This window comes from Demequina iriomotensis, from assembly GCF_000971395.1.
GTDB classification, from domain to species: Bacteria; Actinomycetota; Actinomycetes; order Actinomycetales; family Demequinaceae; genus Demequina; species Demequina iriomotensis.
Genome location: NZ_BBME01000009.1, coordinates 678,034 through 735,704 on the forward strand (window position 1 = coordinate 678,034; position 57,671 = coordinate 735,704).

At 74.2% G+C, this 57,671-nt stretch carries 47 protein-coding genes and 1 tRNA gene (2 of these 48 only partly in view); 28 read left to right on the top strand and 20 right to left on the bottom strand.

What is annotated here, in order from left to right; translation table 11 throughout:
• The 5 genes from AOM09_RS03255 to AOM09_RS03275 all read left to right on the top strand — a co-directional run.
• On the top strand, positions 1–1,456 hold the 3' portion of the coding sequence (locus AOM09_RS03255; protein ID WP_062384195.1) for an ABC transporter substrate-binding protein. The gene continues 242 nt to the left of window position 1, outside the view; the window shows 1,456 of its 1,698 coding nt (coding positions 243–1,698); its start codon lies beyond the left edge, outside the window; it ends in the stop codon at positions 1,454–1,456.
• Between the two features lie 80 nt (positions 1,457–1,536).
• Positions 1,537–2,403, top strand: coding sequence for an ABC transporter ATP-binding protein (locus tag AOM09_RS03260; RefSeq protein ID WP_062384198.1), 867 nt, complete (start codon positions 1,537–1,539; stop codon positions 2,401–2,403).
• Positions 2,400–3,209, top strand: a complete 810-nt coding sequence (locus tag AOM09_RS03265; protein WP_062384201.1) for an ABC transporter ATP-binding protein — start codon at positions 2,400–2,402, stop codon at positions 3,207–3,209. Before AOM09_RS03260 ends, AOM09_RS03265 begins: the two co-directional genes overlap by 4 nt.
• A gap of 1 nt (position 3,210) precedes the next feature.
• Positions 3,211–4,194, top strand: coding sequence for an ABC transporter permease (locus AOM09_RS03270; protein ID WP_062384203.1), 984 nt, complete (start codon positions 3,211–3,213; stop codon positions 4,192–4,194).
• Position 4,195: 1 nt separating this feature from the next.
• Positions 4,196–5,281 (top strand): ABC transporter permease, encoded by a 1,086-nt coding sequence (locus tag AOM09_RS03275; RefSeq protein ID WP_439644952.1) that lies wholly within the window; start codon positions 4,196–4,198, stop codon positions 5,279–5,281.
• Positions 5,282–5,378: 97 nt separating this feature from the next.
• Here AOM09_RS03275 and AOM09_RS03280 read toward each other — a convergent pair whose 3' ends face one another.
• Entirely contained in the window at positions 5,379–5,597 is a 219-nt protein-coding gene (locus tag AOM09_RS03280; protein ID WP_062384205.1) for a DUF3107 domain-containing protein, read from the bottom strand.
• Between the two features lie 50 nt (positions 5,598–5,647).
• Here AOM09_RS03280 and AOM09_RS03285 point away from each other — a divergent pair, with 50 nt between their 5' ends.
• From AOM09_RS03285 to AOM09_RS03295, 3 genes are read left to right on the top strand one after another with little or no spacing between them, the layout of a single operon-like run.
• The gene (locus AOM09_RS03285) at positions 5,648–6,577 is read left to right on the top strand and encodes a DUF3152 domain-containing protein (RefSeq protein WP_169747599.1); all 930 of its coding nucleotides are present in this window, start codon (positions 5,648–5,650) and stop codon (positions 6,575–6,577) included.
• A gap of 35 nt (positions 6,578–6,612) precedes the next feature.
• On the top strand, positions 6,613–9,771 hold the full coding sequence (locus tag AOM09_RS03290) for a UrvD/REP family ATP-dependent DNA helicase (protein ID WP_062384211.1): 3,159 nt from the start codon (positions 6,613–6,615) through the stop codon (positions 9,769–9,771).
• Positions 9,768–13,025, top strand: a complete 3,258-nt coding sequence (locus AOM09_RS03295) for an ATP-dependent helicase (RefSeq protein WP_228375039.1) — start codon at positions 9,768–9,770, stop codon at positions 13,023–13,025. The genes AOM09_RS03290 and AOM09_RS03295 overlap by 4 nt, the downstream gene beginning before the upstream one ends.
• Before the next feature lie 6 nt (positions 13,026–13,031).
• Here the strand turns inward: AOM09_RS03295 and AOM09_RS03300 are convergent, their stop codons facing one another.
• Positions 13,032–13,985, bottom strand: a complete 954-nt coding sequence (locus AOM09_RS03300) for a phosphotransferase (RefSeq protein ID WP_062384460.1) — start codon at positions 13,983–13,985, stop codon at positions 13,032–13,034.
• Positions 13,986–14,318: 333 nt separating this feature from the next.
• On the opposite strand from AOM09_RS03300, the gene nudC reads away from it, so the two are divergent.
• Complete coding sequence (gene nudC / locus AOM09_RS03305) at positions 14,319–15,245, top strand: NAD(+) diphosphatase (RefSeq protein WP_062384217.1); 927 nt, start codon at positions 14,319–14,321, stop codon at positions 15,243–15,245.
• Positions 15,246–15,333: 88 nt separating this feature from the next.
• Positions 15,334–17,316 (top strand): ATP-dependent DNA helicase UvrD2, encoded by a 1,983-nt coding sequence (locus tag AOM09_RS03310; protein WP_062384461.1) that lies wholly within the window; start codon positions 15,334–15,336, stop codon positions 17,314–17,316.
• Here AOM09_RS03310 and AOM09_RS03315 read toward each other — a convergent pair.
• From AOM09_RS03315 to AOM09_RS03330, 5 genes are all read right to left on the bottom strand, one after another.
• Positions 17,313–18,281, bottom strand: a complete 969-nt coding sequence (locus tag AOM09_RS03315; protein ID WP_062384219.1) for a hypothetical protein — start codon at positions 18,279–18,281, stop codon at positions 17,313–17,315. The two genes, AOM09_RS03310 and AOM09_RS03315, sit on opposite strands and share 4 nt — an antisense overlap.
• On the bottom strand, positions 18,268–18,729 hold the full coding sequence (locus AOM09_RS03320; protein WP_062384222.1) for a MarR family winged helix-turn-helix transcriptional regulator: 462 nt from the start codon (positions 18,727–18,729) through the stop codon (positions 18,268–18,270). Before AOM09_RS03320 ends, AOM09_RS03315 begins: the two co-directional genes overlap by 14 nt.
• A gap of 9 nt (positions 18,730–18,738) precedes the next feature.
• Positions 18,739–19,431, bottom strand: a complete 693-nt coding sequence (locus AOM09_RS03325) for a hypothetical protein (protein WP_062384225.1) — start codon at positions 19,429–19,431, stop codon at positions 18,739–18,741.
• Positions 19,432–19,542: 111 nt separating this feature from the next.
• On the bottom strand, positions 19,543–19,701 hold the full coding sequence (locus AOM09_RS15315) for a DUF5679 domain-containing protein (RefSeq protein ID WP_169746536.1): 159 nt from the start codon (positions 19,699–19,701) through the stop codon (positions 19,543–19,545).
• A gap of 141 nt (positions 19,702–19,842) precedes the next feature.
• Positions 19,843–21,198 (bottom strand): zinc-dependent metalloprotease, encoded by a 1,356-nt coding sequence (locus AOM09_RS03330; RefSeq protein ID WP_228375040.1) that lies wholly within the window; start codon positions 21,196–21,198, stop codon positions 19,843–19,845.
• Positions 21,199–21,312: 114 nt separating this feature from the next.
• On the opposite strand from AOM09_RS03330, the gene AOM09_RS03335 reads away from it, so the two are divergent.
• A complete protein-coding gene (locus AOM09_RS03335; protein WP_062384468.1) occupies positions 21,313–22,401 on the top strand; it encodes a YlbL family protein in 1,089 nt (362 codons plus the stop codon).
• Positions 22,402–22,442: 41 nt separating this feature from the next.
• Positions 22,443–25,457 carry a UPF0182 family membrane protein gene (locus tag AOM09_RS03340; RefSeq protein ID WP_062384229.1) on the top strand — a complete coding sequence of 1,005 codons (3,015 nt, stop codon included), beginning with the start codon at positions 22,443–22,445 and terminating at the stop codon, positions 25,455–25,457.
• 78 nt (positions 25,458–25,535) lie between these two features.
• Here AOM09_RS03340 and AOM09_RS03345 read toward each other — a convergent pair whose 3' ends face one another.
• Positions 25,536–26,327 (bottom strand): hypothetical protein, encoded by a 792-nt coding sequence (locus tag AOM09_RS03345; RefSeq protein WP_062384231.1) that lies wholly within the window; start codon positions 26,325–26,327, stop codon positions 25,536–25,538.
• 69 nt (positions 26,328–26,396) lie between these two features.
• On the opposite strand from AOM09_RS03345, the gene AOM09_RS03350 reads away from it, so the two are divergent.
• Positions 26,397–26,470 (top strand) — tRNA-Met (locus AOM09_RS03350).
• A gap of 226 nt (positions 26,471–26,696) precedes the next feature.
• On the opposite strand, the gene AOM09_RS03355 is transcribed toward AOM09_RS03350, so the two are convergent.
• Positions 26,697–28,301, bottom strand: coding sequence for a xylulokinase (locus tag AOM09_RS03355; RefSeq protein ID WP_062384234.1), 1,605 nt, complete (start codon positions 28,299–28,301; stop codon positions 26,697–26,699).
• 183 nt (positions 28,302–28,484) lie between these two features.
• Between AOM09_RS03355 and AOM09_RS03360 the strand changes: the two genes are divergently transcribed.
• From AOM09_RS03360 to AOM09_RS03370, 3 genes are all read left to right on the top strand, one after another.
• The gene (locus tag AOM09_RS03360) at positions 28,485–29,468 is read left to right on the top strand and encodes a patatin-like phospholipase family protein (protein ID WP_062384237.1); all 984 of its coding nucleotides are present in this window, start codon (positions 28,485–28,487) and stop codon (positions 29,466–29,468) included.
• A gap of 88 nt (positions 29,469–29,556) precedes the next feature.
• Complete coding sequence (locus AOM09_RS03365; protein WP_228375041.1) at positions 29,557–30,999, top strand: amino acid permease; 1,443 nt, start codon at positions 29,557–29,559, stop codon at positions 30,997–30,999.
• Positions 31,000–31,001: 2 nt separating this feature from the next.
• The gene (locus AOM09_RS03370; RefSeq protein ID WP_062384240.1) at positions 31,002–32,222 is read left to right on the top strand and encodes an APC family permease; all 1,221 of its coding nucleotides are present in this window, start codon (positions 31,002–31,004) and stop codon (positions 32,220–32,222) included.
• Positions 32,223–32,235: 13 nt separating this feature from the next.
• Here the strand turns inward: AOM09_RS03370 and AOM09_RS03375 are convergent, their stop codons facing one another.
• Genes AOM09_RS03375 through AOM09_RS03385 form a run of 3 tightly spaced genes read right to left on the bottom strand, consistent with a single transcriptional unit; the run spans position 32,236 to position 33,505 of the window.
• On the bottom strand, positions 32,236–32,607 hold the full coding sequence (locus AOM09_RS03375) for a FluC/FEX family fluoride channel (RefSeq protein WP_062384242.1): 372 nt from the start codon (positions 32,605–32,607) through the stop codon (positions 32,236–32,238).
• The gene (locus AOM09_RS03380; protein ID WP_169747600.1) at positions 32,604–33,017 is read right to left on the bottom strand and encodes a FluC/FEX family fluoride channel; all 414 of its coding nucleotides are present in this window, start codon (positions 33,015–33,017) and stop codon (positions 32,604–32,606) included. Before AOM09_RS03380 ends, AOM09_RS03375 begins: the two co-directional genes overlap by 4 nt.
• Complete coding sequence (locus AOM09_RS03385) at positions 33,014–33,505, bottom strand: DUF2505 domain-containing protein (protein ID WP_062384248.1); 492 nt, start codon at positions 33,503–33,505, stop codon at positions 33,014–33,016. Before AOM09_RS03385 ends, AOM09_RS03380 begins: the two co-directional genes overlap by 4 nt.
• A 59-nt stretch (positions 33,506–33,564) precedes the next feature.
• On the opposite strand from AOM09_RS03385, the gene AOM09_RS03390 reads away from it, so the two are divergent.
• Positions 33,565–35,028: a sensor histidine kinase gene (locus AOM09_RS03390; RefSeq protein WP_062384251.1), complete on the top strand. Its 1,464-nt coding sequence runs from the start codon at positions 33,565–33,567 to the stop codon at positions 35,026–35,028.
• Between the two features lie 81 nt (positions 35,029–35,109).
• Here AOM09_RS03390 and AOM09_RS03395 read toward each other — a convergent pair whose 3' ends face one another.
• Positions 35,110–35,364, bottom strand: a complete 255-nt coding sequence (locus AOM09_RS03395) for a WhiB family transcriptional regulator (RefSeq protein ID WP_062384254.1) — start codon at positions 35,362–35,364, stop codon at positions 35,110–35,112.
• Between the two features lie 169 nt (positions 35,365–35,533).
• Here AOM09_RS03395 and AOM09_RS03400 point away from each other — a divergent pair, with 169 nt between their 5' ends.
• On the top strand, positions 35,534–35,947 hold the full coding sequence (locus AOM09_RS03400) for a hypothetical protein (protein WP_062384257.1): 414 nt from the start codon (positions 35,534–35,536) through the stop codon (positions 35,945–35,947).
• Here the strand turns inward: AOM09_RS03400 and AOM09_RS03405 are convergent.
• Together AOM09_RS03405 and AOM09_RS03410 are read right to left on the bottom strand one after the other, a co-directional pair.
• Positions 35,924–38,812 carry an FtsK/SpoIIIE domain-containing protein gene (locus AOM09_RS03405; RefSeq protein ID WP_062384261.1) on the bottom strand — a complete coding sequence of 963 codons (2,889 nt, stop codon included), beginning with the start codon at positions 38,810–38,812 and terminating at the stop codon, positions 35,924–35,926. The genes AOM09_RS03400 and AOM09_RS03405 overlap by 24 nt on opposite strands.
• A gap of 77 nt (positions 38,813–38,889) precedes the next feature.
• The gene (locus AOM09_RS03410; protein ID WP_156162203.1) at positions 38,890–41,031 is read right to left on the bottom strand and encodes a hypothetical protein; all 2,142 of its coding nucleotides are present in this window, start codon (positions 41,029–41,031) and stop codon (positions 38,890–38,892) included.
• Positions 41,032–41,124: 93 nt separating this feature from the next.
• Here AOM09_RS03410 and AOM09_RS03415 point away from each other — a divergent pair, with 93 nt between their 5' ends.
• Together AOM09_RS03415 and AOM09_RS03420 are read left to right on the top strand one after the other, a co-directional pair.
• Positions 41,125–41,802 (top strand): response regulator transcription factor, encoded by a 678-nt coding sequence (locus AOM09_RS03415; protein WP_062384267.1) that lies wholly within the window; start codon positions 41,125–41,127, stop codon positions 41,800–41,802.
• 8 nt (positions 41,803–41,810) lie between these two features.
• A complete protein-coding gene (locus tag AOM09_RS03420; RefSeq protein ID WP_062384271.1) occupies positions 41,811–43,121 on the top strand; it encodes an ATP-binding protein in 1,311 nt (436 codons plus the stop codon).
• Here AOM09_RS03420 and AOM09_RS03425 read toward each other — a convergent pair whose 3' ends face one another.
• On the bottom strand, positions 43,122–43,631 hold the full coding sequence (locus tag AOM09_RS03425; protein ID WP_062384274.1) for a GtrA family protein: 510 nt from the start codon (positions 43,629–43,631) through the stop codon (positions 43,122–43,124).
• A 33-nt stretch (positions 43,632–43,664) separates the two neighbouring features.
• Here AOM09_RS03425 and AOM09_RS03430 point away from each other — a divergent pair, with 33 nt between their 5' ends.
• Positions 43,665–44,807 carry a 5-(carboxyamino)imidazole ribonucleotide synthase gene (locus AOM09_RS03430; RefSeq protein WP_062384277.1) on the top strand — a complete coding sequence of 381 codons (1,143 nt, stop codon included), beginning with the start codon at positions 43,665–43,667 and terminating at the stop codon, positions 44,805–44,807.
• Positions 44,804–45,304 (top strand): 5-(carboxyamino)imidazole ribonucleotide mutase, encoded by a 501-nt coding sequence (purE, locus tag AOM09_RS03435; RefSeq protein ID WP_062384281.1) that lies wholly within the window; start codon positions 44,804–44,806, stop codon positions 45,302–45,304. Before AOM09_RS03430 ends, purE begins: the two co-directional genes overlap by 4 nt.
• 17 nt (positions 45,305–45,321) lie before the next feature.
• On the opposite strand, the gene AOM09_RS03440 is transcribed toward purE, so the two are convergent.
• From AOM09_RS03440 to AOM09_RS03450, 3 genes are all read right to left on the bottom strand, one after another.
• A complete protein-coding gene (locus AOM09_RS03440; protein ID WP_062384284.1) occupies positions 45,322–46,617 on the bottom strand; it encodes an LCP family protein in 1,296 nt (431 codons plus the stop codon).
• 168 nt (positions 46,618–46,785) lie between these two features.
• Positions 46,786–48,054: an LCP family protein gene (locus AOM09_RS03445; protein WP_062384287.1), complete on the bottom strand. Its 1,269-nt coding sequence runs from the start codon at positions 48,052–48,054 to the stop codon at positions 46,786–46,788.
• A 91-nt stretch (positions 48,055–48,145) separates the two neighbouring features.
• A complete protein-coding gene (locus AOM09_RS03450) occupies positions 48,146–49,360 on the bottom strand; it encodes an LCP family protein (RefSeq protein ID WP_062384290.1) in 1,215 nt (404 codons plus the stop codon).
• Positions 49,361–49,678: 318 nt separating this feature from the next.
• Between AOM09_RS03450 and AOM09_RS03455 the strand changes: the two genes are divergently transcribed.
• The 3 genes from AOM09_RS03455 to AOM09_RS03465 are packed head-to-tail and all read left to right on the top strand — an operon-like array spanning position 49,679 to position 54,411.
• Positions 49,679–49,942: a WhiB family transcriptional regulator gene (locus AOM09_RS03455; protein ID WP_439644954.1), complete on the top strand. Its 264-nt coding sequence runs from the start codon at positions 49,679–49,681 to the stop codon at positions 49,940–49,942.
• Positions 49,943–49,966: 24 nt separating this feature from the next.
• The gene (locus AOM09_RS03460; protein WP_062384296.1) at positions 49,967–53,095 is read left to right on the top strand and encodes a glycosyltransferase family 2 protein; all 3,129 of its coding nucleotides are present in this window, start codon (positions 49,967–49,969) and stop codon (positions 53,093–53,095) included.
• Positions 53,092–54,411, top strand: coding sequence for a DUF5719 family protein (locus AOM09_RS03465; protein ID WP_156162204.1), 1,320 nt, complete (start codon positions 53,092–53,094; stop codon positions 54,409–54,411). Before AOM09_RS03460 ends, AOM09_RS03465 begins: the two co-directional genes overlap by 4 nt.
• 7 nt (positions 54,412–54,418) lie before the next feature.
• Here the strand turns inward: AOM09_RS03465 and AOM09_RS03470 are convergent, their stop codons facing one another.
• On the bottom strand, positions 54,419–54,820 hold the full coding sequence (locus AOM09_RS03470) for a metallopeptidase family protein (protein WP_082098775.1): 402 nt from the start codon (positions 54,818–54,820) through the stop codon (positions 54,419–54,421).
• A gap of 109 nt (positions 54,821–54,929) precedes the next feature.
• Between AOM09_RS03470 and AOM09_RS03475 the strand changes: the two genes are divergently transcribed.
• The 3 genes in view from AOM09_RS03475 to AOM09_RS03485 are tightly spaced (at most 58 nt apart) and all read left to right on the top strand, a layout consistent with a single transcriptional unit that may run on beyond the window.
• Positions 54,930–55,289 carry a DUF3499 domain-containing protein gene (locus AOM09_RS03475; RefSeq protein ID WP_062302784.1) on the top strand — a complete coding sequence of 120 codons (360 nt, stop codon included), beginning with the start codon at positions 54,930–54,932 and terminating at the stop codon, positions 55,287–55,289.
• A gap of 58 nt (positions 55,290–55,347) precedes the next feature.
• Complete coding sequence (locus AOM09_RS03480; protein ID WP_062384302.1) at positions 55,348–56,775, top strand: phosphomannomutase/phosphoglucomutase; 1,428 nt, start codon at positions 55,348–55,350, stop codon at positions 56,773–56,775.
• Positions 56,776–57,671, top strand: partial view of a cation diffusion facilitator family transporter gene (locus AOM09_RS03485; RefSeq protein WP_062384305.1) — the 5' portion only. 19 nt of this gene lie beyond the right edge of the window; 896 of the gene's 915 nt are visible here — the first part of the coding sequence; it begins with the start codon at positions 56,776–56,778; the stop codon falls past the right edge of the window. It abuts the gene before it with no gap.

Here is a 57,671-nt window from a genome sequence, read left to right on the forward strand (position 1 = left end):
GATCCTCGAGCCGCTCGCGTTCGTCAACACCATCGACCCGACCGCGGATGTCACGCCGTGGCTCGCGTCGGAGATCGCGTGGTCCGAGGACGGCACCTCCGTGACCGTGACGGCGCGCGACGGCGTCACCTGGAACGACGGCGAGCCCTTCACGGCCGACGACATCGCGTTCACCTACCAGATGTTCCTCGACCACCCCGAGCTCGACACCGCGGCGCTCGGGCTCAACGCCGTCGCGCAGGACGGCGACGCGGTCACCCTCACCTTCGACGGACCGATGTTCGTCAAGCAGGACAAGGTGCTGCACAAGTACATCGTCCCCAAGCACGTCTGGGAGACGGTGGACGACCCGGCGACGGCGGACAACCTCGAGCCCGTCGGCACCGGCCCGTACGTGCTCAGCAGCTTCTCCACGCAGTCGGTCGAGCTCACCGCGCGCGACGACTACTGGGGCGGCGACCTCGCCGTGCCGACGCTCTACTACGTGTCGTACAACGACAACACGGCGCTCACGACGGCGCTCGCGACCGGCGACGCCGACTGGGCGCAGGCGTTCATCCCGAACGTCCAGAGCGCGTACCTCGACAAGGACGCGGACCACAACATCTACTGGGCGCCGCCGGGTCTCGCGATCGACACCATGTACATGAACCTGCAGGAGAAGCCGTTCGACGACGTCGCGTTCCGCAAGGCCGTGAACATGGTCGTCGACCGCGCGAAGCACGCGGAGATCGCGCGTGAGGGCGGCGTCCCCGAGCTCACCTCGGTGACCGGCATGCCGACCCCCGTCGGCGACTCCTACATCTCCTCGGAGTTCCAGGGGCAGTCCTACGCGGTCGACGTCGACGGCGCCCGCGCGCTGCTCGAGGACGCCGGCTACACGTGGTCGGGCGACCAGCTGGTCGACCCGGACGGCGAGAACGTGACGTTCGAGCTCCAGGTCCCGCAGGGCTGGAACGACTACGTGACGGGCATCTCGCTCATCGCCGACTCGGTCAAGGCGCTCGGCGTCGAGGCCACGGTCCAGACCCCCGACGTCGACACGTGGTGGAACGACAAGTCGATCGGCGACTTCCAGGCGATCCTGCACTGGACCGACGGCGGCGCCACCCCGTACGACATGTACAAGTCGATGATGTCGAAGGAGTGGCTGGTGCCCATGGGGGAGCCGGCCAACAACAACTTCGGCCGCTTCGACTCCGACGAGGCCACGCAGGCGCTCGACGACTTCGCCATGGCGGCGGACGATGCGACGCGTCAGGCCGCGATGGACACGATCGAGAAGGTCTTCGTGGACGAGGTGGTGACCATCCCCGTCGGCACCCGCCCGTCGATCGGCGAGTGGAACACCCGCAGCTACGTGGGCTGGCCGTCGGACGAGGACCCGTACGCGGACCCGAACCCGACCATCGCCTCCGCGGTGCTCATCCTCACGCGCCTCGAGCCCGCGAGCTGATGCACCCTCGCCTCGGTGGGGCCGGGTCCGCCCGGCCCCACCGAGGCCGCACCATCGTCCACCGCAACAGGAAGCATCCCGTGACCACAGAAACCCTGCTGACCGTCTCGGACTTCAGCGTCGTCTACGACGTCGACCCGCCGGTCGAGGCCGTCCGCCATGTCTCGCTCGAGCTCGAGCGAGGGGAGATCCTCGGGCTCGCGGGGGAGTCCGGCTGCGGCAAGACCACCCTCGCCTACGGCATCCAGCGGCTGCTCAAGGCGCCCGCCGTCATCACCTCGGGGCACACGGTGTTCCACGACGAGTCGGGCGAGGACATCGACATCAACGCCCTCGACGCGGACGCGATGCGCGCGTTCCGGTGGGACAAGGTGTCGATGGTGTTCCAGGGCGCGATGAACGCGCTCAACCCGGTCGCCACGATCGGCCGCCAGCTCGAGGACGTCTTCCTCACGCATCGTCCCGGGATGCGGCGCGCCGAGCGGCGCGAGGAGTGCGCCGGCCTGCTCGACCTCGTCGGCGTGGGGCGCGAGCGGCTGCGCAGCTATCCGCACGAGCTCTCGGGCGGCATGCGCCAGCGCGTGATGATCGCGATGGCCATGGCCCTGCGCCCGCAGCTGATGATCATGGACGAGCCCACCACCGCTCTCGACGTGCTGGTGCAGCGCGAGATCCTCGAGCAGATCTCGGACCTCCGCGCGAAGCTGGGCTTCTCGGTCATCTTCATCACCCACGACCTGCCGCTGCTGCTGGAGATCTCCGACCGCATCGCCGTGATGAAGGACGGCGTCATCGTCGAGCTGGCGAGCGCGCTCGACCTCTACTCGGACCCGCAGCACGAGTACACGCGCCGGCTGCTGGCGTCCTTCCCAAGCCTCACGGGCGAGCGCGGCGACTTCGTGCGCGGCTCGGAGCCGCAGGCCGCGACCACGGAGGCGTCACGATGACCACGCTCGAGCTGAGGAACGTCTCCAAGCGCTACCGCGTGCGCGGCTCGGGCGACATGCTCGCCCTCGACGACGTGAGCTTCTCGCTCACGTCCGGCCAGACCATCGCGCTCGTCGGGCAGTCGGGCTCCGGCAAGTCGACCATCGCCAAGATCCTCACGCAGCTCGAGCGCGCCACCTCCGGCGAGGTGCTGCTCGACGGCGAGCCCATCCCGCATCGTGGTCCCGGCCTGCGCCGCTACCGCCAGCGCGTGCGCATGGTCTTCCAGGACCCCTTCGCGTCGCTGAACCCGTACCACACCATCCGTCACCACCTCGAGCGGCCGCTCAGGCTCGACAAGGTGGTCCCGGCGGACCAGGTGGAGGACGAGGTCCGGAGCCTGCTCGCGCGCGTGCGGCTCGACCCCGATGCGACCATCGACCGCCGCCCGCACGAGCTCTCGGGCGGTCAGCGCCAGCGCGTCGCCATCGCCCGCGCGCTCGCGTCGCGCCCCGAGCTCCTCATCGCGGACGAGCCCGTGTCGATGCTCGACGTGTCGATCCGCCTGGGGGTGCTCAACCTCCTCGCGGACCTGCAGCGCGAGTCGAACCTGGGCGTCCTCTACATCACGCACGATCTCGCGACGGCGCGCCACTTCTCCGACGAGATCATGGTGCTGCATCACGGCGTGGTGGTGGAGCGCGGACCGGCAGACGACGTGATCCTGCGCGCCCAGCACGAGTACACGCGTGCGTTGCGCGGCGCCTCGCCAGACCCCGACAAGCACTTCGCGGACCCCACGGGCCGCGCCGTCACGAGGAGCTGACGTGCGATTCCTGCTGCGCCGCCTCGCGTTCTACGCCTTCACCGCCTGGGCCGCGATCACCATCAACTTCTTCCTGCCGCGGATGATGAAGGGCGACCCCATCACCGCGTACCTGCAGAAGCATCAGAGCGAGTTCAACCCCGAGGCGATCGACTCGCTCCGCACGCTGTTCGGCCTCGACTCCGACAAGCCGCTGATCCAGCAGTACTGGGACTACTGGGGGCAGCTCTTCTCGGGCGACCTGGGCCGCTCGTTCTCGAAGGGCCTCGCGCCCGTGTCCGAGGTGATCGCCTCGGCGCTGCCGTGGACGCTCGGGCTCGTGGGCATCGCGACGATCTTCAGCTTCTTCATCGGCACGTCCGTCGGCACGTTCATCGGCTGGCGGCGCGGTTCCCGAGCGGACTACGTGGTGCCCTTCGCGACGTTCTTCTCGACGGTGCCGTACTTCTGGATGGGCCTCATCGTCATCGCGATCTTCTCGACGCGCCTGGGCTGGTTCCCCGCCTCCCACGCCTACGACAAGGGATCGTCGCCCGAGTGGTCGTGGGACTTCATCGGCCAGGTCGTGGCCCACGGCACGCTGCCCGCGCTCACCATCGTCTTCGCCTCGCTTGGCGGCTGGGTGCTCGGCATGCGCAACATGATGATCACCGTGCTCGACGAGGACTACGTGACCGTCGCCGAGGCCAAGGGCCTGTCGCCCCAGCGCGTCATGACGCGCTACGCGGCGCGCAACGCGGTGCTGCCGCAGCTGTCGAGCTTCGCGCTCGCGCTCGGCTTCATCGTGGGCGGCACCCTGGTGATGGAGCTCGTGTTCTCGTACCCCGGCGTCGGCAAGCTGCTGCTCGACGCCACCAACGCCAAGGACTGGCCGCTCATGCAGGGGCTGTTCCTGGTCATCACGCTCGCGGTGCTGGTCGCGAACATCCTCGCGGACGTCGCCCACGCGATGCTCGACCCGCGCACCCGGATGATGGAGTCCTGACATGTCGCTGACGACCATGCCCGCCACCGGCTCCGTCGAGGAGAACCGCTCGACCGAGCCGCAACGCCCCTCGGCGCTGAGCCGCCTCGGCACCGCGTTCGCGATGTTCCGCAACCCGAAGTCCCTCGCCGGCCTCGTCATCCTCGGGATCTTCGCCCTCGTCGCGATCCTGGCCCCGGTGATCGCGCCGTTCGGGCCGCTCGAGAAGGACTTCAGCGCGCTCAAGCAGCCGCCCTCGGCCCAGCACTGGCTCGGGACCACCCACCTGGGCGAGGACGTGTTCAGCCAGATCGTCTACGGCACGCGCGGCGTGCTCGTCGTCGGCCTCGTCGCTGGCGTGCTCGCGACCCTCGTCGCGGTGATCGTGGGCGTCGCGGCGGGCTATCTCAGCGGCTGGCGCTCCGAGGGCCTCTCGGCGCTCACCAACGTGTTCCTCGTGATCCCAGGGCTGCCGCTCATCATCATCGTGGCGTCGCAGTACGACGACCCGAGCATCGTGCTCATCTCCGCCGTCATCGCGATCACGGGCTGGGCGTGGGGTGCGCGCGTCCTGCGCGCGCAGACGCTGTCGTTGCGCAACCGCGACTTCGTGCAGGCCGCCAAGGCCAACGGCGAGCGCCTGTGGCGCATCATCGCCGTCGAGATGCTGCCCAACCTCACCGCGATCATCGCCTCGAGCTTCGTGGGCACCGTGACGGCGGCCGTGCTCGGCCTCACGACCCTCGCGTTCATCGGCGTCATCCCCATCACCAACCTCAACTGGGGCACCATCCTCTTCTGGGCCCAGCAGAACGGCGCGTTCCCCGACTTCTGGTGGTGGTACGTGCCGGCGGGCCTGTGCATCGCGATCCTCGGGACGGCGCTGTCGCTCGTGAACTTCGGCATCGACGAGTACGTCAACCCGCGACTCCGCTCCGCGGGCGAGCGCGCGCGGGCCATGCGCAAGAAGGGCCTGTCGATGGCCAGCGGCGTCACCGCGGTGCGCGTCGCCCCCGAGGACGTGGACGATGCGCCGGGCGGGACCGCTTCCCCCGCCGCCGAGGCGTCGGCCACCACCGCGGCGGGGGGCGCAGCCCCCCGGCCGTGACGCGATGCGGGGGCCGCGGCGCCTCCCCGGCCCCCGCATCGTCCCCCCGTACGACGAAGGCCCGTGGCATCGCCACGGGCCTTCGGTGCGGGACGGCCTACGCCTCGAAGCCGACGCGGCGCTTGGTCTCCTCGCCGATGTCGACGTAGCCGAGCGCGGCGCCGGGCACGATCACGCGCCGGCCCTTCGCGTCGGTGAGGTCCAGGGTGCCGCCGGCGACCGCGGCATCGACCGCCTTCGTGACCGCGTCCGCGCTCATGTCGGTGTCGATCGCGATCTCGCGGGACACGTTCTGCACGCCGATCCTGATCTCCACGGCAGCCTCCAATGCTCAACCTCGGTGATGTTCGCCCTTATCCTAGGGCGATGACTCGGCGCTCCGGAGGCCTGTTCGCGGGCAGGGGAATCGCCCTCCCCGGGGTGTGGGTGACGGTGGTCGCGATCGTCGCGTGCTTCGCGCTCGGCATCGGCGCGGGCTGGCTGACGGGCCAGGTGCCCGGGTGGTACCGGGCCTGGAGCGAGCCCGAGCCCAGCGCGTCGCCGTCGCCCAGCGCCACCCCCGAGCCGGACGTGTCCGTGCCGTCGCTCGCGCCCATCGAGCGCGACCTCGACGCGGACGATGCGGCGGCGGGCGTGCTCACCACCGCGGTGGTCGAGCGCGGCGAGGGGACCTTCACGCCGGCGGTCGGGTCGGGCGCCTCGGCGACGGCGTCCGCGGGTCCGTCCGCCTCCGCCGACGCCGTGCCGACCAAGTACGTGCGCATCGACGTCGAGGACGGCGTGACCATCGACGAGGCCGCGCTGGTCGACTACGTGATGACCACGCTCAACGATCCGCGCGGCTGGGGCTCCGCGGGTCGACTCCAGTTCGTGCTCACGGAGGGCGCGGCCGACGTGCGCGTAGTGCTCGCGAGCCCGTACACGCTCGCGCTGCGGTGCCCCGACACGCATGCCGCCGCCGAGGTCGCCGGCACGGGCACCGGCGCGTCGCCCAGCCCGTCGGCGGAGGGGGCCGAGGGCGCCTCGGGCGCCTCGGGTGCCGCGGACGCCGCAGCGTGCGCGACGGACGGCATCGTCCCGCTGTCGGTCTACGACTGGACGGCCGGCCTGGAGCGCTACGGCGACCGGCGCGCCGCGTCGCGGGTCTACCTGCTCAACCACGGCGTGGGCCACGTGCTCGGCAGCGCCGACGCGACGTGCGAGTCGGGGCGAGCGGACGTCATGGTGGATCAGGCCGCGATGAGCAAGGAGTGCAAGGTCAACCCGTGGCCGTTCCCCGACGCGACGGCGTCGTGACGCGCGCTGTCGTACCCCGATGATGTGATGCGGTCATGACCACGCTCCGGCTCCTGCCCGCGCCGCCCGCCGTCGCGCTGCCCGGGCTCGACGCGCCCCAGCAGGCCGCGGTCGAGGCGGCGCTCGCGCCGCGCGCGCCGGGCCGCGCGGGCCACCTCGTCGTCGTCGGCGAGGCGGGCTCTGGCAAGACGACCGTCGCCGCCGCGACGGCCCTCGCCGCGGTCGAGCGGGGGACGGACACCGCGCGCCTGCTGGTCGTCGCCGCGACGCGCGCGGGCGCTGCGAGGCTGAGGGACCGGCTGTCGCTCGCGTTCGACCGGCCCGTGGGCGCGCCGGTGGTCCGCACCGCCGCGTCCGCGGCCCATGCGATCCTCACCGCTCAGGCGACCGTCCACGGCGAGCCGCCGCCGGTGCTCGTCACGGGCGCCGAGCAGGATCAGATCCTGCGGGAGCTGCTCGAGGGACATCGCCTGGGGCTCGGTCAGGCGCCGGACTGGGGTGGCGCGCTGCCCGCGGAGGCGACCGTGCTCGCGGGCTTCCGTGCGGAGCTGCGGGACCTCCTCATGCGCGCGAGCGAGGCCGGGCTCACGCCCGAGGACCTCGCCGCGCTCGGGGACCGCACGGGACGGCCGGAGTGGCGCGCGGCGGCCGCCGTCATGGACGAGTACGACGCGATCCTGGGGTGGCGCTCGATCACCCCCGACCAGGGAGCGCGCTTCGACCCCGCCGTGGTGGTCGCCCAGGCGGCGCACGCGCTGCGTACCTGGGACGGCACGGGGGAGGCGCCCGCCTGGGACCTCGTGATCGTGGACGATGCGCAGGACCTCACCGCCGCAGGCGTGGACCTGCTGCGCGCGCTCGCCGAGGGCGGCGCGAGGCTCGTGCTCCTGGGGAACGCGGACGAGGCGGTCCAGGGCTATCGCGGAGCCCTGCCCGCCGCGCTCGCCGAGGCCACGGCGCCAGATGGGCTCGGGGCGGCGCTCGTGCGGCTCGGCACCGGGCATCGTCAGCAGGGCGCGCTCGCGGCGGTCACCGCCGCGACCGTCAGCCGGATCGGGACCTCCGGCGTAGGGTCGGCGCGCGGCGCGGTGCCCGCGCCGGTACCGGGCGGCGGCGTGTCGATCCTGCTCGCGGCGCACCGTCACGCGCACTCGCGCGCGATCGCGCAGGCGCTGCGGCGCGCGCGGCACGGCCTCGACGGTGCCGAGGTTCCGTGGGGCGAGATGGTTGTCATCGCGCGCTCCTCGGCGCGGCTGCGCGAGATCCGCGCCGACCTCGCGGCGGCGGACATCCCCTGCGAGACGCTCGGCGACGGCACCGCGCTGCATGCCGAGCCCGCGGTGGCGCCCCTGCTGGTGCTGATGCGACGCGCGGCCGAGCGGGCGCGCGGCGAGGAACACGCCTGGGCGGAGGACGAGGTGGCCGCGCTGCTCGGCTCGCGGCTCGTGGGGATCGACCCGGTCGCCATGCGGCGGCTGCGGCGAGCACTGGTCAAGGAGGAGCGCCGCGGAGGAGGCGCACGCGCCTCGGGCGAGCTGCTGACCGAGGCGATCGCGGCTCCCGAGCGGTGGGTGACCCTGACGACGCCGGAGGCGCGGCTCGCGGAGCGCGCCTCGCGCGCGCTCGCGGCGGGCACCGCGGCCGCGGTGGACGGGACCCCGGCCACCGTCGCGTGGGCGGTGTGGGACGCGCTCGGGGTCGCGGACGAGTGGCGGGCGGCGGCGCTCGCCGGATCCGCGCGCGACGATGCGGACCTGGACGCGGTGATCGCGCTGGTCCGGGCCGCGACGCTGTACGTCGAGCGCATGCCGTCGGCCTCGGTCGATTCCTTCCTCGACCACCTCGAGGGACAGGACTTCGCGCCGGACACGCTCGGCGCGAGGGGCCGGGCCGGGGACGTCGTCGCGTTCTGCACGCCCGCATCGGCCGCGGGCCGCGAGTGGGAGATGGCCGTGGTCGCCGGACTCGAGGAGGGCGCCTGGCCCGACACGCGCCTGCGCGACGCAGTGCTAGGCGCGCAGCATCTCGCGGAGATCCTCGCGGGGCGCGCCGAGGCGGTCCCGCTCGAGCCTCGCGCACGCGCGGCGTGGGCGCGCCAGGCGCGGCGCGCCGTCATCGACGACGAGTCGCGGGCCTTCGCCGTCGCGGTCTCGCGCGCACGGAGCCGGCTGGTGCTCGCGTGCGTCGACGGCGACGACGAGCGTCCGTCGCGCTACCTCGAGTGGGCGGCGGCCGCGGCCGGGGTGTCGCCGGAGCGCGCCGACGCCACGCCGCGCGTGACCGACCTGCGCTCCGCCGTCGCGGCGGTGCGCGCGGCGGCCGCTCCCGCCACGGGAGCGGCGCGCGAGACGCACGTCGAGATGCTCGCGCGGCTCGCCGCGCTGGGCGTCGCGGGCGCCGACCCGCGCGAGTGGCACGGGGTCCCCGAGCCGTCGTCCGAGGCCGGCATGTGGGATCCCGAGCAGCCGGTCCGGGTCTCGCCGTCGCGCCTCGAGGTGCTCGAGACGTGCCCGTTGCGGTGGGCGCTCGAGACCGCGGGCGGGACCGCCGCGGCGAGCGAGAAGCAGAGCCTGGGCACACTGGTCCACGAGGTCGCGGCGGAGCTTCCCGAGGGCACGCACGCGCAGCTCGCCGCCGCGCTCGAGGAGCGTTGGCCGCAGATCGCGGGGACCGAGACCTGGCCGGACCGCATCCTCAAGGAGCGCGCCGATGCGATGATCCGGCGGCTCGCGGGGTACGTGGCGGGCGTGCGCGCCGGGGAGGTGCGCGTCGAGCAGCCGTTCTCGGTGCAGATCGGGCGCGCCGTGGTCGCCGGCAGCGCCGACCGGGTCGAGGTGACGGACGGGCGCGCCCGCATCGTCGACCTCAAGACGGGCACCGCGGTGTCGAAGGCGGCGGCGGAGGAGCACGCGCAGCTCGCGATGTACCAGCTCGCCGCCGAGCACGGCGGGTTCCGCGACGTCGAGGGGGCGCACGGGGCCTCGCTGCTGTTCGTCGGCGGCGCGACGCAGGGCGCCAGCGAGCGCGCGCAGCCCGGCATCGACGTGGAGAAGGAGCGGACGCGGCTCGCCACCGCGGTCGACACGATGGCCCGCGCGACCTTCGAGGCGGTCACCAACGACAGGTGCGCATCCTGCCCCGTGAGGCGCTCCTGCCCGGCGTGGCCCAGCGGACGGCAGGTGACGGACGGATGAGCGAGGCGAGCGCGCCCATGGACGCGATGGACGAGGGCCTGGTGCGGGGAGAGGCGCGCGACGCGCGCGCGCTCGCCGCCCTGGTGACCGGCCGGCCGCCGACGCCCGAGCAGGAGGAGGTCATCGGCGCGGGCCTCGAGCCGATGCTCGTGGTGGCCGGCGCGGGGTCCGGCAAGACGGAGACGCTGTCGCTGCGCATCGTGTACCTGCTCGACCATGCGGAGGAGCTGTTCGGGACGGCCATCAGCCCCGACGAGATCCTGTGCCTCACCTTCACCCGGAAGGCCGCGGCGGAGATAGCCGCGCGCGCGGAGGACCGCATCGCGACCGCCTTCGGATCCGATCCGTCCCGCCCTCCGGCCTCGGTGTCGACCTACAACGCCTACTCGGCGCAGCTCGTGGCGGAGCACGGGCTCCGGCTTGGCATCGACCCCGACGCGACCACGCTCACGGCGGCTGCGCTGTGGCAGCTCGCTTCGGACGTGGTGGGCACGTGGACCGGCCCGCTCGACACGGACGCCGCGGTCAGCACCGTGACGGCGTCGATCGCGCGCCTCGCGGGCCAGCTGCGCGATCACGACGTCGCGCCGGGAGCGCTGCGCGAGTGGGCGGTCGCGGCGCAGGCGGCGCTCGAGGAGCTTCCCAAAAACGCCGGCGATCGCGCACCGGGGCCCCTCACCACGCGCACCGGGAGCGCGAACGACCACGCCAAGCGCATCGCGAAGCTGCGCACGCTCGCCGCGGTGGCGGAGCTGGTCGAGGAGTTCCAGCGGCGCAAGCATGAGGCCTCGCAGCTCGACTTCGCCGATCAGGTGGCGTTCGCGGCGCGGCTGTCGCGCCTCGACGCGGTGCAGGCCGTCGAGCGCGGCCGCTACCGTGCGATCCTCCTCGACGAGTTCCAGGACACGTCGCCGGGCCAGCTGAGGCTGTTCGCACGGCTGTTCGGCGCCGACCACCACGTCATGGCGGTGGGCGATCCGAACCAGGCCATCTACGGGTTCCGCGGCGCATCCGAGAGCGCGTTGCCCATGTTCGTCGCGGAGTTCGCGCACGGACGCGAGGTCCGCCAGGCGTCCCTGTCGGTGTCGTGGCGCAACGAGGGCGCCGTCCTCGACGTGGCCAACGCCGCCGCCGCGCCGCTGCGCGAGGCGTCGCGCGTGCCGGTGCTGCCGCTGCGGTCGCGAGCGGCCTACCTGGGCACCTCCGAGCCGGCGCGCCTCGCGCCGGGCGTCGACAACCTCGTCGCGGCCGATCAGCCGGGCGAGGCCGACGCCGCGGTCGCGTGGCTCGTCGCGCGTCGGGCGGAGCTCGCCGGCGAGGAGCCGCTGCCCACCGCGGCCGTGCTGTGCCGCCGCCGCGCGCAGTTCGCGCCGGTGGTCGAGGCGCTCGTGCGGGCGGGGATCGACTACGAGGTGGTGGGCCTGGGCGGGCTCGTCGACACCCCCGAGGTGTCCGACCTGGTGGCGCTCCTCGAGATCGCGCACGACCCCTCGCGGGGGGACTCCGCGATGCGCCTGCTCACCTCGGAGCGCGTCGCGCTCGGGGTGCGCGACCTCGCCGCGCTGCACGACTGGTCGCGTGAGCTCGCCGGTCCACGCGACGCGCGCGACACGGAGGCGAGCCTCGTCGACGCGCTCGCGACCCCGCCGCCCGCCGGTTGGGTCTCGACCGACGGACGCGCCCTTTCCGAGGCCGCCCACGCGCGCATCGTGCGCCTCCAGCGCGCCGTCACCGCGGTGCGCACGCGCACGTACCTGTCGCTCCCGGAGCTCATCCTCGCGGCCGAGCGGGCGTGGGGCCTCGACATCGAGGCCGCCGTCGCGCGCCCGGACGGCCGTGCCGCGCGCAACGTCGACGCGTTCGTCGACGCCGCACGCCAGTTCGCCTCCGCCGCCGAGCGCGCCACCCTGGGCGCGTTCCTCGCGTGGCTCGAGGCCGCGCGCAGCGAGGAGGGCGGGCTCGAGCTGCCCGTCAAGGATCCCGAGCCGGGCGCGGTCCAAGTGCTCACCGTGCACGCCGCCAAGGGTCTCGAGTGGGACGTCGTGGCCGTGCCGGGCCTGGTCGACGGTCACTTCCCATCCGTGGGTGAACCGTCCTCGCGTCGCCCGTACTACACCGACGGGGGATGGCGCGGCAAGGGCGTCGAGCTGCCGTACGAGCTGCGGCTCGACCGCGAGGACCTCCCGCATTGGGACTGGCGGGGTGCCGCGGACCACGGCACGCTCGCCGATTCCGTCGAGGAGTTCGAGAAGGCGTGCGGGCTCCATCGCGTCGCCGAGGAGCGCCGCCTGTTCTACGTCGCCGTGACGCGCGCACGCTCGCATGTGCTGCTGTCCGCGTCGTGGCGCGCGGGCGGCGTGACCATCCGCACGCCGTCCGTCTACCTCCGGGAGCTCGTCGAGCTCGGCATGCTCTCCGACTCCGGCTGGGAGCCGCGGCCCGAGGACGGCTCGGCGGTCGAGGTCGAGCCGGTGCGGGCCGCCTGGCCTCCGGCGCCCACGCCCGCGCAGCTCGAGCGGCGCGTGCTCGCCCAGGACGTGGAGGCGGCGCTCGCGGCGCGGTCCGCGGGTGCCGGGGGCGAGGAGCGCCCGTGGGAGGAGCTGCCGCTCGGTCGCGAGATCGCCGCGATGCTCGAGGAGCGACGCGAGCGCGAGAGCGGGATCGGCGACGTCGCGATGCCGGCGCACCTGTCGACGTCCGCGCTCGTCGCGCTGCGTCGCGACCGCGAGGCCTTCACCGCGCAGCTGCGTCGTCCGCTGCCCGCGCAGCCCACCACCGCGGCGCAGCGGGGAAGCCTCCTGCATGCCTGGATCGAGGCGCAGTACGGGCACGTGCCGTTGCTCTCGGTGGACGACCTGGGCCCGGGTGAGGACGAGGCCGACATCGAGGCGCTCACGGCGGCGTTCTCGCAGTCCGCATGGGCGTCCCGGACGCCCAGCCACATCGAGGTCGACGTCGAGGTGCCGATCGGGGGCGTCACCATCCGCTCGCGCATCGACGCGGTGTTCCCCGCCGGTGCGGGTCTCGAGCGGGTCACCGTGGTCGACTGGAAGTCGGGGTCGGCGCCGCGCGACCCGGACGAGCGCGCGTCGCGCGAGGTGCAGCTCGCCGTGTACCGGCTCGCGTGGTCGGAGTGGACCGGTGTGCCGCTCGACCAGGTCGACGCGGCCTTCCACTACGTGCGGGACGATGCCACGGTGCGCCCGGAGCGGCTGCTCACGCGCGACGAGATCGAGGCGCTGCTCGCGCCGTGACGCGGGTCAGGCGTCCTGGGCGTCGCCGTCCGGGTCGGAGGCCTCCTCGAACAGCATGGCCTCGAGATCCGCGAGCATGCCCTCGCCGTCGGCGACGATGTCCGCGTTGTCGGTGCGCACGCCGTACATGAGCCACCGCATCAGCGCCATCTCGGAGGCGAGCCGCGCGCGGTCCAGCAGGTGGGGGTCGCGCAGCTCGCGCCGGCGCCCGTGATAGGCCTCCACCACGGAGTCGAGCACGTCGTCGGGCGCGGAGGCGACCAGCCATGCGAGGTCGTCCGCCGGGTCCGCGACGCGCGCGTCCATCCAGTCGACGATCCCGACCACGGAGCCGTCCGCGACGAACACCTGGTGCTCGCCCATGTCGCCGTGCACCACCGTGGGGTCGAACCTCCACCACGCGACGTTCTCGAGCTGGCGCTCCCAGCGGTCCGCGAGGCGCGGCGGCACCTTGCCCGTCTGGATGCCCGCATCGAGCTCGGCGAGGCGGCGCGCGCGGTACTCCTCGGGCGAGTACGAGGGCAGCCCCTGGTCCTCGACCACGGCCGCCGGGAGCTCGTGGATCTCGGCGATCGCACGGCCCACGGCCGCGGCTAGCCCGGGTCCCGGCTGCAGGCCGGCGAGCATGAGCTGCGCGCCTCGCACCTCGGTGTAGACGATCGCGCGGCCCTCGTCGCCGCCGAGCTCCGCGGCCCCCATCGGGTGCGGCACCTCGAACGACACGATCCCGGCCTCGTGCGCGCGCTTGAGCGCGCCGAGCAGCCCCTTCTCGGCCTCGAGAGCGGCGCCGGCGGCGGCCCGCTTGGGTGCGCGCACGATCCACCGGCGACCCGTCGAGTCCTTGACGACGACGACCTCGAAGTCGGCGTCGGTGTGAGGGCTGCGGAGCACGTCGTACACGTCGAGCCCGGGCACGGCGACGGACGCCAGGGCGGCAAGCGCGAGCGGTGAACGTGGCACAGGCTCACGGTAGAGCCAACCGAGGCGGCGCGCCACGCTCCACGCCGCGAGGGCCAGGGACGATGCCCGCGGTGAGCCGCGTCCGCGCCGCTCGCCGACCCGCGATGAGCCGCGTCCGTGCCGCTCGCCGACTCGCGATGCCCCATGGCGCGCACCAGCCGCGGGGAACCGACCGTGAGCGCCCCATTCGCGAGGGCGGGGCGGGAGCCTCCCGCCGCCCGCCGACCGCCCGCTTCCGGCCCGCCTCCCCGAATGGGTCATCCATGGTCGGATCCGCGCCGCGCCTGTCTCGCATGGGGCGGCCCTAGACGCCACGCGCAGTACGGTGACCGGGTGAGGAACCCCTGGCCGCTCGACCTGCCCAGCCGCATCGATCGCGCCGCCGAGCGCCGCGACCTCGTGGATCTCGAGGACTGTGACGCGATCGTGGTGCGCGACGGTCGTGTCCTGACCGCCGACGGCAGGCTCGTCGAGCTCGCACCCGCGGCTCAGCCCTCCGCCGCCCTGCGGATCTACCTGGGTCGCGACGGCGACCGGGACCTCGTCGCGCTCGTCCCGGAGGACGCCGCGTTCGGCGCCGACCCCGACGGCATCGGCGGCGAGCGCCTGCGCGGGCTCCGCGACCTCCTCGCGGGCTTCTGGGACCGGGGCGCGAACGGCGAGCGCGATCACGAGCTCGCCACCACGGCCGTCGCGATCGCGAACTGGCACGCGAGCCACCCCCGCTGCGCGCTGTGCGGCGAGCCCACCGTGCCCGCGCAGGGCGGATGGGTGCGCCGCTGCGAGCGCGACGAGCGCGAGCACTATCCGCGCACGGATCCCGCGATCATCGTCGCCATCACCGATCCGGCCGACCGCCTGCTCATCGCGCACGCGACACCGTGGTCGCCGCGTCGCTTCTCCCACCTGGCGGGCTACGTCGAGCCGGGGGAGACCTTCGAGCAGGCCGTCCACCGCGAGGTGCGCGAGGAGGCGAGCCTGCCGCTCACGCGCCTCGAGTACCTCGGTTCGCAGGCGTGGCCGTTCCCGGCGTCGGTGATGGTCGCGTTCCGCGCGGTGTGCGAGCAGCCCCAGGCGCTCGCGCTCGACATGGACGAGATCTCCGAGGCGCGGTTCGTCTCGCGCGCCGAGATCGCCGAGCTGGTCGCGAGCGGCGAGGTGGTCCTCGCGCCCAAGGGATCGGTCGCGCGACGCATGCTCGAGGACTGGTACGGCGGCGACCTGCCCGAGCGGCGCCCCGACACCAGCGTCGACGTCTAGCGCGAGGCGCGACCCTCCCCGGAGCGCATCGTCCACAGGCGGCGCCAGCCGCACCGCGCTGTCGGCCCCGGCTGACACAATGGCGGCGATGTCAGCAGACCAGATCCTCGACGCCCTCGACCCCGAGCAGCGGGAGGTCGCCACCGCGCTCCACGGTCCCGTCGCCGTGCTCGCCGGCGCCGGCACGGGCAAGACGCGCGCGATCACGCATCGCATCGCGTACGGGGTGCGCGTCAACGCGTACAACCCCCAGTCGGTGCTCGCGGTGACGTTCACGGCGCGCGCCGCGGGGGAGATGCGGACGCGCCTCAGGGGCCTCGGCGTCACGGGCGTGCAGGCGCGCACCTTCCACGCCGCCGCGCTGCGCCAGCTCAGCTACTTCTGGCCGCAGGTGATCGGCGGCCAGGTGCCCGAGCTGGTCAAGCAGAAGGCGCCCCTCGTGGGCCGCGCCGCGCGCGACGCCGGTCTCAGCCCCGACCGGCTCACGGTGCGCGACCTCGCCGCGGAGATCGAGTGGGCGAAGGTGTCGCTGGTCGATCCGGCGGACTACGCGGCACGGATCGCGCGGCTCGGCCGCCCGTCGCCCGCGAACCTGCCTGCGAGCCAGGTCGCCGACGTCATGCGCGCCTACGAGGACGCGAAGACCAACGCCGTGGTGCTCGACTTCGAGGACATCCTGCTCATGCTCGCGGACATGGTGGGCCGCCATCCCGAGGTGGGCGATCAGATCCGCCGGCAGTACCGCCACTTCGTGGTCGACGAGTACCAGGACGTCTCGCCCCTCCAGCAGTTCGTGCTCGAGCAGTGGCTGGGCGGCCGCCGCGAGCTCTGCGTGGTCGGCGATCCCGCGCAGACCATCTACTCGTTCGCGGGGGCGAGCCCCGAGCACCTGCTCCGGTTCGCCCGCACCTACCCCGACGCGACGCAGGTGCGCCTGGTGCGCGACTACCGCTCCACGCCGCAGGTGGTGCGGCTCGCCAACGAGCTCATGCGCAAGCGCGGCTCCGCGGGCACCGGCGTCGAGCTCGTCGCGCAGCGACCGTCCGGCCCGGCGCCCGACTACCGCGCGTACGACGACGACGAGGCGGAGGCGCACGGCGTGGTCGCCGCCATCGAACGGCTCATCGCGACGGGCGTCCCGCCGCGCGAGGTCGCGGTGCTGTACCGCGTCAACAGCCAGTCGGAGGCGATCGAGGAGGCGCTCGCGGAGCGCGGCATCGGCTACCTGGTCCGCGGCGGCCAGCGGTTCTTCGACCGCGAGGAGGTGCGCAAGGCCATCGTCCTGCTGCGCGGCGCCGCGGTCGCGGCGGACGATCGGCCGCTCGGCGAGCAGGTCCGCGACGCGCTCGCCAGCGCCGGCTGGTCCGAGGAGCCGCCCGCCGCGCGCGGCGCCGTGCGCGAGCGCTGGGACGCGCTCCAGGCGCTCGTCAACCTCGCCGACGACCTCGCCGCCGACACGGGTGGCGCGGCGACGATGCGGGACTACGTCGAGCACCTCGTCGAGAGGGCGCAGGCGCAGCACGCGCCCGCGGTCGAGGGCGTCACCCTCACCTCGATGCACGCCGCCAAGGGCCTCGAGTGGGACGCCGTGTTCATCGTCGGCTGCTCGGAGGGCCTGCTCCCCATCACGCACGCGGAGACCGACGAGCAGCTCGAGGAGGAGAAGCGCCTGCTCTACGTCTCGGTCACCCGTGCCCGCGAGCACCTCGCGCTGAGCTTCGCGCGTGCGCGCAAGGCGGGCGGCAAGGCCACGCGCAAGCGCACGCGGTTCCTCGAGCAGCAGTGGCCGGACGCGAGGCCCATGCGCACCGCGCGCAGGCCCACGTCGGAGAAGCTGGCCGACCTCGGCCCGGAGGCGTTGCGCCTGTACGACACCCTCAAGCAGTGGCGCCTCGCGCTCGCGCAGGAGACCTCGAAGCCCGCCTTCACGGTGCTCACAGACGTCTCCCTGGTCGAGATCGCGCGCGACCGGCCCGCGACTCTCGGAGAGCTCGCGCGGGTCAGCGGCGTGGGCGCCTCGAAGCTCGACAAGTACGGGCTGCAGATCCTCGAGATCGTCAACGAGCACTAGCCTCGCGCGGAGCGGAGCACCTCGGCGACGGGCGAGTCGGCGGGCACGGCGATGCGTCCCGTCCACGCGCCGGCGTGCAGCGCGACCTCGGCCGCACCTTCGTAGCGCGGATGGTCCGTCACCTCGATGCGGTCGAGGCCGCCGAGCCCGACGGTGAGCCGCGAGGCCGAGTGCACGGGCGCCGAGCCGCGCGTCATCCACGCATGGCGGCCCAGCAGCTCGAGCGCGGTCGCGTCGCCTCCCAGCACGGCGCCCTGCACCACCATCGGCGACCAGGCGTGACCGAGCCGCCGCACCGCGCCCGCGAGCCCTCCTCCCGTCGGCGCGACGGTCCTGCGCGCGTGGCACGCCCACGCCGTGACGGCGGGATGCGCGGCGATCACGTCGCGCAGGTCCGCGGTGAGCGCGAGGTCCCCGCCAGTCTCCAACGCGGCGAGATCCGCGACGTGCTCCGGCGCCGTCCACGCGAGCGAGCCGCGGGCCGCGCCGGCTCGAGGAGGAGCGAACGCGGCCCGCAGCACGGTGGTGAGCCGCCCGAGGCCGGCGCGCGCCGAGCCGCTGTAGCGGAAGTCGATGGTGCGGCCGTCGCGCGTGTGCACGGCGTAGCGGCCACGGAGCAGGTTGACCGAGTCCTCGATCGCGACCACGTCGCCGAGCGGGACGCGGGTCGCGGTGAAGCCGCGCGGCGGCGCCGCGCGACGGGGCCCCGCATCGTGCCCGTCGCGGCTCAGCAGCGTGAGCCCCGCGTCGTGGACCGCGAGGACGTGGTCGTAGAGGTCCATGTCGGGCGTCGCGTCGCGGCGCGCGATGTTCCGCGGGACCTTGAGCGCCAGGCGCGCGGTGGCGAGATCGAGCGGGTGGTCGCGGAACAGGCGGGGGAGGTCGTCGGGCGCGGTCACGACGTCGATCCAGGGCCCGAACCGTGCGTACTCGGAGTCCGGGTCGTACCGGTCAGTCGCGGTCATGGTCGCCGATCCTCCTCAGCGCGTCGACGAGCGTGGCCAGCGCGGACGGGTCGAGACGGTCGAGGACGTAGCGCCGCGCGCCCGCCGTGTGGACGGGAGACGCCTGGGCGAGCCGCTCGCGTCCGGGATCCGTGAGCAGCGCGTCCTGTCCGCGCCCGTCCTCGGCGCTGCGCCGGCGCGCGGCCAGGCCCTTGTCCTCGAGGAGCCGCATCACGCGGGTCACCGCGCCGAGGGTGAGGCCGGTGCGCCGCGCGAGAGCGCCCACGCGCAGCATGTGCCCCGGCGCGCCCGCGAGGTGCATGAGCACGTGGTACTCGCTCAGCGACACCCCTGCCGCCCGGCCGAGGTCGGCGGTGAAGTCGCGCGGGAGCGTGAGCGCGATGCGGGCGAGCTCCTGGAGGAGCGCGTCCTCCAGGTCCGTCAGCGGGGCAACGGACGTCGGTGTCATGAAAGTACTTTAGAGGTAAATCACTTCGGCGCGCGCCCCGCACCCGCACGCGGGATGCGGTGGAGCCGGCACGATGCGGGGAAGGCCGCTCTCGACGCGCCACGCCGGAGCGGGCTCGCCGGCCAGCAGCGTCGCGATCGCCGCGACGGCGAGGGCGGCGGCCGTCGAGGACGTGAGCGGGTCGGGGGGAGGCGGCCACGACTCGCACTGACGGGCGAGCACGGGCCACGCCGCATCGTCGTCGGTGAGCGCGAGGTCGCGGCATCGCAGGCACGCTGTCGCGCCCGGCAGGACGGGCAGGACCGTCGCGCCGCGCTCGTCGGCGAGCACCGCGGCATGGGGCCCGCCCAGCGTCAGCGCGTGGCTCACGTCGGGGGCGAGCGCGCCGTAGGCGACCGCCACCTCGGCGTCGACGAGCCGGGACCCGTCGAGCCGCACGGGCGTGCCGGGAGCGATCGACGAGAGCAGCCGCGATGCGGAGCGCGCGAGCGAGGCGGGCTCGCCGGGGGCGGGGACGAGGCTCACCGACGCCGCACCCGCGCGCGCGGCGCCCTCCGCGGCGGCGACCCCGCCGGCGGAGAGGCCCCGGATGCGCACGTGGCGACCAGCGAGCAAGGGCCCCGCACCCGTCGCCGGGAGCAGGCCCGCCTGCTCCGTGCCGTCCCCGCGCCACAGCGACGGCGGGGCCGGCGCATCGTCCATGCGCTCACGGTCGCACGCCGGGACGGCGCCGGGGGCGTTGTCCACACCCGCCCGGAGACGCACGAAGGGCCGGCCCCAGGGGGACCGGCCCTTCGCGGAGCTCTGCTGGCTTTACGCCTTGCCGAGGATGCGGTTCAGCTTGGTGCCGCACACCGGGCAGGTGGCCTTCGCCATGCGACGGCCGTTCTCCGAGACGACGACGTCGCCCTCGGTCTCGCGCTTCTCCTTGCACTTCACGCAGTAGAACTCGCCCGAGTACTTGTCAGCCATTCGGCTCTCCTTCTCTCCTTGGCGCGGCGGAACGCGCCGCACGTGTGCAGGCCGCGGGGGCCCTTGGTCCCCCAGCGTAGACGCGAAGGCACGAAAATCTCCCATCGGTGGGCAGGTGTCGCGCCGTGGTCCGTGAGTACCTTACGCGTCCTCGGAGCCCAGCAGGCGCTCCAGCTCGCGGTCCACGTCGTCCTTCTCGTCGCGGGAGAGGTAGGCGTCGACCCACGCCTGCCACGATCCGAGGTCGTCGGAGGTGGGCAGCAGGTCGGGATGCGACCACACGTCGTCGCGGCCCTCGGCGCCCAGGCGGGCGTGCAGCGCGGCCCACATGGCGGAGGCGTCGCGCATCCGGCGCGGGCGGAGCTCGAGGTCGAGGAGGTTGGCGAAGGTGTCCTCCGCGGGCCCTCCGGCGGCCCGTCGGCGCCGCATCATCTCGCGCAGCGCGCCCACGTCCGGCAGGTGCGGTGCCGCGGCGCGCATCGTGACGTCGTCGACCCAGCCCTCGATGAGCGCGAGCAGCGTCTCGATGGACTCGAGCGTCGCCTTCTGCTCGTCGGAGTGCTGGGACTGGAAGATGCCCCGGTTGAGGGCCTTCTGCAGGCGCGCGGGGTCGCCCATGCCGGCGTCGCGCACCGCGTCCTCGAGCGCGTCGAGGTCGATGGTGATGCCCTGCGCGTACCGCTCCACGAGGGAGTGGAGCTGCCCCGGCAGCCACGGCGCCGCCGCGAACAGCCGCACGTGCGCGGCCTCGCGCAGCGCAAGGAACGACCGCACCGCGTCCTCGTCGATGTCGAGGCCGCTCGCGAACTCCGCGATCGCCTTGGGGACCATGACCACGCGCGGCTCCGCGAGCAGGGGGATGCCCAGGTCGGTCGCGCCGAAGGCCTCGCGCGCCATCTCGCCCGCCGCCTGGCCCAGGTGCATGCCGCACACGGTCGGGCTGACGGAGCGCAGCAGCGCCCCCGGGTCCATGCCCGCGACGGCCTCGGCGGGCTCGTCCGTGGCCCCCTCGAGCAGCCCGCCCAGCGCATGGGACACGCTCACGGCCACGGGCCCCGCCAGGGTGCGCCACGTCGGCAGCGTGGCCTCGACCCATTCCGCGCGGCTCCACACGCGCGGCTCGAGCCGCGCGGGGTCGAAGTCGGTGACCGCGTCGAGCCACAGCTCGGCGCGCGACACGGCCTGGCGATGGGACGATGCGACGGCGGCCGAGACGGACGGGTCGCCTCCCTGCGAGGCGACGCCGCGCGCGACGTCGTGCGCGAGGCTCCAGTTGACGTCCTCGCCCGAGGACTGCGCGATGAGCCCTCGGATCTGGCTCAGCACGTGCTCCATCATCGCGGGGCTCGCGGTGAGGCCCGCCTGCGCCGCGAGGACGTCGGGGTCCATGCCCATCCGCGTGAGCTCCTCGAGGGCGGCCTCCGCATCGTCCCCGAACAGCTCCCGCAGCAGCCGCATCCACGGCGTCGACTCGTCGCTCACGCTCACTCCGTTCACGCGCGCCTCCTGCGCGCCTCTCCCACGGTAACGAAGGACGGGTGCCCCATGCGGCGACGTTCGCTACCAGCAATGCCGTGCCTGGACCGCGTGCGCATCGGCCACAATGGACCGGTGACGACCACCGAGGCCACCACCCCCGCGCCCGCGAACGACGCATCGTCCTCGCGCCGAGCGACGGTGATGTCGATCACCGGGCTCGCGACGAGCGCGCTGATCGCCCTGCTCACCGTGGTGCCCTCGCCGTACGCCGTCGGCTCGGCGGGCCCGACCTTCGACACCCTCGGCACCGTCGACGGCGTCGAGCTGGTCGACATCTCGGGTGCGCCGACGTATCCGTCCACGGGCGAGCTGCGCCTCACCACCGTGTCCGTGTCGCGCGCCGGCTCGCAGCCGTTCACGCTCGGCCGCGTCCTCGCGGCCTGGGCGTCGTCGCGCCAGTACGTCGTGCCGCAGGAGCAGGTGTTCGGCACCGAGGAGCAGGAGGACGTCGCGAGCGAGCAGGCCCAGCAGGAGTGGATCTCCTCGCAGGAGAGCGCGACGGTGTCCGCGCTCGAGGCCCTGGGCCATCCCGTGCCCGCGACGCTCACGGTCGCCGGCACGTCCGAGGACTCGAACGCGGCGGACCTGCTCGAGGTGGACGATGTGATCATCGCCGTGGACGGCGAGCCCACCGCGAACTTCTCCGACCTGGTGGCGGCGGTCGGCGCCCGCGAGCCGGGCGACGAGATCGCGGTGACGGTCCTGCGCGACGGCGCGGAGGTCACGGAGACGTTCGCGACGCTCGCCGACGCCGCGGGGGACGCGGTCATGGGTGTCTTCATCGACCCCGACTTCGACCTGCCCATCGACGTCACGGTCCAGATCGACTCCGTCGGCGGTCCGTCCGCGGGGCTGATGTTCTCCCTCGGGATCATGGATCGCCTCACCGAGCAGGACGAGCTCGCGGGCGCGCTCGTCGCCGGCACGGGCACCATCGACGCGACGGGCGACGTCGGCGCGATCGGCGGCATCGACATGAAGATGATCGGCGCGAGCGACGCCGGCGCGCAGTGGTTCCTCGCCCCGGTGGAGAACTGCGACGATGTGCGCGGCAACATCCCTGATGGCTTGCGCGTTGTCGCCGTTGACACCCTCGACGACGCGTACGAGGCGATCACCCGCATCGGGGCAGGCGACGCCGACGACCTGCCCGGATGCTGAGCATGGCAGGCTAGACACAACTCGACACGAAGGACAGCCACGTGACGTTCGACGACGACCGCTCCGCTCGCCCGGTCCGGCCGGCCCCTGTTCCGCAACGGCGCTCGCCGCTCGCGATCACCGCGGTGGTGCTCGGCGCGCTGGTGCTGCTCGCGATCGCGACCGCCAACGTGTGGACCGAGGTGGTATGGTACGACCAGCTCGGCTTCGCGGAGGTCTGGCGCACGCAGTGGCTCGCGCGGATCGTGCTGTTCGTCATCGCGGCGGCCGTCGCCGGCGGCACCATCTGGCTCAACCTGTGGATCGCGAAGCGGGTCCGGCCCGCGCGCACGGGCGGACGCAGCCAGCTCGACCAGGTGCGCGCGCAGATCGAGCCGCTCGAGCGCCTCGCGATGATCGTGCTGCCCGCGGTGATCGGGCTCGTGGCCGGCCTCGCCGTGTCCTCGCAGTGGGAGACCGTGGTCGCGTGGCTCAACCACGAGCAGTTCGGGGAGAAGGACCCGCAGTTCGGGCTGGACGTGTCGTTCTACGTCTTCACGCTTCCCGCGCTCAACCTGCTCGTCACCGTGGTGCTCGCGCTCGCGGTGCTGTCGACGCTCATCGCGGCGTTCGTGCACCTCCTGTACGGCGGCATCGCGGGAACGGGCCGGACGTTCGTCGCGTCGAAGGGCGCGCGCATCCAGCTCGCGGTGCTCGGCGCGATCGTCATGGTCACCATCGCCGCCAACTACTGGCTCGACCGCTACGGGCTGCTCACCAAGGCCAACGAGCGCTTCTACGGCGCCTCGTACACCGACATCAACGCGATCCTGCCGTCGCGCTCGATCCTCGCCGGGATCGCGCTGCTGGTCGCGATCGTGTTCCTCACCGTGATCTGGCGCGGCGACTGGCGCATCCCGGCGGTCGGCATCGGCCTGCTGGTGCTGTCGGCCGTCGCCATCGGCGGGATCTACCCGGCCGTGGTCCAGCGCTTCCAGGTCGCCCCGAACGAGCAGGACCTCGAGAGCGAGTACATCGGCCGCAACATCGCGGCGACGCGGTACGCGTACGGCATCGACGGGGTGGAGACCACCGCGTACCGCGCGACCACGGAGGCCGAGGCCGATGCGCTGCGCCAGGACGCCGACACGACCGCGCAGATCCGCCTGCTCGACCCGAACATCGTCTCGCCCGCGTTCCAGCAGCTGCAGCAGAACAAGCAGTACTACACGTTCTCCTCGCTGCTCAACGTCGACCGCTACGCCATCGAGGGCGAGCTCCAGGACACCGTCATCGCCGTGCGCGAGCTCAACCTCGAGGGGCTGGGTGCCGGCAGCCGCAACTGGATCAACGACCACACGGTCTTCACCCACGGCTTCGGCGTGGTCGCCGCGTACGGCAACAAGACCACCAACGACGGTCAGCCGTCGTTCTTCGAGGGCGGCATCCCGTCGCGCGGCGAGCTGGGCGAGTACGAGCCGCGCATCTACTTCGGCACCACCCTGCCCGACTACTCGATCGTCGGCGCGCCCGACGGCACCACGCCGTGGGAGCTCGACTACCCCGACGACAACTCCGACAACGGCCAGGTCAACACCACCTATACCGGTGACGGCGGGCCCGGCATCGGCACCATGTTCGCCAAGCTGATGTACGCGATCCGGATGGGCGAGGAGCAGATCCTGTTCTCGGACCGCGTCACCTCGGAGTCGCAGATCCTCTACTACCGGGACCCGCTCGAGCGGGTCGGCCGGGTCGCGCCGTACCTCGAGCTCGACCAGACCACGTACCCCGCCGTCGTCGACGGTCGCGTCGTGTGGGTGGTCGACGGCTACACCACCACCGACCAGTACCCCTACTCGGCCCCGGTGTCGACCAGCTCGATCTTCGCGAGCTCGACCTCCGCGGTCGGCGGCGGCGCCTCGCTCAACTACGTGCGCAACTCGGTCAAGGCGATCGTGGACGCGTACGACGGCTCGGTGACGCTGTATGCGTGGGACAACGAGGACCCGATCCTGCAGACGTGGCAGCACATCTTCCCCGCGTCGATCAAGCCGATGAGCGAGATCAGCGGCGACCTCATGAGCCACCTGCGCTACCCCGAGGACCTGTTCTCGATCCAGCGCTTCCAGCTCGCGAGCTACCACGTCACCGACCCGGCGTCGTTCTACTCGACGCAGGACTTCTGGCGGAACCCGGCCGACCCGACGGACGACACGCAGCTGCAGCCCCCGTACTACCTCACGCTGCAGATGCCCGATCAGGACGAGCCGACCTTCTCGCTCACGAGCAACTACATCCAGGGCGGTGACAACCCGCGCAACATCCTCACGGGCTATCTCGCGGTGAACTCGGAGACGGGCAGCACGGCGGGCCAGGTGGACGAGGACTACGGCACGCTGCGCCTGCTCGAGCTGCCGCGCGACACCACGATCCCGGGACCGGGCCAGGTGCAGAACAACTTCAACTCGAACCCGGACGCGCAGGAGACGCTCAACCTGCTGCGCCAGGGCGAGACGGACGTGGTCAACGGCAACCTGCTCACGCTCCCGGTCGGCGGAGGCCTGCTGTACGTCCAGCCCGTCTACGTCCAGTCGAAGGAGGGCACGCGCGTGCCGCTCCTGCGCAAGGTGTTCGTGGCGTTCGGCGACGAGGTCGGCTTCGCGGACACGCTGCCGGAGGCGCTCGACCAGGTGTTCGGCGAGGGTGCGGGCGACGGCGCTGCGGGGGGCGAGACCGAGCCCGGCGTCGACGACGGCACCGGGACCACCGACGGCGGCACCACCGATGGCGGCACCACCGACGAGGGCACGGGCTCCGGCGACGGCGGCACCACGGTCGACCCGACCGTCGAGGCCGCGCTCCAGGACGCGCTCGACCGGGCGAGCCAGGCGATCACCGAGGGCGAGGAGGCGCTCGCGCAGGGCGACTTCGCGGCCTACGGCGAGGCGCAGGACCGCCTGTCGCAGGCCATCGAGGACGCGATCGCCGCGGAGGCCGAGCTCAGCGGGGCCTCGACCGAGGCCGAGCCCAGCGCGACGCCCGAGCCCAGCGCATCGGCCACCGCGACCTCGTAGCCGCACGGTGCACGTGAAGGAGGGCCGGACCCGTCGGGGTCCGGCCCTCCTTCGTATCTGGGGCCGATGCGGGGGCCGTCAGGCCTGCGGGTCGACGTGCCGCTCGGTCGCCTGGCGGACGAAGCCGAACAGGAAGCCCCACGAGACGAGCATGAGCGCCGCGCTCGCCCACGCCGAGGCGGGGTAGGAGTCGAGGGCGGCGGTGTTGACCACCTCGCCCGTCTCCCAGTCGAAGACGCCGAAGATCGCGGCCGCGCCGACGAGGCCCGCCGCGTACGACGCGAGGTAGGTGAGCCACCAGCCGAGCAGCAGCGCGAGCGAGGTGGTGCGGCCGACCACCTTGCGGGCGCCCAGCGGCAGCAGGATGAGCCCGGCGAAGGGCACGAACCAGCCCCACCACTCGACACCGGGCAGGCCCGGGCGGGCGCCCATGGCCTCACGGTTGCGCCGCATGCGGGTCATCCACAGGCCGTAGAGCACATAGGCGGCGAGGGTGAGGGGGAGGCTGAGGTTGCCCAGGGGCGAGCCCACCGAGGTGGTGGTCGTGCCCGTCTCGAGGATCTCGATGATGGCGTCCGCAGCGTCGCTCGCCGTCGTCGCGACGATCAGCCCGATCACGGCGTTCGCGCCCGTCACCGCGAGCAGCCCCGTCGCGAGGCCCTTGGGCTTCTCGAGCGGCACGCCGTCCTGGCCGAAGGGAACCTGCGGCCCGGTGCCGTAGGCAGGCGACGGCGCCGCCGCGCCGGGGATCACGCCGGGGGCCGGCGCATGCGACTGGCCAGGGTTGAGGCCGGATGCGGGGTGGTACTTGGGCTGCTCGGCGGGAGGCTGAGCGCCCGGGTTGCTGAGGAAGGGATCGTTCTCGGTCATGCGTGCGACCCTAGTCACGTGGAGCCGATTTGGCGTTGAGGCGCGCGTCCGCTAGAGTTATCAGGCCGACGCGGGGTGGAGCAGTTCGGTAGCTCGCCGGGCTCATAACCCGGAGGTCGCAGGTTCAAATCCTGTCCCCGCTACGAGATGACGAAGGCCCGGACCATGCGGTCCGGGCCTTCGTCGTTCCCCGGTGCCTCCGTCGCGCGGCCCCGCGCCCGCGCCTGCGCCCCCCGAGGTGCGTAGCGCCCACATTCGCCGGATCCGGGCACCGAGCACCTCGCAGGGCGCGGCGGGCGCGACCACGATGCGCGAAGGCCCGGCCCGCCGCAGCGGAGCCGGGCCGTCGCACATCGGATCGGGACGCGATCAGCGGATCGCGTCGGCGGCGGCCCGCTCGATCGCCAGCCCGGCCTCGTACTGCTCGAGCCACGCGGCGTAGCCCGCGACGTCGCCGGCGTCCGGCTCGGCCACGTCCACGGCCGCGTCCGCGAACACGCGCGAGCCCAGGTAGTCCGACAGCTCGGCGCCGGCGCCCGCGCGGCGGAACTCGGCGAGCACCGCCATGCCCCACGCGCCGCCCTCGGAGGCGGTGTCGCCCACGGTGACGGGCGCGCCGATCGCCGCGGCGAGCAGGCGCTGCGCGACCCCGGCGGTGCGGAACATGCCACCGTGGGCGAACATCGAGTCGAGCTCGACGCCCTCGTCGTGCAGCACCCTCATGCCGAGGCTCAGCGTGCCGAACGCGCCGTAGAGCTGCGTGCGCATGAAGTTCGCGAGGGTGAGGCGCGAGCCCGGGGTGCGCACCACCAGCGGGCGTCCCTCGGCCAGGCCCGTGATCGGCTCGCCGGACAGGTAGTTGTAGGCCAGGAGCCCGCCGCCGTCCGCCTCGCCGTCGAGCGCGGCACGGAAGAGCGTCTCGAACACGGCGTCGGCACCGCCCACGACGCCCATCGCGGCCGCGAACTCGGTGAAGACGCCGGCCCAGGCGCCCAGCTCCGAGGCGCCGTTGTTGCAGTGGACCATCGCGACCAGGTCGCCCGCGGGCGTGGTGACGATGTCGAGCTCCTCGTGGACCGACTCGAGCGGCTTCTCGAGCACCACCATCGCGAAGATCGAGGTGCCCGCCGAGATGTTGCCGGTGCGGGGGGCGACGGCGTTGGTCGCGATCATGCCGGTGCCGGCGTCGCCCTCGGGCGGCGCGACGAGCGCACCGGGCTGCAGGGTCCCGGTCGGGTCGAGCAGGGCCGCGCCCTCGGCGGTGAGCGTGCCGGCGTCGGCGCCCGCGACCAGCACCTCGGGCAGCAGCGACGCGACGTCGAGCCCGGGCCGGCGCGCGGCCACGAGCCCCTGGAAGCGCGCGAGCATGTCCGCGTCGTAGTCGCGCGTCGCCGGGTCGATGGGGAACATGCCCGAGGCGTCGCCCACGCCCAGCACCTTGCGACCCGTGAGCCTCCAGTGCACGTAGCCCGCGAGCGTGGTGATGAACGCGAGCTCGGAGACGTGCGGCTCGTCGTCGAGGATCGCCTCGTACACGTGCGAGGCGGACCAGCGCAGCGGGAAGTTGAAGCCCAGCACCTCGGTGAGCTCGGCGGCCGCGCGCTCGGTGGTGGTGTTGCGCCACGTGCGGAAGGGCACCAGCAGCTCGTCCTCGGCGGAGAACGCGAGGTAGCCGTGCATCATCGCGGACACGCCCAGCGCGCCGATCGAGGTCGGCCGCACCCCGTACGCCTCCTCGACCTGCGCGAGCAGGTCCGCGACGGACGCCTGCACGCCCTCCCAGACCGCCTCGACCGAGTACGTCCACAGGCGGTCGACGAACTGGTTCTCCCACGCGTGGCTGCCCGTGGCGATCGGCTGGTGGTCCGGTCCGATGAGGCACGCCTTGATGCGCGTCGATCCGAGCTCGATGCCCAGGGAGGTCTCGCCGGCCGCGATCGCGGCCGCCACGTCGATCTGCTTGATCTGCGTCATCGCAGCGATCTCCTTGCGTGTTCCGGGTGGGCCCGCGAGACGCGGGACGACAGAAATGTGAACGGTCGACAAGACTCTAGTGCCGCATCGTCCCCTCCCGCCGCACCCTAGGTCCCGCACGGCCGCTCCGCCACCGCGCGGGACGCCCCTCGCGGGCGGCGACAGGCCAGGTAGCCTGGCCCGGTGACCACGCTCACGCATCGTCCCCGCATCGCCCTCTCGCTCGGCAGCGGGGGAGCCCGCGGCTACGCCCACATCGGCGTCATCGACGAGATCGAGTCGCGCGGCTGGGAGGTCGCGGGCGTCGCCGGGACCTCGATGGGCGCGCTCGTGGGCGGCCTGTACGCCGCCGGCGGCCTCGCGGAGTACCGCGAGTGGGCGGAGGCGCTCACGCGGCGCGAGGTGCTGCGCATGATGGATCCGGCGTTCAAGGGGGCGGGCGCCATCCGGGCCGACCGCGTGATGCGCCGGATCGACGAGATCCTCGCCGGGAGGCGCATCGAGGACCTCCCGCTGCCGTACACGGCGGTCGCGACCGACCTGCTCTCGCAGTCGGAGGTGTGGTTCACGGAGGGTCCCGTCGTCGACGCCATCCGCGCCTCCATCGCCATCCCGATGGTCATCACGCCCGTGCGCCGCGACGGTCGGCTGCTCGCGGACGGCGGGATCCTCAACCCCGTGCCCGTGGTGCCGCTCGCGTCGGTGCGCGCGGACGCGACCATCGCCGTCAACCTCGCGGGCAACGCGCGCCCCGACAACGCGCCGCTGCCGCCGTCGGAGCCGGGCGAGCCGCTCATGCGCCTGCCCCGCCTGCGCCTGCCGGCCGTCCACGTCGCCGAGCCGCGCCTCATGAGCATGATCGCGCAGCGCCTGCGGGCGCGTGGCGAGGACGGGGACGATGCGGCGATCGAGCCGGCGGACCCGGTCGCCGCGGCGACCGCCGAGCCTCCCGAGATCAGCACGCTCGACGTCATCGACCGCTCGCTGCAGACGCTCCAGAACACCGTCCAGCGCTACCGCCTCGCGGGGTACCCGCCCGACGTCATGGTCGACGTCCCGGCGGACTCATGCGGCGTGCTCGACTTCCACCGCGCCGCCGAGATGATCGACCTGGGCCGCGCCCTCGCACGCGAGGCGTTCGACGCCTGGGACGGTGCGCCGCGCTAGCGCGGACCGCGCAGGTCCGGGCCGGGTCTAGCATGGCCTGCGGCCCGGCCGCGCACGCGCCGGCGACCGCGCCTTGGGAGGCACCCGCGTGACCCACGCCATCCCCGTCCGCTCCGGCTGGCTGCACGGCCGCACGGCGCTGCTGCTCGCCTTCGCGTTCTCCGTCATGGCGGATCCCGTGTCCTCCGTCGCGTACGCGATCGAGGCGGCGCTGCGCGCGCTCGACGGCAACCTCGCCCTGCTGTTCCCCGCGATGGCCGCGGTGGTCGCCGTCGTGGGCCTCGTGGTCGCCTCGTACCACCAGCTGGTCGCGCGCTTCCCGGAGGGCGGCGGCTCGGCCGCGGCCGCCGGCGGCGCGTTCGGCGAGGGGTTCTCGTTCATCCCGATGGGCGCGCTCGTCGTCGACTTCGTGCTCACCATCGCGATCTCGGTGTCCGCCGGGTCCTCCGCGATCATCAGCTACGTGCCGTCGCTCGCACCGTACCGCCTGCTGCTCGCGCTCATCCTGCTGCTCGTGGTCGCCGGGCTGATGTGGTTCGGTCACCTCGGTCGCGCCGTGTTCGCGCTGCTCACGGTCGTGTTCATCGTGGTCGCCGTCGCGGTGCTGCTGCCGGTGCCCGGCATGCCCGCGGTCGAGCCGCAGCCGATCGAGGGCCTCACGCACGGCGCGCCGCTGGCCGTCGCGCTCGCCTTCCCCGTCGCCATGGCGCTCGCGACCGGCATCGAGGCGCCGTCCTCCGCGATCGCGCAGCTGGCGCAGCTCGACGATGCGGGCCGGCGCAGCTTCGGGCGCTGGGCCCTGTGGCTCACGCTCGGCATCGTCGGCACCCTCACGCTCGCGATCACCCTCGCCGTGGTCCGCCTGGGCCTGCCCGTGCCCCACGAGGACACCACGCTGGTCGCGGAGCTGGCACGCGCCGCCGACGGCCACGCGCTCTTCGCCGCGTTCCAGGCGACCACCGCGCTGCTGCTGCTGTCCGCCGCCTCGTCCTCGTTCCAGGCCGGGCCCGGCCTGCTCAAGGCGCTCGCGCGGTCCGAGCACGGCGAGTCCCGCCACGGCGTCCTCCCCGCAGTCCTGGGGCGCACCAACGCGCACCACGTGCCGATGGTGGGCGTCGGCGTCTTCCTCGCGGCCTCGGCGGCGGTGGTGACGCTCGCGGGTGCCCGCGACCAGAGCCTCGTGCTGTTCTACGCGGTGTCCGTCTTCGTGAGCTTCCTCATGGGCCTGATCGCGATGGCCAGGTTCTCGCACCACGATCGCCGCCCCTTCTGGGTCGCGCTCAACGTGATCGCGGCCGTCGCGGTCGGCTTCACGCTCATCGCGAACCTCATGCGGCCCGCCGCGATCGGCTCGCTCGCCGCGACCGGGATCGTCGCCGGCGGGCTCTATCTCGCGTGGGTGCGCGCGGGACGCCCGCGCGGCGCCGCGCTCGCGGTCGCCGAGTCGGAGGCGGGGCACGATCTCGGCGAGGACGCCTCGGCGCCCGTCGCCGACGCGCCGATCGCGACCCCGCCAGAGCCACGGAGCTGACGATGCGCCGGCGCGTGGGTCTCGTGGGCGCCACCGCCATCGGCGTCGGCTCCATGCTGGGCGCCGGGGTCTTCGTGGTGTGGGGCCCCGCCTACGCCGCGGCCGGGGACGCCCTCGCGTGGGCCGTGCTCCTCGCCGGGGTGGTCGCCGCGCTCAACGCCGGATCGACCGCGCAGCTCGCGGCCGTGCACCCGGTGGCCGGCGGCGCGTACTCGTTCGGTCGCGCCGAGCTCGGGCCGTGGCCGGGGTTCGTGGCGGGCATCGGCTTCGTCGTCGGCAAGACCGCCTCGATCGCGGCGATCGCGCTCGCCGCGGGGGGCTACCTGTGGCCGGGCCACGCCGCGTGGGTCGCGACCGCGGCGATCGCGGCCTCGTGGGCGCTGAACTCGCGGGGGATCACGCGCACGTCCGCGGCGTCCGTGGTGCTCGCCTCCGCCGTCGTCGGGGTGCTCGTGGCGGCCGTCGTCGCGCTCGCGGGTGCGGAGCCGACTCCCGTGGCGACCTTCGGATGGAGCACGGCATGGGGCGACGCGCGGGCCGTCGCCCAGGCGGCGGCGCTGGTGTTCTTCGCCTTCGCCGGCTACGCGCGGATCGCGACGCTGGGCGAGGAGGTGCGCGAGCCCGCCCGGACCATCCCCCGCGCCATCGCCGTCGCGCTCGCGGTCGCGGGGGTCCTCTACGGCGCCCTCGCGCTCGTGCTGCCCCGGGTGCTCGGCCCCGCGCTCGCCGACTCGACCGCGCCCGTCGCCGATGCGGTGGCCGGCACCTGGCTGCCGGCCGCCGTGGTGACCGCCGCCGCGGTGGCGGCCGCCGCGGGATCGCTCCTGGCGCTCACCGCGGGTGTGGGGCGCACCGCGATGGCGATGGCGCGCGAGGGCGACCTGCCCCGTGCCCTGGCGCGGCTCGACTCGCGGGAGGTGCCCGCGCTCGCGGAGGGTGCGGCGTGCCTCGCGGCCGTCGCGCTCGTGTGGGCGGGAGGCCTGCCGCTCGCGATCGCGATGTCCTCCTTCGCAGTGCTGCTCTACTACGCCGTCGCCAACGCCGCGGCGTGGCGAGCCGCGGGCGCGGGTCGGACCGGGGGGTGGCGGATGCCGCGCGCGCTGTCCGCCGCGGGTGCGCTCGCGTGCGTCGCGCTTATGGCGTCTCTGCCGTGGGTCGCGATCGGCGCCGCGGCGGCGCTGCTCGCGCTGCTCGCGCTCGGCCGCGCCCTGCTGCGCCGCTGAGCGGCGGCGGGGCTCAGGCGAAGGCGGACGTCACGGCGTAGCCCGCCGCCGCGGCGGCGAGGCCCAGCGCCGCGGTCGAGGCCACGTAGCCCATGACCGCGCCCCGGCGGCCGTCCTTGGCAAGCACGACCACGTCGACGGCGAGCGAGGAGAACGTCGACAGCCCTCCCGCGACCCCCGTGCCCAGGGCGAACGTCCATGCGGGGGACAGGAGCGCATCGTCCCCCGCGGCGAGGACCGCGCCCAGGACCGCCGAGCCCAGCACGTTCGCGAGGATCGTGGGCCACGGGAAGGCCTTGCGCGTGTCGAGCCAGCCGAGGGAGAAGCGCACGCATGCGCCGAGCCCGCAGCCGAGGATCGCGGCCGCGTAGGCCCACGCGCTCACTCGTTCTCCTCCGCGAACACGGCGGCCTCGTCAAGCGCCGACGGCGGCCGGTCGCCCAGCCACCAGCCGAGCCATGCGGAGGCGACCGCGGCGGCCATGGTCGCGACCAGGACGCCGATCGCGACGTCGAGCGGCGCGTCCGTGGACCAGGCGAGGCACGCGATCGACGAGAACGTGGTGAATCCGCCCAGCAGGCCGGGACCGATGGCGGGGAACAGCGCCCACGGTCCCCGGGCCTGGGTGCGCGCGACGGCCCACGCGAGCACCAGCGAGCCGACCGCGTTGATGAGGATCAGGTCCCACGGGACGGGCCCCGCGGTCTCGGGGAAGGCCTCCGACAGGCCGATGCGCAGCGCGCCGCCCGCCGCGCCGCCGACCAGGACCAGGCCCAGCTGTGCGGCTCGCGTCACCGCGCGAGCCACGCGTCGGCGGCCTCGAGCTGCGCGGCGAGCGCCTTCTGGACGGCCTCCCCGACCGCCTTCTCGATCATCGCCCCGAACAGCGGGACGTGGGCGACCACGTCGCCCGTCGCGAGCAGGTCCGTCGCGTCGCCGTCCGGGGTGATCCCGATCGCCCCCGCGACGTGGCCCGGGGCGCCCGCGATCTCGACCGCGAAGGTGCCCACGTGGTCGGCGCCGCCCGGCGGCTCCCACACCTCGGTGTAGGTGACCGCGAGCTCGCGGCCCACGAGCGCGCGGAACTCGGACGGGATGGACGTGGTCGGCACGTCGGCGCGCAGCATGACGGCGCGCGAGCCGTCCTCGCGCAGGTCGACGTCGACCTCGTGCGCCTCGGTGCCCATGGCCTCCGCGCGGGCGCGGCCGAACTCGGTCGACGTGAGCATCGTCCAGACGTCCTCGATCGAGGCGTCGAAGCGGTGCGTGTGCGTGATCTTCACCGGTGGAACCCCCTGCGCTCAGGCTAGCGCGCCCGCGGGACGGCTCTAGGCTTGTCCCCGTGGCAACCCTGCGCGACACCATCGAGGAGTACGGCCCCATCACGGATGCGGAGGCCGAGTGGCTCGCGCTGCTGGTCGCCGACTGGCAGATCATCGCGGACCTGTCCTTCGCCGACCTGGTGATGTGGCGCGAGGACGGCGAGGGCTTCGTCGCGGTCGCGCAGTGCCGCCCGTCGACCGGGCCCACGGTCCACCTGGACGATGTGGTGGGCACCCACGCGCCCGGCGGCAGGGTCGCTCATCTGCGCCGCGCGCTCGAGGAGGGCGGCATCGTCGGCTCGCGCGAGCCGCGCTGGGACGAGACCTACGCGGTCCGCGAGGACGCGCTGCCCGTCGTCATGGAGGGCCGCCCGATCGCGGTGGTGACGCGCGAGGTGTCGCAGGCCGTGTCGCGCTCGTCGAGCCGCCTCGAGCTCAACTACAAGGGCGCGGCCGACGACCTGCTGCGGATGGTGACGCGCGGCGAGTTCCCCATGCACACGTCGATCACGGGCCCGCGCCGCGGCGCGCCCCGCGTGGGCGACGGGGTGCTGCGCCTCGACGCCGTGGGGCACGTCACGTACGCGTCGCCCAACGCGTTGTCGTGCTTCCACCGCCTGGGCGTCCACGGCTCGCTCATGAACAAGTCGCTGCCGCGCGTCACGAGCGAGCTGCTCGAGGATCAGGGCGTGGTCGACGAGACGCTCGCCATGGTGGTCGCGGGCCGCGCCGCGTGGCGCACCGACCTCGAGGCCAACGGCGCGGTGCTGTCGCTGCGCGCGATCCCGGTCACCGAGCACGGCGCGCGCGTCGGCGCGGTGCTGCTGTGCCGCGACGTCTCCGATGTGCGACGGCGCGAGCGCGAGCTGGTGACCAAGGACGCGACCATCCGCGAGATCCACCACCGGGTGAAGAACAACCTGCAGACGGTCGCCGCGCTGCTGCGCCTGCAGTCGCGGCGCGTCGAGGCGCCCGAGGCCAAGGAGGCGCTCGCCGAGGCGATGCGCCGCGTCGCCACGATCGCGCTGGTGCACGAGACCCTGTCGGGGACCCTCGACGAGCTGGTCAACTTCGACGAGCTGGTGTCGCGCTCGATCCGCATGGCCGCGGACGTCGCGTCGCCCGACACCCAGGTGCGCATCGTCAACACCGGCGAGTTCGGGCTCATCCCCGCGCAGTACGCGTCCTCGCTCGCCCTCGTGGTGACCGAGCTCATCACCAACGCGGTCGAGCACGGCTTCGAGGGCCGCGCGCAGGGCACCATCACCGTCACCGCGCAGCGCGACGGCCGCACGCTGCGGGTGAGCATCGAGGACGACGGCGTGGGCATCGAGGGCGAGCCCTCGGGGCTCGGCTCGCAGATCGTGCGCACGCTGGTGCAGAACGAGCTGCGCGGCACCATCGACTGGCGCAAGGTCGAGTCCGGCTCCGTGGTCGACCTTCACGGGAGCGTCGAGGAGCGGGTGTCCGACCCGCGCCTGTGACGCGCGCGGCTCCACGCAGCAGTCAGCCCCGCCCGGCGCTGCCGGACGGGGCTGATGCATGGGCGGCGCGGCCGCCGACGGTTACTTCGCGGCGCGGCGGGCGCGAGCGGCGCGGCGCTTGAGCGAACGGCGCTCGTCCTCGGACAGGCCGCCCCAGACGCCGGAGTCCTGGTTGTGCTCCATCGCCCACTGCAGGCACGTGTCGCGCACGGTGCACCGCTGGCAGACGGTCTTCGCCTTCTCGATCTGCATGAGGGCGGGGCCGGTGTTGCCGACCGGGAAGAAGAGCTCGGGGTCATCGACTTCGAGGCATGCTGCGCTGCTGCGCCAATCCATGGGGTCTCCTAGGGGGATAGCGGGGATAGCATGGCGCGACGGGACCCACAGGGGTGAAGGGGTTTCGTCGCGCCGTCGCGTTTCGACTTCCTTAAGATTCGCACAAGTAACGAGAATGTTTCAAGAGGTGTTTTCTGTGGGTTCGCTGGGAAGCGCCGATCGGGGGGTCATGAACGGCGATCGCAAGGGCCCCAGGTCCCATCCCGACGAGGCTTCGGCGAGCCCGTGGCGCACCGCGGCGGCGGTCGGCATCGGCGTCGAGGCGCTCGCGCTGGGCGTGTACGCCGTCGCGTACGGGCTCCATGCGACGGCGCTGCCCGAGCCCGCCTTCGCGATCGGGCTGGCGTGCTTCTACGGGCTCGTCGCGTTCGGGCTGGGCGCGGTCGCGCGCGCGTTCCGTCGCGGCGCGCGCTGGGCGGTCACCGCCTCTCTCACGTGGCAGGCGCTGCTCGCGCTCGCCGGGATCAATCTCACCGGGGTCCGCCCGGGCTACGGTGCCGCCCTGGCCGCGGTCGCGGTCGCCGTCGGCGTGCTCGTGCTGCTCGGCGGGCGCGCCGCGCTACGCGCACCGCGCGACGCCTGATCGCGCCGGGGCGCCGCGCAGCTGCGCCGCCTCGACGCCGCCGGCATGACGGACCACGACGCGTCCGCCCGGGGGCGAGGCGTCCGCGACGCCCGGCGCCGCCGCGAGGCCCAGCTCGCGCAGGAGCGCGGGGGTGGGGGCGGCGACCACCTCGACGGCCGCCGCGGGATCCGCTCGCGTCGACACCGTCACCTCGACCCCGGCGCGCTCGAGGGCGGCGGCCACCGCGTCGCGCTCCGCTCCCGGCCGGCCGGTGACGTGGGTCGGGCCGGCGGGCGTCCACGGCCGCGCCTCGTCGCCGATCACCCCCACCGCGTGCGGCGCCAGGCCGTCGGGGCAGACGAGGGGGCGCACCAGCACCCGGGCCGTCGGCGGCGGGACCCGCGCGAGGCGGCACTCTGCGGCGCCGCGTGCGCTGACGGCCACCCCGCGGCCGGGCTCCGGCGGGAGCCCGAGGAGGGGCGCGGGCACGCCCCACAGGGCCTGCTCCACGCGGTCGAGGCCCGCGAGGATCACGCGCAGCCCCGCGCGGGCGGCCCACCGCGTGCCCCACGCCGGGCCCGCCGCGAGCGCGAGGGGCACCTCGCGGGAGAGGGCCTCGAGCTCCTCGGCCGCACCGCGGAGCAGCGGGTCGAGAGCGGCGCACGCGCGGTCCGCATCGTCGACGAGCAGCGCGGCGACGTCGGATCCCCGGGCCAGCGCGAGCGTCCTCGCGGCCTCGCGCGGGTCGCGCGGCAGGCGGACGCAGCCCGGCAGGGCGGCGGCGACGGCGTCGAGCGCGGCCGTCCGGCCCGAGCCGCGCGGCCCGACGATGACGAGCGGTCCCTCGCGCGGGTCCCACGCGAGCGGCGCGCGGTCGCGCGACTCGGGCAGGTCGAGCCACCCCAGCGTGCCGGGCGCGACGCGGTCCTCCGCGCTCAACGGCGGGCGCCAGAGCGCGTCGGGCGGCGAGGACCCGTCCCAGCGCCGTGCGGCGGCCGCGGCGAGCGGGACGCCGTGCGGCACGGCCTCGCCGCGGCGGCGGGCGGGGGGCCGTCGCTCCGCGAGCGGCAGGGCGCCCTGCATGGTGGTCCGCGCGCGAGGGGTCACCACCACCGCGCGACCGGGAGCGGACGCCGGGAGACCGGCGGCCGCGGCGTCGCCCAGCACGTCGTGCGACTCCGCCTCGCTCGCGGTCCGCAGCGCGATCACGCTCGCGACGTTGGCGCGGATCTCGGGCGTCACCACGCCGGCCGGGCGCTGGGTCGCGAGGATGAGGTGGACGCCCAGCGAGCGTCCTTGCGCCGCGAGCCGCGCGAGCTCGGGCAGGAAGCCCGGGTCCAGCGCGGCGAGCTCCTGGAACTCGTCGACGACCATGAGCAGGCGCGGCGGCGGCCCGCCATCGCCGCGCGCCGACCGTGACGCGGCCCACGCCGCCCACGAGGGCGCGCCGGCGTCCGCGAGGAGGGCCTTCCGGGAGCGCAGCTCGTGCGCCAGGCCGAGCAGCGCGCGGCGCGCGGCCGTGGGCTCGAGATCCGTGAGCAGGCCGCGCGCGTGCGGCAGCGAGGCGCATGCGCCGAGCCCGGCTCCGCCCTTGAGGTCGACGAGGGCGATGCCGAGCGCACGCGGAGGATGGTCGTGCGCGAGCCCGGTCACGAGCGTCTCGAGCAGGGCCGACTTCCCCGATCCCGTGGTGCCCGCGACGAGCACGTGCGGACCGTCGACGTCGAGGTCGAGCCGCACCGGTCCGTCGGGCCCCTGGCCGAGGGTCGCGACGAGCGTGCCCGGCGCCGGGTCCGGGCGGTCGAGCTCGGACCAGCGCACCTCGCGCGGGAGTCCCGCCGTGCGGGTCGAGGCGCGCATGCGTGCGAGGGGATCGGCGGTGCCTGCCGAGACCTCGCAGGGCCGCCAGGGCGTCGCGCGCCCGTCGACCGCGATCTCGGCGCGATCGAGGTCGATCAAGGTGCGCGCCTCCGACGGCGCCGGCGCGTCGGGGCCGACGAGCGCGATCTCGCCGTCGTGGAGCCGCCCCGGGAGCCATCGCATCCAGGACTCCTCGAGCGGGCGGGGGAGCGCGGCGTCGCGCGCGAGCGCGACGGCACGCACGGCGGCGCGCGCCCGCGCGCACTCGCCGCGCACCGCGACGGGCCCCGGCAGCGTCGCGAGCAGCTCGATCCCCGTCGGTGCGGGCGGCGCGGAGCCGTGACCCGAGCCGCGGGCCACGGACGCCGCGGCGAGCGCGAGGGGCGCCGCCACCGCCACGGCCGCGAGCTCCCAGCGCCCGGTCGCGACGCCGAGCGCGAGGCCGCCGGCGGCGCCCCCGCCCAGGCCGGCGAGCAGCGGCGCGAGCCGCGCGCGCCCGGGCCCCGCTCGAGGCGTGTCCGTCCCGTCGGGCGCCGCGGGGTCGATCCAGCGCAGCACCGTCGCCCCGGCGAGCACGAGGTCGCCCGGACGCAGCCGCCGTCGCGCGCGGCCCAGCCGGCGCGTGCGCGCGCCCCGCACGAGCATCGTCCCGTTGCGCGAGCCGAGGTCGCGTGCCCGCCCGGCCGCGTCGAGCGCCAGGTGCCGCCGGCTCAGCCCGGCATCGGCGAGCGCGTGCGCACCCTCGCGGCCCACGGCCGCCTCCCCTGCGCGCACCTCGATGATCCCGCCCGCATCCGGACCCGCGACGACGCGCAGGTGCGGTCCCCGCGGCGGCACCGTCGGCGGACCCGGCCTCTCGCGCAGCAGCGCCCCGTCGAGCAGCGGCGGGACGCCGGCGCGGTGATCGCCGTCGAGCCGCGCGCCGCCGCACCACACGGCCGCCGGCGCGCGCGTGATCCGCAGCACGGCGTCGAGGCGCGTGCCCGGCTCCACCTCGACGTCGCCGACCCCCTCGATGCTCATGTCCATGAGGGCAGGGAAGCGGGCGCGGGCCGTGCCCGCGACCGCGAGGACCGCGCCTGTGGAGAGCCAGGCCGCCGTCAGCGGCTGGTGACCACGGTCTCCGCGGGCGCGGCGCCCGCCTCCACCGCGCCGGGGGCGACCGGCGTGAGCACGCCGTCCTCGCCGACGATCCCCGCATACCAGGTGTAGCTGCGGTCGAAGTAGGTGCGCGGGATGCCCTGGAGCGTGTAGCTGGTCTGGCGCACGGTCGAGGTCACCACCGCCTCGGGCTCCGCGGACCAGTCGAACCAGTCGACGTCGCGGGTGAGCACCACGGGAGCCGTGTCCCACACGGCGGCCATGTCCACCAGCTGCGCGGGCGTGAGCGACGCGAGCGCGAGGACCGTGGGCTCGTCGCACATGACGCGCAACGAGCCGAAGTGGGAGGAGGTGCCGGCGAGGATGATCGGGCGGTCCGGCGCGACCTCGCACAGCGCGGTGATCTGCTCGTACGCCCCGCCCATCTCGCGGATGAAGACGGGCGTCGCGCCCGACACCGGGAGGGCGGCGCCCGGCATGATCGACACCCACGTGGTCAGGGGCAGCACCACGAAGGCGCCCGCGGCGATGCGGCGCGCGCGCACGCGCCAGTCCGCGCGGACCCGGTCGACGATCCACCAGGCGGCGACCGCGGCCGCGATCGCGAAGCCGGGCAGCGTCGCGGGCTCGAAGCGGCGGAAGGCCCACAGCTGGTCGGGCACCACCTCGGGGTTCCAGAAGTAGAGGAGCGACGTCGGGAGGGTCGCGCCGAGCAGCAGCGCCCACCCGGGCCGCCGCCGGATCATCCACGCCGTCGCGAGGCCGAATCCGACGATGCCGAGCAGCACCAGCGGCCACGTGAGGTAGTAGCTCACCCACGCGACGGTGTGCTCCGCATAGGTCCGCGTCGCATCGACCTCGAGCCCTTGCGCGCGCTGGAAGCCCTCCACCACCGAGTTGGTGAACTGGTCCACAGGGTCGTCGGTGCTGCGGTGCGCGGTCATCCACAGCGGCCGCGACGCCAGCACCGCGAGCAGCGCGGACACCGCGACGCCCGCGCCGATCGCGCCGCGCCGGCCGAGCATGTCGCGGGCCGAGGTGGCGACCCGGTCGCCCCCGCCGAGCCACGTCGCGGCCCAGACCGCGAGCACGAGCGTGAGCGCGCCGTAGCCGACCATGAGCGTCACCGCCTGGTCCGCGAGGCGGTCGGCGTAGCCCTCGCTCCACCGCCACAGGGCGCCGTAGCCCGCGTACAGCACGCCGCCCTGGACCGCGATGACGCCGAGCGCGGCCGCCGCGCGTCGCGCGCGCGAGCCCTCGGCGAGGGCGAGGGCGAGCACCGTCGCCACGAGCAGGCCGGCGGCGAACGCGGCGCCGTCGATGCGGAGGAACGAGGTCGCGCCCGCGGTGACCGCGCCGAGCAGCAGCGGTCCCGCGCGCCGCTCCTCGACCCCCCGCCACAGCCACAGCGCGGCGGCGAGCACGAGCACGAGCGTGAGCGGCTCCGTGTAAGCCGCGCGCGAGAGGCCGATGTGCGACACCGACAGGCCCACGGCGGCGGCGGGCGCGAGCGCGGCGAGCGGACCGAGCATGCGGCGCGCGAGCACGTAGATCGCCAGCACGCCGACCGCGCCGACGATGCTGTTGGCGACGAGCACGCCGCGGTCGCCCGCGACCCAGCCGCCGACCGCGATGAGCGCGGAGAGCAGGCGCGCTCCCTGCGGCTGGACCTCCTCGCCCCGGAGGTTCCACGCCTGGGACGCGTCGGCGAGCGCCGAGGAGTCGACCGCGGCGGCGTCGATCGCCCCGAGGGACGGGATGTCGGAGTCCGGGTGGTCCACGAGCCACAGCCCGGCGAGGCTGAGGAACCCCGGGTCGCGCACCACGATGAGGTACTCGGCGTGGAGCACGGCGGCCGCGACGGCCCAGGTCCCGGAGGCGGCGAGCGCGAGGATCGCCCCGCGCCGTTCGGCGGCGGTGACGCGCGCAGGGGCGGGGACGATGCGCCACGCGAGGAGGGTGCCGAGCGCGGCGGTGGGCAGCACGGTCCAGGGGGTATGCCAGCCCACGCTCACCCACAGCCCGGCCGACAGCGCGAGCATCACGAGCACGAGCAGGATGCGTTCCGGGGCGACCACGACGCCGGTCGCGGCGCGCGGACGGCCGTCCGCGCGCAGGGGGAGGTGGGCGGTTCGCGTCACGGCCACCCAGCGTATCGGCGGGGCCGGTCGCCGTATGCGGGCGCGGCCGCAGGGCGTCGTTGCAAAGTCGGGGTCCCCGGGTACTGTGTCGTCATGACGCGAATTGTTTTGGTCGAAGATGACCCGACCATTTCAGAACCCTTGACCCGTGCTTTGGGCCGGGAGGGGTACGACGTCGAGTGGCATGGCACCGGCATCGGAGGGGTCGGGGCGTCCGACGACGCCGACCTGGTGATCCTCGACCTGGGGCTGCCGGACATCGACGGCGTCGATGTCGCGCGCCGCATCCGCGACAAGGGCCTGCAGGTGCCGATCCTCATGCTCACCGCCCGCGCCGACGAGGTCGACCTGGTGGTGGGGCTCGACGCGGGCGCGGACGACTACGTCACCAAGCCCTTCCGCCTCGCCGAGCTCCTCGCCCGGGTCCGCGCGCTGCTGCGACGCCGGACGGGCTCCGAGGCCGGCGGCGACATCGAGGCGGGCGGCGTGCGCATCGACGTCGCCGGGCATCGTGCCTACCTCGACGGGGACGAGCTCCAGCTGAGCGGCAAGGAGTTCGACCTGCTGCAGGTGCTCGTCGCGAGCGCCGGGTCGGTGGTGTCGCGCGACGCGCTCATGCGCGAGGTGTGGTCGGCCGATCCGGGCGCGCCGTCGAAGACCCTCGACATGCACGTCTCGTGGCTGCGCCGGAAGCTCGGCGACGATGCGTCGCACCCGCACTTCATCACGACGGTGCGCGGGATGGGCTTCCGCTTCGAGACCGGCGACTGAGGGGACCCGTGCGTCGGCGCGTCCTCGCCGCGACCTTCTCCGCGCTGGCGGTCGCGGTCATCATGCTGGGCATCCCGCTCGCGGTCGCGGCGGCGCAGATCATGCGCGACGATGCGTTGCGCGACCTCGAGGTGCGGGCGAGCGTCGCCGCGCGCGCGCTCGAGCTGCGCTACCAGTCGGGCGAGGCGATCACCGAGGGCACCCTGGGCTCGTACGTCTCGAACAGCCCCGGCGCGCCCGAGTACATCAAGGTGGTCCTGCCCGACGGCGACGAGCTCACGGCGGGGCAGGAGCCCGATCCCGCCTATACCGCGAACTACGTGACCGACTCCGGCGTGATCGTCTACGTCTACGTGTCGTGGTGGGACGTGTTCTGGCAGGCCGCGCGCATCGTGGGGCTGGTCCTCGCGAGCGGCACCGTCGCGATCGTCGCCGGCGCGGCCATGGCGATCTGGCAGGCCAACCGCCTCTCCGCGCCCCTCGTCTACCTCGCGGCCTCGGCCGAGCAGATCGGCTCCGGCCAGGTCCGCCCGCGGCTCGAGACCACGGGGATCGAGGAGATCGACCTGGTGGCGGAGGAGCTCGCGCGGTCCTCGGACCGCATGGCGGCGCGGCTCGCGACCGAGCGCCAGTTCGCGGCCGACGCGTCGCACCAGCTGCGCACGCCCCTCACCGCGCTCACGATGCGCCTCGAGGAGATCGGCGCGCTCACCGATCAGGAGGAGGTCCGCGAGGAGGCGGAGCGCTCCCTCGAGCAGGTCGAGCGGCTCGTGGGGGTGGTGGACGAGCTGCTCGGCCGGTCGCGGCGCGCGCTCGGCGCCGGCACCGAGCTGGTGCAGCTCGACGAGGTCTTCGACCAGCAGCGTCAGGAATGGCTCGCCGCGTTCGAGCAGGCCGGGAGGCGCCTGGTCATCGCGCCCACGCAGTCGACGGTGTTCGCGACCCCCGGCGGGCTCGCGCAGGTGCTCGCCACGCTCATCGAGAACTCGCTCAAGCACGGCGGCGGCACCACCCGCGTGGCCGCGCGCGAGTCGGGCCAGAACCACGCCGTGGTGATCGAGGTCACCGATCAGGGCGACGGCGTGCCCGACGAGCTCGCGCCGCGGATCTTCGAGCGCGAGGTGACGTCCGGCCGGGGCACCGGTCTCGGCCTCGCCCTCGCGCGCGACCTGGTCACCGCGGACGGCGGTCGCCTCGAGCTCGCGCAGCGCGTGCCGGCGACCTTCGCCGTGTTCCTCCAGGGGGTGCCGCGCATGGTCGGCATCGACGAGATCGTGCCGCACGCCCGCCAGGTGGACCGTCGGCGTCGACGCCGCTGATCAGCCGTCGTCGCGCGAGGAGCCGGCGGCGGAGGACTCCGGTGCCGCCGCATCGTCCGCGGGTGCGTCGAAGACGAGCAGGGCGTAGCCCGCGTAGCGCGTGACGGTGCCCAGGCCGATGCCGACGAGCGAGGCGACGTTGTCCGCGAGCGCGGACGTGAAGCCCCACCAGTGGTGGCTCAGCGCGAGCGCGCCCGCCTCGACCACGAGCGCCGCGCCGTTGACCACGCCGAACAGCACGGCCTCCCGCGCCGGACGGTGGCGGCGGCGTCCGCGGTAGGTCCACTCGCGGTGCGCGACCCACGCGAACAGGATCGAGGCGAGCGTCGCGATGATCTTCGCGGTGACCACGCGGTCGTCGTCGCCCGCGACCTCCGCGTCGGGGGACAGCGGCCCGAGCCTCAGCAGGTTGAAGACGCCGAGGTTCACGACGATGCCCGCGACGCCGACGATGCCGAAGCGCGTGAGCTCGCCGGCGCGGCTCCGCAGCCACGCGAGGAGTGTGGTCATGGGGGATGAGCCTAGCCCCGGTAGTTTTGTCCCATGATCCCGATCGTCGCCGTCGTCGGTGGTGGCCAGCTCGCCCGCATGATGGCCGCTCCCGCGACCGCCCTGGGCCTGCGTCTGCGCGTGCTGGTGGAGTCGCGCGAGGCCGCCGCCGCCCTGCCCGCCCACGAGACCGTGGTGGGCCTTCCCACCGACCCGGACGCGATCGCGAGGCTCCTCGCGCACCCGCGGCCCGCGGCGCTCACGTGGGAGCACGAGCACATCCCGGCGGAGGTGTTCGAGGCGGCCGACGCGGCCGGCGTCGCGGCGCGTCCCGGGCTGCACGCGCTGCTGTACGCGCAGGACAAGATCGAGATGCGGACCCGGATGGATGCGCTCGGGCTGCCCAACCCGGCGTGGGCGCACGTCGAGACCGAGGCGGACGTCGAGGACTTCCTCGCCCGGCACGGCGGCCGCGGCGTGCTCAAGACCGCGCGCGGCGGCTACGACGGCAAGGGCGTGCGCGTGATCTCCTCGCCCGCGGAGGCGGACGACTGGCTGCGCGCCGCGGCCGATGGCGGCCCGCGCGTGCTCATCGAGGAGAAGGTGCCGTTCGAGCGCGAGCTGGCGGTGCTGGTCGCGCGCCGGCCGTCGGGGGAGCTGCGCGCGTGGCCCACGGTCGAGTCGATCCAGCGCGCGGGCGTCTGCTCCGAGGTGATCGCGCCCGCGCCCGACCTGCCTGCGCGCCTCGCGGATGAGGCCGCGGCGATCGCCCGCACCGTCGCCGAGGGACTCGACGTCACCGGTGTGCTGGCCGTCGAGCTGTTCCTCGCGGGCGACCGGCTGCTGGTCAACGAGCTCGCGATGCGGCCCCACAACTCCGGCCACTGGACCATCGACGGCGCGGTGACCAGCCAGTTCGAGCAGCACCTGCGCGCCGTGCTCGACCTGCCGCTCGGCGCGACCGAGGCGACCGCCCCGTGGACGGTGATGGCGAACGTGCTCGGCGGCGCGCGCGGCACGCTCACCGACGCGCTGGCCGAGGTGGACGATGCGGGGGCGAAGGTCCAGCTCTACGGCAAGGGCGTGCGCGCCGGCCGCAAGGTGGGGCACGTCAACGTGTCCGCCGCGACGAGGGACGAGGCGTACGCGCGGGCCGTGGCGGCCGCGGCGATCGTGCGGGACGGAGGACAGGCATGAGCATCCGCGTAGGCATCGTCATGGGGTCGGACTCCGACTGGCCCACCATGCAGGCGGCGGGGGAGGCGCTCGACGAGTTCGGGGTCGCCTACGAGAAGGACGTGGTGTCCGCGCACCGGATGCCCGAGCAGATGATCGCGTACGGGCGCGAGGCGGAGTCCCGCGGCCTGTCGGTGATCATCGCCGGCGCGGGCGGCGCCGCGCATCTGCCGGGGATGCTCGCCGCGGTGACCACGCTGCCCGTCATCGGGGTGCCCGTGCCGCTCAAGCACCTGGACGGGATGGACTCGCTGCTCAGCATCGTGCAGATGCCCGCGGGCGTCCCGGTCGCGACCGTGTCGATCGGCGGCGCGCGCAACGCGGGGCTGCTTGCGGCACGCATCCTCGGCGCGGGCGAGGGCGAGGAGGCCGCGCGCCTGCGGGCCCGGATGGCGCGGTTCCAGGAGGAGCTGCGCGAGCTCGCCTACGCGAAGGGCGCCGCGCTGCGCGACGCGTAGGCGCGCATCGTCCCTCGCTACTGGGCGATCTCGCAGTCCGCGAGGATGTCCGCCTCCGTCTCGCGCTCGGGGCTCGGGGTGGCCGTCGGGGTCGCGTCCGCGCTCGCGGACGGCGTGGCCGTCGCGGAGGACGATGCGGCGGGCGTCGGCGTCGCCGAGGCCTCGGGCTCGAGCAGCGGCCGGATCGGCTCGTCGGCGTTCAGCGCGTCGAACACCTCCTGCGCATCCGGCTGGGTCCAGTAGACCTCGTGATCGGCGTAGTGCCAGGGGACGGTGGTCATGTAGAGGTCGTCGGTGTCGAAGCGCCGCAGGCTCCACGCGAGCCCGACGAGGTAGTGGCCGTCCCCGAGCTCCTCGTCCATCGACAGCGACCGCGCGGTCGCGTTGATGAACGCGGTGCCCGTGGTGATGTCGGTGAGGACGTTGAGGCCCAGGACCTTGCGGACCATGTTCGTCAGCAGCTCCTGCTGACGCTCGATGCGCCCGATGTCCGTCCCGTCGCCCAGGGACTTGCGCGCACGGGCGAACGCGAGCGCCTGCTTGCCGTCGAGCACCTGGGCGCCCGCCTCGAGGTCGAGATGCGCCTCCTCGTCGTGCATGTCCTCCGTGATGCACATCGGCACGCCGTCGATCGCCTCGACCATGTCAACGAACCCATTCATGTCCACCGCGGCCCAGTGGTCGATGTCGAGCCCCGCGAGGTCGTGGAGCGTGGTCCACACGCATGCCGCCGCCTCCGCGACGTTGCCCTGCGAGCCGCCGTTGGCGAATGCGGCGTTGAACTTCTGGATGGATCCGGGGACCGTGCTGCCGTCGAGCATCCTGCAGTCGGAGATCGCGACGATCGAGTCGCGCGGGATCGCCACGATCTCGACGCGCAAGCGGTCCGCGGAGATGTGGACGACCATCGTGGTGTCGGCGCGCATGCCCTCGACCTCGCCCGCTCCGAGCTCCTGGTTGCCCTCGCCGAGGCGCGAGTCCGAGCCCATGACGAGGATGGTGAGGTCGTCGCCGGCCGAAGGGTCGGAGAGGCCGGACGCGACCGCGCTCGGTTCGGACGAGGGGACCAGCCCGCTGGTGTCGTACGTGGTGAATCCCTCGGTGGCCCTCTGCAGGCTGACCTCGGCGAGGACGACCGCGAAGGCGGTGATGCCGAGCACCGTGCTCAGCGCGGCGACGAGCACCCGGTGGCCGGGCTTGCGGGCGGCGTGGCGGACCGCAGAGCGTCCGCGGGTCCCCGAGGGCGCGCTTCCGGCCGGCGCGGCCTCGTCGAGCGCCGCTCCGTCGAATCCGTCGGCGTCACCCTCCGTCACGAGTGGCCTCCCGCTCCCCGAGCCGTGCCGGCCGTCCCAGCATCGTTCCTGGCACAGTACCGCGGGGCCGCGGCGGGGGAGCGGCATGAGGGGCCGCAGACGCGAAGAGGCCCGGGGGAGGAGGCGTCGCGCTCCCTCTCCCGGGCCTCGTCCGAGGACGTCGGTCCGTCAGTCGATGACGCAGTCCGCGAGGATGTCGTCCTCCGTCTCGCGCAGCGGGGTCGGGCTCGCGGTCGGCTCGGGGCTCTCCGAGGGGTCCGCGGAGGCGCTCGGCTCGGCCGAAGCGCTCGCGTCGGGCGACGCGGAGGGGCTCGCGGTCGGCTCCGGCTCGAGCAGGTCCTTGAGCGACTGGTCGGACTTGAGCGCGGAGAACACCTCCTGCGCGTCGGGCTGGGTCCACAGGACGTCGCCGCTGCCGTCGCCCGCGTACTGCCACGGCACGGTCGCCATGTAGAGGTTCGAGGTGTCGAAGTTGCGCAGGCTCCACGCGAGGCCGATGAGGTAGTGGCCGTCGCCGAGCTCGGGGTCCATGGTGAGCGAGCGCGCGAGCGCGTTGACGAACTTGGTGCCCTTGGTCACGTCGGTGAGCACGTTGAGCCCGAGGACCTTGCGCGCCATGTTGGTGAGCAGCTCCTGCTGGCGCTCGATGCGCATGAGGTCGGTGCCGTCGCCCAGGCCGGTGCCGGTGCGCGCGCGGGCCCAGGCGAGGGCGGTCTCGCCGTCGAGGACCTGGGCGCCCGCCTCGAGCTCGAGGTGCGCCTTCGAGGAGTAGACGTAGTTGGGGATGCACATCGGCACGCCGTCGACGGCGTCCACCATGTCGACGAAGCCCGAGAAGTCGACCACGGCGTAGTGGTCGACCAGCAGGCCGGTGAGGTCGTAGATGGTGGTCATCACGCAGGCCGCCGCCTCGGCGACGTTGCCCTGCGAACCGCCGTTCGCGAACGCGATGTTGAACTTGCCGGTCCAGCCACGGACGGTGCTGCCGTCGAGCATCTTGCAGTCGGAGATCGCGACGCGCGAGTCGCGCGGGATCGACACGAGCTCGATGCGGGACCGGTCGGCCGAGATGTGGGCGATCATCGTCGTGTCGTTGCGCATGCCGCCGACGTCGCCCTTGCCCAGGTCCTGGTTGTCCTCGCCCAGACGGGTGTCCGAGCCGAGCAGCAGGATGTTGACCGCCTTGCCGGCCGACGGGTCGTCGAGGCCCTCGTCCTCCGCGACCGCCGACGGGGTGACCGAGGGCAGCAGCGCGCTCACGTCGACGGTGGTGATCCCGTCGGTCGCGCGGTTGAGGCTCGTCTCGAAGAACACTGTGCCGAAGCCGGCGGCCGCCGCCACCACGCCGAGCAGCGCGGCGAAGGTGCGGTGCGAGGGGACGCGGGTCGCGTGGCGCACGCGTGCGCGGCGACGATGGTCCGAGACCTCAACGGTCATTCAAGCTCCTGAGTCCTGCGCGCGTGCACGCGGTGTCGATACGGCTGGCGACACAACGCGCGACGGTGGCCCCAGGTTCCGTCCTCCGCGGCTATCGGCACTGCGCGAGCAGGTCCTCGGTCGTGGAGGGGGAGACGGAGGGGGCGTCGCTGGACTTCGCCGAGGACGAGGGGGTGGCGGAGGAGGTCGACCCCTCCTTCTTTCCGTCATCCCAGGCGGAGCTCGCGTCACCCTCAGCGGTCACCGAGATCGGTTGGTCGTTGCGTACATCGTCCCACATCTGCTCGGCCTCGGGCAGAAGCTCCACATTGAGGCCGTCCGCCGTGTACCGCCACGGCGGCGTGTGGAAGATGATGTCGTCCGTGCCGAGCCCGCGCAGGCTGTAGGCGAGCCCGACCAGGTAGGTGGTCGACGCCATCTCCTCGTCCATGGTGAGCGACTCGGCGGCCGCGCGCAGGAACCGCGTGACCTCGTCGGTGTCCGTGAGGAGGTTCTTGGACAGCACGGTCGCGGCCACCTGCTCGAGCAGCTGCTGCTGACGCGTGATGCGCTGCAGGTCCGATCCGGACACGTCGCCCTCCTCCGCGGTGCGCAGGCGCGCGTACGCGAGGGCGGTCTCGCCGTCGAGGATCTGCGGGCCGGCGTCGAGCTCGAGGTGCGCCTTCTCGGACACGATGCGCTCGGGGATGCACATCGGCACGCCGCCCAGCGCGTCGACCATCTCGACGAATCCCGTGAAGTCGACGACGGCGTAGTGGTCGATGTAGATGCCGGTGAGCTGCTCGACGGTCTTGATGGTGCAGGCGGCGGCCTCGGCCGCGTCGCCGCGGAGCCCGCCGTTCGAGAACGCCACGTTGAAGTCGCCGTACGTGGCCGGCACCGTGGAGCCGTCCTTGTACGTGCACTCCGGGATCTCGACCTGAAGATCGCGCGGGATCGACACGGCCTCGACCCGGCTCCGGTCCGCGGCGATGTGGACGATCATCGTGGTGTCGTTGCGCATCCCCGAGACGTCGCCGCCGCCGACGCCCTGGTTGTCGCCCTCGCGCGTGTCGGAGCCCATGACGAGGATGTTCAGCTCGTGGCCGGCGTCCTGGTCCGTGGGGCGCTCGGGGCGGTCGCCCACGAGCGTGTCGACGTCCTCGGCGTTCGCGGCGAGCGTCGAGTCGAGCCGGTCCACCACGGTCCCGCCGTACGTGAGGACGTAGCCGAGGAGGGCGCTCGCCGCGAGCAGCGCGAACCAGGCGACGCGCCTCGCGGTCGACGGGCGTGCGTGGCGGGGCCGCACCGCCTCGTGCTCGCCCATGCATCTCCCTCGCGCGTGTCCCTGCCGCATTGTAGGCGCGGGGCGGGCGCCGGGGAGGGGAGCGCGGAGCGGCTCGGCGGGCCGGGGCCCGGCGACGCGCCCGAGCGCGCGAGCGCCGTCGCGCGCGGCGCGCCCGACCCCCGGACCGTCGGCGCGAAAGATTAGTTGGTGTGAAATGGATCATCCGACTTGACTGCGGCTGATTACACGGCTGTAATTCATAGGACGGGTGGAGGGCCCGTCGGATCGGGAGGTGGGACCGTGTGGGATATCTACAGCGGCTCCGTGCCCTCCGACGCGGGCAGGCCGGCATCGACGCTGGCATCCGTGGTCGACATCTTCGACGGAACCGAGGATGACGGCCCTCTGGCATGGCAGGAGCGCGCTCTGTGCGCCCAGACCGATCCCGAAGCGTTCTTCCCCGAGAAGGGTGGTTCCACGCGTGAGGCGAAGAAGGTGTGCGCGTCCTGCGACGTGCGTGCCGAGTGCCTCGACTACGCGTTGGCCAACGACGAGCGGTTCGGCATCTGGGGTGGGCTCTCGGAGCGCGAGCGTCGCAAGCTCAAGCGGCGCGCGGTCTAGCCGGAAGCCCTGCGTGGGAGCGCGATGAGTCATGCGCGCCTGCTGGTGCGCGCGATCGTCGTCTCCGACGGTCGCTCGACGCATCTGACCGACGTCCTCGCCGCGATCGCGGCGCAGTCGCTGCGCCCCGACATCGTGCACGTCGCGCTGCCGCTCGACGCACCGCGCCCGGCGGTCCCCGACGGGTTGACGGTCGACTGGCGCGACACCACCCGCACCGCCTCGCGCGGCATCGGGCTCGTGCTCGCCGACCACCCCGCGCACCCGCACGAGTACCTCTGGCTGCTCCACGACGACACGGCCCCGCTGCCCGACGCGCTCGCCCAGCTGGTCGCGACCGCGAAGAAGCGCACGGCCGCGGCCGTGGTCGCGCCCGCCCACGTGCGCTGGGACGATGCGTCGCGGCTGGTGAACCTGGGCGTCACGACCACGAGGGTGGGCGCCCGCCGCATCGACCTGGTCGAGCAGGACGACATCAACCAGGGCCAGTACGACGAGCGTGACGATGTGCTCGCCGCGTCGCTGGCCGCGGCCCTGGTCCGCCGCGACGTGTGGGAGGCGTTCGGCGGCGTCGAGCCGGCGTACCGGGCCTACGGGGACAGCCTGCACTTCTGCCGGCGCGCGTGGCGCGCGGGCCACGACGTGGTGATGGTCCCCGGGGCGAAGGTGCGCCACGCCCAGGACGGGCTGCGCGGCGTGAGGTCCGGGTCCAGCCGGGGCGCCGACTCGACCTACGGCCTGCGGCGCACGGGCGAGTGGGTCCACGCGCTCGCGTGGGCGCCGGCGCTCGCGGTGCCGTTCCTGGTGCTGTGGTCGTTCGTGTCCGCGGCGACGCGCGCGCTGCTGCGCATCGCGCAGAACGAGTCGCGCATGGTCGGCGCCGATCTCGCGGTGCCGTGGCGCCTCCTCGCGCGCCTCCCCCAGGTACCCGGCATGCGCGCGCGGATCCGGCGCGGCTCGACCAGGCCGCCGTCCGCCGTGGCGCCGTTCCTCCTCGGCACCCGCGCGGTGGTCTCGTACGTCCGAGCGCGCGAGCTCCATGCCTACGATCGCTGGCGCGCGCAGGCGGCGCCGTCGGACATGGTGCGGCTCGAGCTCGAGCGCGCCGCCGCGCGCCGCCGGGGCGGGCTCGCGCTCCTGACCGTCCTCGCGATCGCGGCGTCGGTCGCGCTGCACGGCACGTGGCTCACCGCGATCGTCTCGGGGCGCATGCTCGCGGGGCCGGCGCTCGGCGTCACCGACGTGTCCGTCGCCACGCTGTGGGAGCGGACGTGGTCGGGGTGGAGCGCCGAGGGCTTCGGCTCGCCGGCGCTCGACGGCGCGTTCAGCGCGCTCATGCTGCCGCTCGCGGCGCTCCCGGGCGGGCTGCGCGTGTGGCTCGGCCTGCTGCTCGCACTCGCCGTGGCGCTCGCCGCGGTCTCGGCATGGTTCGCCCTCGGCGCCGCGACGCGCTCGGTGTGGGCCCGCGGGCTCGGGGCCCTCGCGTACGGGCTGTGGCCCCTTCATCTCCAGGCGATCGCCGACGGCCGTGTCGGGCCGGTGATCGCGCATCTCATGCTCCCGTGGTTCGCGATGGGGCTGGTGCGCGCCGCCGGGTGGCACCGCGGCGAGGCCGTGGGCGGCGGGGAGGAGTTCCCCGCGCGCCGCATGCCGTCGCCCAGCGCGGCCATGGGCGCCGCGTTCTCGCTCGTGGTCGTCGTGGTCGCCTCCCCGGTCCTGCTTCTTCCCCTGCTGCTCGTCGTCGCGGTCGCGGGCGCGTGCGCGGGCCGCGCGCGGTGGCGCGTGTGGTCCGCCGCGGTCCCCGCGCTCGTGGCCTCCGGGCCCGCGCTGCTCGCGGCGTGGGCGGCGGGTCCGCTGTCGCGTGACGCCTGGGCGATCATCGCGCGCGAGAACGGGCCGGCGCTGTCCTCCGAGGCGGTCGAGCCGTGGCGCATCGTCCTGGGCCTCACCGGCCACTCGGCCGGGGCGCCCGGCCTCCCGGGCCTCCCGGGAACGGTGGTGGTCGGCGCGATCGGGCTCGGCGCCGTCGTGGCCGCGGCCATCGCGGTCGCCTCGGGGAGGGCCCCGTGGGCGGTCGCGAGCGGGCTGGTGGTCGCGGGCCTCGGCGTCGTCACCGGCGTCGCCGCGCAGGCCACGGTGGTGGTCCACGCCGACGGTCTCGCCGATGCCCCGGCGAACGGCTTCGCGGGACCGGGCTCGACGCTCGTCGCCGCCGGCCTGATCGGCGCGGCCGCGGCCGCATCGTCCCGCCTGTGGTCCCGAGCCGAAGGCCGCGGGGGCGCGCTCGTCCGCACCGCATCGTCCGTCGCGGTCGTCGCGATGGCGGGGGTGCTCGTCGCGGCCGTCGTCGTCGAGGCGTGGCCCGGGCGCGCCGAGCGCGGCGACGTGCACGCGGTGGACCCCACGGTGCTGCCGCTCGTCGCGGCGCTCGAGCAGGACCTGGCGACGCGACAGCGCGTGCTGGTGCTGACGGACACCGATGCCGGGGTCGACTTCACCGTGCTCGAGACCGACGGCACCACCGTGCTCACGGGACGCGCGCAGAGCGCCGCCGACGGCTCCCCGATGGCACGGCCCGGCGTCGTCCTCGCGACGCCGTCGGCGCTCGCCGACACCGTCGCGACGCTCGCCGGCGCCGGCGCGGGCGCGACGCCCGTGCTCGCGGACTGGGGCGTCGGCGTCGTCGTCGCGGCGCCGGGGTCGATCATGATCGCGAGCTCGCTCAGCCAGATCCCCGAGCTCGACCTCATCGGCGCGAGCGACGTGGGCACGTCCTACCGCGTCTCGCGCGCGGGCGACGATGCGCCGGTGTCGCGCGCGTGGCTCGAGCGCGACGGGGTGGCGGCCACCGCGGCGTCCGACTCGTGGTCGGGCCGGCTCGCCGCCGACGGAGGCGCCGCGGGAACGCTCGTGATCGCCGCCGCGGGCGACGAGCGCTGGACCGCGGAGGCCGACGGCGCCGCGCTCGAGCGCGTGGACGATGCGGCGGGCCGCGCCGCCTTCGCGGTCCCCGAGGGCGCGCAGGACGTGACCTACCGGTACGAGGACCCCGACTATCGCGCGTGGTGGTGGGCGTCGCTCGCCGTGGTCGCGTGGGCGATGATCGGCATGGTGCCGCTCCACGACCGCCGGTTCCAGGCGGTGCGACGATGATGCGCAGGATCGTGGTGCTGCTCGCGGCCGCGGCCGCCGTGCTCGCCGTGGTGGTCGCCGGTCGGATCCCCGTCGAGGAGCCCGGCGAGGCGCCGGTCACGGTGGCCGAGGTGACCCCGGCCGTCCAGCCGATCGCGTGCCCCGGCCCCGTCGAGATCCCGGTCGGCGACATCGACTCGGGCGATCCCGACCTGGGCTCCGGTTCGGAGGACCGCTCCTACGACGTCGCGGGGGAGGGAACGGACCCCGTCGGCGCGGGCTTCCGAGCCGACGGCGACGCCGCCGCGTCGGTCGAGCGCATCGGCACGGGCGACGTCGCGGGCCTCGCGGCCGCCTCGTGCCTCGCGCCCGTGCGCGACCAGTGGCTCGTGGGCGGGTCGACCGCGCTCGGCGCGAGCGCGCGACTGGTGCTGACCAACCCCTCGGACGCCTCGTCCGAGGCGACCGTCACCCTCTACGGCGGCCTGGGCGAGCTCGAGGAGCACGCGGTCCTGTCCATCGCGCCGGGAGGCCAGCAGGACGTGCTGCTCGAGGCGGTGGCCGCGGAGGTGCCCGCGCTCGCCGTGCGGGTGGTCGCGACGGGCGCGGGAGTGGTCGCGCAGCTCCAGGACTCGCGGCTCGACGGCTTCCAGGCCGCCGGCACGGACTGGGTGAGCCGCGGCGCATCGCTGGCGACCTCCCTCGTGGTGCCGGGGGTGGGGGTGAGCGGCGACGCGACCGCGACGCTGCGCCTGCTCGCGCCCGAAGGCGCGACCGCGCACCTCACGCTCGCGGGCGACGACGGCGCGGTCGAGTGGGGCGGTGTGTCCGCGCTCAGCCTCGAGCCCGGGGTGGTGACCGAGGTCCCCGTGCCCGCGATCGCGTCCGGGGCCGTGCAGATCGAGGCCGATGCCCCCGTGGTCGCCGGTGCCGTGCTCACGGTGCCGCGCGCCGTCACGGACGGCCCTGCCGGCGCGTCGGCGGCCGATCTCGCGTGGACGCCCGCGCAGGCGGTGGGCGACGGCGCCGCGCGCACCCTGATGATCGGCGAGCACGTCACCGCGATCGCCGTCCACGCGGCGCAGGCGGGCGAGGTGGCGTTCACGGACGCGTCCGGCGAGGTGGTCGCCTCGGCGACGATGCGCGCCGGGTCGACCCGCACCCTCGCGGTCGACCTCCCGGCCGGCACCGTGGTGACCGGTCCCGCGGGAGTCGCGTGGATCGCCGTGCTGTCCGACGATCCGGGCTTCGTCGCGACGCTCGTCCCGCGCCGCACGGACGTCGAGAGCACCGAGGTGCAGGTGGGGCAGCGGCCCTACGTGCGCGACGGGTCCTGAGCGCCGCTCAGCCCGTGCCGTACTCCGGGTCGACGTCCTCGGGCGGCCGGCCGACCACGTGCGCGACGTGCTCCGCCACGACGTCGCGCACCAGCCCCGGCAGCTCCGCCGGCTCGGCGCGCTGCTCCAGCGGGCGCCGGTAGATCACCACGCGCGTCGGCTGACCCAGGTCGGAGGGGAATAGGCGCCCGAGCGGGACGCCGTCCTCCCAGGGCGTGGGGTCGGACGGCGGCACGTCCTCGGTCCCGAACTCGATGCGACCCCACTCGCCGCCCCACCGGGGCTCGAGCCGGTCGACCGCATCGGCCACCAGCTCGTCGAAGCGCTCCGCACGCGTGCGATGACCGGGTGCGCCGAACGGCAGGAGGGGCCGGCGCAGGCCGCGGCCGTGGCGATCGCGACGGGACATACGGCGAGGCTACCGCGCCGGCCGCGCGCCTCCCCGGACGTCGCGGCGCCTCGCCGTGCCTCGGCGTGGCAGCGGGGCGCGCTCGCCGCACGGAGGTACCGTCCTAGACGTGATCGCCACCCGCCAGTGCTCGCGCTCGTCGTGCGCCCGCCCCGCCGCGGCCACGCTCACCTACGTCTACGCGGACTCCACCGTGGTCGTCGGTCAGCTCTCGGCGGCGGCGGAGCCGCACAGCTACGACCTGTGCGCGCACCACGCGGACCGCTTCACGGCGCCGCGCGGCTGGGACGTGGTGCACATCCAGAGCGAGTTCGTCGAGCCGGAGCCGTCGAGCGACGACCTCGAGGCGCTCGCGCGCGCCGTGCGCGAGGCGGGGCGGCCGCGGCCGGCTCCCGCGTTCACCCCGCCGGCGCCCGTCGCGTCCGAGCCGCGGCGCGGACACCTGCGGGTCATCACCAACGACGCGTAAAGCGCCCAAAAAGGAATCGTGAAGGACAGGGGTCGCGGCGTCCCGCTACCCTGACCCCGTGACGACCGCACCTGATCTGTCCCAGCTCATCAAGTCGTACGACGTCCGCGGCATCGTGGGGGAGACCCTCACCGCCGAGGTGGCCACCGCGATCGGCGCGGCCTTCGCGGACGCGATCGTCCTCCCCGAGGGCGAGAGCACCGTCGCGATCGGCCACGACATGCGCGACAGCGGTCCCTGGCTGGCCGATGCGGTCGCCGCGGGGCTGACGGCGCGCGGGGTCGACGTGGTGCGGATCGGCCTGTGCTCCACCGATGGGCTCTATCACGCGTCCGGCGCGCTCGACATCCCGGGCGTGATGATCACCGCGAGCCACAACCCCGCCGCCTACAACGGCATGAAGCTGTGCCGCAGCCGCGCCCGCGCCGTGGGCGAGAACTCCGGGCTGGCCGACGTGCGCGCGCTCGCGTCGCGGTACCTGGTCGAGCCTCCGGCCGCGGCCGAGGCGCCGGGCACCGAGTCGACCCGCGACATGGTGGGCGAGTACGGCGCCTTCCTGCGCTCCCTGGTGCCGCTCGACGGGATCCGCCCCCTCAAGGTCGTGGTCGACGCGGCGAACGCGATGGCGGGCTACACCGTCCCCGCGGTGCTGGGCACGGCCGCCGGGCTGCCCGCGCTGCCGCTCGAGATCATCCCGATGTACTTCGAGCTCGACGGCACCTTCCCGAACCACGAGGCGAACCCGCTCGACTCCTCGACCCTCGTGGACCTCCAGGCGGCGGTGAGGGAGCACGGCGCGGACATCGGCCTCGCGTTCGACGGCGACGCGGACCGCTGCTTCGTCATCGACGAGCGCGGCGAGGTGGTGACGCCGTCGACCATCACGTGCCTCGTGGGTCTGCGCGAGACCGCGCGCGAGCTCGCCGCCGGCGACCAGCCCACCGTGATCCACAACCTCATCTCCTCGCGCGCCGTGCGCGAACAGCTGGCGGCGGCGGGCGCGACGCCCGTGCGCTCGCGTGTCGGCCACAGCTTCATCAAGGCGGAGATGGCGCGGCTCAACGCGATCTTCGGCGGCGAGCACAGCGGCCACTTCTACTTCCGCGACTTCTGGTACGCGGACTCGGGCATGATCGCCGCGATGCACGTGCTCGCGGCGCTGGGCACGCAGGACCGGCCGCTGTCCGAGATGCTCGCCGCGCATGATCCCTACGTGGCGTCGGGCGAGATCAACTCGACCGTGGCCTCCGTCCCCGAGGCGCTGGCGCGCGTGAAGGCCGCCTTCGTCACCGCGGACGTGGACTCCGACGAGTTCGACGGGCTCACGGTCGAGCACTGGCCCGCGCCGGGCGAGGGCGAGCGCTGGTGGTTCAACGTCCGCCCGTCGAACACCGAGCCGCTGCTGCGCCTCAACTCCGAGGCTGACGGCCAGGAGCTCATGGAACGCATGCGCGACCGCGTCCTCGCCGTCATCCGGGAGGGCTGAGTGTCCACCGAGGGCGGCACCAAGGCCGTCGTCGCGGCGCTCAGCGCCAACCTGGGCATCGGCGTGACCAAGTTCGCCGCGTGGGGGCTCACGGGCGCATCGTCCATGCTCGCCGAGGCCATCCACTCGGTGGCGGACTCCGGCAACCAGCTCCTGCTGCTGCTGGGGGCGCGCAAGGCGCGCCAGGAGGCGACGCCCGAGCACCCGTTCGGGTTCTCCCGCTACCGCTACTTCTACGCGTTCGTGGTCGCGGTGGTCCTCTTCACGCTCGGCGGCTGCTTCGCGCTGTACGAGGCGTGGCACAAGTGGCAGCATCCCGAGCCGATCGAGTCCTGGCAGTGGGTGCCCGTGGTGGTGCTGCTGGTCGCGATGGCGCTCGAGGGCATGTCCTTCCGCACCGCGATCATCGAGTCCAACAAGATCCGCGGCAACGTCGGCTGGGGCCGCTTCATCAAGCGCTCGCGCTCGCCCGAGCTGCCCGTCATCCTGCTCGAGGACTTCGGCGCGCTCATCGGCCTGGTGTTCGCCTTCATCGGCGTGGTCATGACGCTGCTTACGCACGACGGCCGCTGGGACGCGCTCGGCACCGCCATGATCGGCGTGCTGCTGGTATGCATCGCGACCGTGCTGGCGCGCGAGACCCGCGAGATGCTGCTCGGGGAGTCCGCGACCGAGGAGGACGTCGCGAGGATCCGCGAGGCCCTCGCCGAGGGCGGCTACCCCGACATCATCCACCTGCGCACCTCGCACCTGGGTCCCGAGGACATCCTCGTGGCGGTCAAGGTGGGGGCGCGCGCGGACGAGACGCTCGAGACCATCGCGGCGCGCACCGACGCGGCGGAGGCGCTCATCCGGGCGGCCGTGCCGGGGGTGCGGCTCATCTTCATCGAGCCCGA

What these genes read in the sequence shown, in the direction of transcription:
- AOM09_RS03265 (WP_062384201.1), top strand. Translation starts at nt 2,400, where the DNA reads ATGACCACGCTCGAGCTGAGGAACGTCTCCAAGCGCTACCGCGTGCGC.
- AOM09_RS03275 (WP_439644952.1), top strand. Translation starts at nt 4,196, where the DNA reads ATGTCGCTGACGACCATGCCCGCCACCGGCTCCGTCGAGGAGAACCGC.
- AOM09_RS03285 (WP_169747599.1), top strand. Translation starts at nt 5,648, where the DNA reads ATGACTCGGCGCTCCGGAGGCCTGTTCGCGGGCAGGGGAATCGCCCTC.
- AOM09_RS03290 (WP_062384211.1), top strand. Translation starts at nt 6,613, where the DNA reads ATGACCACGCTCCGGCTCCTGCCCGCGCCGCCCGCCGTCGCGCTGCCC.
- AOM09_RS03295 (WP_228375039.1), top strand. Translation starts at nt 9,768, where the DNA reads ATGAGCGAGGCGAGCGCGCCCATGGACGCGATGGACGAGGGCCTGGTG.
- AOM09_RS03310 (WP_062384461.1), top strand. Translation starts at nt 15,334, where the DNA reads ATGTCAGCAGACCAGATCCTCGACGCCCTCGACCCCGAGCAGCGGGAG.
- AOM09_RS03315 (WP_062384219.1), bottom strand. Translation starts at nt 18,281, where the DNA reads ATGACCGCGACTGACCGGTACGACCCGGACTCCGAGTACGCACGGTTC.
- AOM09_RS03320 (WP_062384222.1), bottom strand. Translation starts at nt 18,729, where the DNA reads ATGACACCGACGTCCGTTGCCCCGCTGACGGACCTGGAGGACGCGCTC.
- AOM09_RS03325 (WP_062384225.1), bottom strand. Translation starts at nt 19,431, where the DNA reads ATGGACGATGCGCCGGCCCCGCCGTCGCTGTGGCGCGGGGACGGCACG.
- AOM09_RS15315 (WP_169746536.1), bottom strand. Translation starts at nt 19,701, where the DNA reads ATGGCTGACAAGTACTCGGGCGAGTTCTACTGCGTGAAGTGCAAGGAG.
- AOM09_RS03345 (WP_062384231.1), bottom strand. Translation starts at nt 26,327, where the DNA reads ATGACCGAGAACGATCCCTTCCTCAGCAACCCGGGCGCTCAGCCTCCC.
- AOM09_RS03355 (WP_062384234.1), bottom strand. Translation starts at nt 28,301, where the DNA reads ATGACGCAGATCAAGCAGATCGACGTGGCGGCCGCGATCGCGGCCGGC.
- AOM09_RS03370 (WP_062384240.1), top strand. Translation starts at nt 31,002, where the DNA reads ATGCGCCGGCGCGTGGGTCTCGTGGGCGCCACCGCCATCGGCGTCGGC.
- AOM09_RS03395 (WP_062384254.1), bottom strand. Translation starts at nt 35,364, where the DNA reads ATGGATTGGCGCAGCAGCGCAGCATGCCTCGAAGTCGATGACCCCGAG.
- AOM09_RS03400 (WP_062384257.1), top strand. Translation starts at nt 35,534, where the DNA reads ATGAACGGCGATCGCAAGGGCCCCAGGTCCCATCCCGACGAGGCTTCG.
- AOM09_RS03405 (WP_062384261.1), bottom strand. Translation starts at nt 38,812, where the DNA reads ATGAGCATCGAGGGGGTCGGCGACGTCGAGGTGGAGCCGGGCACGCGC.
- AOM09_RS03415 (WP_062384267.1), top strand. Translation starts at nt 41,125, where the DNA reads ATGACGCGAATTGTTTTGGTCGAAGATGACCCGACCATTTCAGAACCC.
- AOM09_RS03425 (WP_062384274.1), bottom strand. Translation starts at nt 43,631, where the DNA reads ATGACCACACTCCTCGCGTGGCTGCGGAGCCGCGCCGGCGAGCTCACG.
- AOM09_RS03430 (WP_062384277.1), top strand. Translation starts at nt 43,665, where the DNA reads ATGATCCCGATCGTCGCCGTCGTCGGTGGTGGCCAGCTCGCCCGCATG.
- purE (WP_062384281.1), top strand. Translation starts at nt 44,804, where the DNA reads ATGAGCATCCGCGTAGGCATCGTCATGGGGTCGGACTCCGACTGGCCC.
- AOM09_RS03445 (WP_062384287.1), bottom strand. Translation starts at nt 48,054, where the DNA reads ATGACCGTTGAGGTCTCGGACCATCGTCGCCGCGCACGCGTGCGCCAC.
- AOM09_RS03450 (WP_062384290.1), bottom strand. Translation starts at nt 49,360, where the DNA reads ATGGGCGAGCACGAGGCGGTGCGGCCCCGCCACGCACGCCCGTCGACC.
- AOM09_RS03460 (WP_062384296.1), top strand. Translation starts at nt 49,967, where the DNA reads ATGAGTCATGCGCGCCTGCTGGTGCGCGCGATCGTCGTCTCCGACGGT.
- AOM09_RS03465 (WP_156162204.1), top strand. Translation starts at nt 53,092, where the DNA reads ATGATGCGCAGGATCGTGGTGCTGCTCGCGGCCGCGGCCGCCGTGCTC.
- AOM09_RS03470 (WP_082098775.1), bottom strand. Translation starts at nt 54,820, where the DNA reads ATGTCCCGTCGCGATCGCCACGGCCGCGGCCTGCGCCGGCCCCTCCTG.